The sequence below is a fragment of the Paenarthrobacter sp. Z7-10 genome (genome assembly GCF_026932795.1).
Classification (GTDB): domain Bacteria; phylum Actinomycetota; class Actinomycetes; order Actinomycetales; family Micrococcaceae; genus Arthrobacter_M.
Genome location: NZ_JADPVH010000017.1, coordinates 1 through 57,671, shown reverse-complemented (window position 1 = coordinate 57,671; position 57,671 = coordinate 1). Strand labels below are relative to the sequence as shown.

The window sequence follows — 57,671 nt, the reverse complement described above, 5'->3', positions numbered from 1 at the left end:
TCCCGCAGCGCGCGCCAACCGCTCACTCGATGCACTGGTCGACGGCGGACGAGGAAAATTACGCTGCTGTTACCACTCTGGGGGACTACCTGTACTCGCCCGGGCAGCGGACGAGTAAATCCGGTAACTTCGGTCTTCGCGAGGGCCTCCAAGTAGTCCTGGCCGCGGTACCTACGCGCATCGTCCCCGATGGACCGACGAACAAGTGGTCTCCGGGTACCGCGCGATTCGAAACTGAGTACTTCCTGTGTCCACTGTGCACAGCGGCCGATTCAATTCGCGTACCGTCCACTCGTGCCGTCGGCGGCAGGAATTCGTAGGTTTGGGGTAGTTCATAACAACCCCAAGTGAATATGAAGGTCTCAATCATGTTGCAACTCGATGCTGTAGCCACGGGCAACGCAGCCAAAACCGAAATCCCCTCCCGGACTTCCAGCGCCGAAACGGAATCTTATCCGTACTGTCGGCAGGAAACCGTAGCTGAATTGCTGGATATCCTGCGGGACCGGGCCGGCTGCGGTGCGGTGCTGGTGGGGGATCACGGAACCGGTAAATCGTTCCTCGCCCGAAAGGCCATCGAGCAGCTTCGCGAAGACTCCCTGGTATTGCAGGCCCAAGGCAGCTCCATCGCCTCGACCATGCCGTACGGAGCGCTGAGGTCACTGCTGAATGAACTCGACGACGCCGTCGTCGATCACCCTATGAACGTGGTCCGCAGCTTGGGCCGGTATCTGGCCCAGCGTGCCAAGGATCGCCGGGTGATCCTGTTCGTGGACAACGTCCAGGACCTGGATGAACTCTCCGCCCTGGTTGTTACCCAGTTGGCCGCTAACGGCTCGGTTCGGCTGCTGGCCGTCTGTGATGATCTGCCCAAGGCACCTGGAGAGCTGATCGCGCTGTGGAAGGATGACCTGGTCCAGCGCATCGACGTGGGGCCGTTCAACCAGCGTGAAACCACCGCCTGGCTGCGGAACTCCCTCGGCGCGGACGTCTCCCGTGCCGCGGGTGAGGCATTGTGGGACGCCAGCGGCGGAAATCCCCGCTTCCTGGAAATGATCCTGGCCGAACAGATCGAGACTCAAACGGTGATCCGGCAGGATGGCGTCTGGGTCCTCGCGGGCAAATCGTTCCAGTATGACACCAGCACGGTGAGCACCGTGCTGACCAGCCTGAAGTCCTTATCGGCACCGGAGCGGCAGGTGATGGACATTCTCGCGCTGACCGGAGGTATGGCGCTGGATGACCTGATGCTGGTCAGCGATGCGGCTGCGATCGACTCGTTGGAGCAGCGCGGGAGCCTGCAGATTACCGCTGCGGGGCCGGCATGGGTCCGGCTGTCCAACCGGCTGATGGCCCAGGTGATCCGTCGGCGTATACCCAGCGGGCGAAGCCGGGAACTTCACGCCCTGGTCACCGGTGCGCTCATTCCTTCGGAAGAGGTGCTGACCACCTCGTTGGCGCTGGCCTCATGGGCGCTCGACTGCGGAGCTGAGCTGTCTCAGCAGGATGCAAGGACGGCTGCAGGGTCGGCAAACCGGGCGGGCCGCCCGCTGGAGGCTTTGCGGCTGCTGGCCTATCTGGAGCCGGAGGCGCGCCGGGAAGCCAAGGCCGAGGAGGCGCGAGCCTACATGACCCTCGGCAAACCGGACAAAGCACGATCATTGTTGGCGGCGGAGGACTTCGGCGATGCTGCCTTGGACCAGTGGGTCGAGGTGATGCTGCTGCGGAGCATGCTGATGCGTTCCGACACTGATTTGGACCCGAGAAGCGCGCTGGACGAGGTGCAGGCGCGGCTGGACGCCAGCGCAGCGGAAATGAGGTCGGAGCAGGATACACAGGAACTAGGGAAGCTGCGGGAGGAACTGGCGTTGGCTCGTGCCGATCTTGCCATCCACGACGGTCGGTACCGGGAAGTCGCGGAGGATCTGCAGCGGCTTTATTCCCAGGGGTCGACGGCTGCGCACCGTTTGCAGGCGGGCAGTGGTCTGTGCCGGTCCTTGGCACTGACCGGGCGGCAGTCGGAGGCACGCAAGCTGGCCAGCGTCATCGACGCGCAGCTGAACGAAGCCGGAATGGCCCCACTCAGTGGGGAACCGGCGGACTGGGCGATCTCGAATGTCCTCTTCGCCGGCACCGCCCAGCAACGGGTAGCCATGCCGGGGGCGGATATCCCGTCCGGAACGGTGGCTGGCGCACGGTCCGCCACGGTTCGGGAACTGACGGATGGGCTGGTGCATGCGTATTGCGGACGGGCCGAACGGGCATTGACGCACCTGCTGCCCGCCTTGTGCCAGTTCAAGCAGCTCGACGGCGGTGGCGCGTCGGAGGTAGCCGCTGCCGCAGTCGCTTATTCCTATGCCTTGCTGGGCGAGAACGATCGGGCGCTGCACTTTTTGAGCAGTGGCAGCACAAGCGTGGCCGGTGTCACCAGCCTTCTCGGCCGCGGTAAAAGCAGTTCAGCGGGGGGTGCCGGCCTGGCAGGAAAGTCGACTTCCGCCGGACTTTCTGCGGGCCATGCGACATCCCGGCTCGTCAGCAGCGCCTGCGCCTACTTCCAGGTCCTGGCCTCGGCAGAATTGGCCTCGAAGGAAAAGGCAACTGTTCGCCTCTTTAGCCTGGCGGATGACGAGCGGCGGGTTCGGGCAACCTCCATCGAGCTCGTCTTCCTGTGCGCAGCCGTTCGGCAGGGCTGCTCCGGTGGCGCCCAACGACTGATCACCGCGGCGGGGACCGTGCAGGGGCGGTTTGCCCAGCTGTGCGGAGTCCTGGGCACCGGAATCCTCAAACAGGACACCACATTGTTGTTGCAGGCCGCGGAGACTGCCGCTGACATGGGCGATGACTTGTTCGCCCGGGATGCGGCACGGGTTGCCCTAAAAATAGGCACCGATGCCGCCGACCGTGGGGTGATGCGGGCGGCCCAACAACGCATCCGCAGCAGTGTTCAGCGACTCGGCGGAGTAAAACAATCCAGCGAAGACGGACAGGCCCTCACCGCCCGTGAACAGGAAGTGGCCAGTTGGGCTGCAGCCGGCGTCAGTAATCGGGAGATCGCGGCCAAGATGAGCATCTCCGTCCGGACAGTCGAGGGACATCTGTACCAGGTGTACGGAAAATTGCAGGTCACCAACCGGGCCGAGCTCAAAAACACCTTCGCGTAGGGGATTCCGGGGAATCGATGAACAACAGCCAGAACTCTCGCCTGCTCGTGGGGCACGACGCATTGGTCGCTTCCATCGCGGCAGCGCTGAAGGATCCCGGTCGCCTGGGTGTGGTGGTTGTGGGCGATGCGGGATTTGGCAAGACAGCGCTGGCCCAGGCCGTGCTCGGCGCTTTGGGGCCCAAACAGCGCCCGTTCCGCATCTCGCCGAGCACGGCGCTGGTCCGGGTCCGATTTGGCGCGCTGGCGCGTTTCCTGGACCCTACAGTCGGGGCAGAGGTGGACTCGCCTCCCGACGTGCTCAGCAAGGTGCAGCGTTCGCTGGTGCAGCGGCTGGCGGCCAGCGGCTCCGAGGCCGTGCTGGTGATCGATGATGCGCATAATTTGGATGAGGACAGTGCCCGGGTGATTGCGCAGCTGGCTGTGACGGGAGCGGCAAAGCTCCTGGTTCTGTCCAGGCCAAAGCCGGCGCCCCCGGCGGAATTCCTGTCACTGTGGAGCGACGGATTGCTGTCCCGCTTCGATCTGGGGCCCTTAACGGGGCGCCAGGCGCACGAGCTGTGCGAGCAGGTTTTGGCCGGTGAGGTCCTGACCAGCGCCAGCGCAGCCTTGGCCAAGGTATCCGGCGGCAATCCGCTGTTCCTGCTGGCGCTGATAGCCCAAGCGCGCCGACTGGACCAACTGGTGGAGCGTAACCAGGTCTGGCTGCTGCGCAATTACCATCCCACGGCCGATCTGCATCTGACGGACTTGGTCCGCGAACAGCTGCTTCGCCGGACTCCGGCTGAGCTGGAGGTGCTGCAAACAGTGGCGCTCGCCGAGCCACTGCCACTGAGCTGGCTTTGCCAGGCCGCCGGCGAGGCGGAGATCGACGCGCTGGAAGAAGACAATCTGATCAGCATTTCCAAAGGACCCCGGCGTTTAGTCCGTTCGGCTTACCCCCTTTTCGGCGAGGTGGTCCGTCAATTGGTTCCGGCGGCACGCAGCCGCCGGATCCGGGCCCGGATTTTGGAGGTCATGGACGGTCCGCAGCCTTCGCCGGAGTCGCTGGTGCGATTTGTGAACTGGTCTCTGGACTGCGGCGCGACCGTCCCCGAGCAGCAGCTGCTGCAGGCAGCCGGATCGGCCAACAGGAATTTCGATCCAACTTTTGCCCTCCGTGCGGCGGAGGCGGTCAAGAGCAGCGGCAATCGCACCGCCGCCAAGATTGAAATGGCGCACGCCCATTACCACCGAGGGGACCTAAAACGCGCGGCATCACTGCTGGAGCACTGCATCGAATCCGCCGCCGATGGTGCCACCGTGCGGGCGGCCTCGCTGCTCACCGCGTGGGTGCATCTGGGGCTGGGTGGACGTCCCGCCGGCCTGATCGATATCGCCGACACCTGGCGGAAGAGCGCCGTGCGCATTTCCTCTCAGGCCGCTTCCAATCCTGATACGGCCATGGAACTCGCCCAGCCGGCCATGCTGGCGCAGCGGGCGCACCTGCGGGGCAGCCGGCTGATGGAGCTGCAGTCACTGCAGCTCCAGGGCCGGTTCGCCGGCGTCGAGGCCGAACTTCGTGAGCTGGCCGGTGCGGGGGAGCCGGATGCCGAGTCCCGTTTGGTGGCCCTGATGCTGTTGGCCGAATTACTCACCTGCACCGGACGCCCGGAAGGGGCGGTGCAGGCGACGACGGCGGCACTGCAGGTTCTCGCCGGCGACACGGACAGCCGGTTTCCCTACTACGAATACGTCCTCATTCGGCACGCTTTCGCGCTGGTCCGGCTCGGCAAGTTCGGTGACGTCGCGGAGGTGCTCGCGGACTTTACCCGCTCAGGCCTGCGCAGTGAGCTGTACTTCAGCGGGGCGCTGCAGCTGATCGAGGGACTGGTTGCACTCGCGCAGGGCCAGATGCCGCTGGCACTGCGCAAACTCGCAACCGCCATCGAGGCTTTGCGCGAAGTGGACCTGGACCAACTGCTGCCCTACGCACTCGGGCTGGCATCCTATGCAGCCTCGCTGGCCGGTCGACGGGATTTGGTGGCCAGTTATTCGGAGGCTCTGGGTAACCTGCCCTACGAGGGATCGCTGCATTTTCATCTGTTGGCACGGGCCTACTCGGCTGCTTCCCAGGCTGCGTTGTATGGTGCCTCCGAGAGCGTGCAGGAACTGCGTCAGCTCGCTGACCATGGGCAGCGGGACGGGCTGCTGAGCGCTGAGAAGGACGTCCGCGAATTGGCGCTCCGGCTCGGCGACGTGGGTCAGCTGGCACGACTGATGGAATTGACGGATGGCTTTGAGGGCGCCGAGGCGGCGTGCCTGAACAGCTATGTCCACGGCATTATCCGAAAGGACGCTGACCAGCTGATGGCTGCCAGCGAGCAGGCCCGGGGGGCCGGTTACCAGCTGCTGGCAGCCGAATGCCTGGGACAGTCAGTGCTCCTGCTGCAGAACAGCGGGGATCGTAAACGTGCACGGGCTGCTGTCCATCTGCTCCAGCTGCGGCGCTCGGAACTGGCCGGCGTCAGCACCCTGCAACTGGGCGGTCCGGATGACACGACAGAGTTGACTCCCCGCGAGCGCGACATCGTCACGATGGTGGTCAATGGTCAGAGCAACCGGGAAATCGCCGCACATTCATCGTTGTCGGTGCGCACGGTGGAAGGCCATTTGTACCGAATTTTCACCAAGCTTGGAATCAACCGTCGCGAAGATCTGACCAGCGCTGACATCACCACAGCGCGGCGCGATCTCTCATACCGGCACTGACAGCAGCGGAACGTCGCCGGCTTGTAACGCCACCCACCGCCGAGCCGGTCGCCGTCGTGGTGGTCAGCCGTGGTGGTGGCGGTTGGCGGTGGTGTCAGCCGCGGTCATGGCGTTTTTGGCTGTTGCGGCTACTCCTGCCGTGTCCATTGTTGCGGTGTCCATGCCTGCGGCGTCCGTAGTCCTTGTGTCGGTAGTCCTTGGTTCGATTGGTGCTATGCCCAGGGCCGCGAGGATCAGTGCGACCGACGCATCAATCGTGGTGGCGCTGGTATCGACGACGACGTCGGCGTGGGCGGGAGTTTCGTACGGTGAGTCAATGCCGGTGAAGTCCGGCAGGCTCCCCGCCCGGGCGCGGGCGTAAAGACCTTTGCGGTCCCGCTGCTCACACACCTCCAACGACGTGGACACATGGACCAACGCGAAGGAGCCCGCAGCCTCTGCCATGCTGCGGACTTCCTGTCGTGTGGCTTCGAATGGGGCGATGGGAGCACACACCGCCACACCGCCTGATTTAGCAATCAGCGAGGCGACCCATCCGATCCGACGGACGTTCAGTTCCCGGTCCTCCCGGCTGAAGCCCAGCCCCAGCGAAAGCATCCGGCGAACGTCGTCGCCGTCGAGCAGCGTCACCGGACGGTTGTCGCACTCCTGCAACCGCTCAGCCAGCGAACGCGCGATGGTGGATTTACCCGAGCCCGAGAGCCCGGTCAGGAAAACCACTGCGCCACTGCCGGCGGGCGCTTGCCGCGCGGCCGGTTCGATGGACGAGAAGTTCAGCAGGATGTCGGCACCGAGGCGGGCCAGGACGTACTCGTCCAATGCCTGCCGCTGTAAACCAGTGGCGCCGGCCGGAGCAGGCGTGATCAGCAGGGAGTGCCGGGCGTCCGGGATCCCGGCGGCGCAGCGGCCCAAGGCCGAGATGAGGTTCAACACGGTGTAACTGCCATGTGTCTGGCTCCCGGTGAGCGCCACGAGCTCCAGCTGCGCGTCGTGGGTGCGGGCCGCAGCCACGGCACGGGCGAGTTCAGCGGGTTCTGGTTCTCGGGAAAAAACCGCCACCACCGTAGGCCGGCCATTATGAGTGGCACCCAACGGCGACGTCCGACGCAGCTGCCGCGCCGGTGGATGCTCGGCAGGCTGCAGGGCCGTCAGGATGCCTGCCAGATGTACCTGCGCCGGGGCGCAGGGAGCGGCCGCGGAGACGCTCAGCCGGGCCAGCGGTGTGCCATCGGGATCCGTGAGCAAAACCGCACCGCTGTGCACCGCTGCGGCGGCTACATCGGGCGAAACCGCGAGGGAAAAGGCCCACGGCCAGTCCGCAGGCACATCTGAGGGAAGGCAATAGCCCGTTGCGGGGGAGTACAAACCGCCCAGCAGCAGTTCCAGTTCGTCGAGCTGGGGACCGGCCAGAACGTGAAGCGGTTCGGTCAGGGAACCTGGAAACTTTGTCATACCGCGCCGTCGACCTCCTTGTTTGGCTGTGGGTAAGGGATGGCGTTCCGGCGCTGACGCGATTCGGTACTGGCCAGCGCGGGTAGTCCGTTCTGCCTGCGTATATACATCCACAGCAGTGGCGCCGCCAGCAGCCCCACCGCCAGGATGATTCCGGTAGCGGCGTCCGGGACGGCGAGCATTTTTAGTGCCGAGGCCAGGAGCACGAAGGCCAGCGCCCTGCGGACGAAGCCACCGGACAGCCGGGATGACAGCCTGGCACCTAAATACACGCCGGGTATGCTGCCCAGCACTAAGGGCAAGGTCAAAGCCAGATTCAAGTCCCCGAAGAAGGTATGGCCCAAAGCCGCCGCGGCCACCAGTGGGACCGCTTGGACGAGGTCGGTGCCCACCAATTGGTTGGCCTTGAGTCCGGGATAAATCATCATTAGACCGATGATGATGATGGAGCCGGAACCGACCGACGTCATGCCCACCACCGCACCGCCGGCAACCCCCAGCAAGATGGTGGGCAGCATCCTAACCTTCATCCCGGGTCGGGCCTGCGGCAGCTTGGAGCCACGACCGTCGGCACTGCGCGCGCGCTCGACCAGACGGATATAAGCGCGGACCACCAGCAAGATTGCGCTGAGCATCAGGGCGATGCCCAGAGCCAGTTTGACCCCCTGTTGGACTTTTTCCGCCGATCCCAGCCATTTCAGCACGAGCACGCCGGCAAACGCGGACGGCACCGATCCGACCGCAAGCCACTTAACTACCTCAAGGTTCACGGTCTTGCGCCGCAGATGCACCACGGAGCCGATGGGTTTCATGACGGCGCTGGCCACAAGGTCACTGGAGACAGCCGTCAGCGGCGGCACCCCGAAAAACAGCACCAGCATGGGCGTCATCAGTGCGCCCCCGCCCATGCCGGTCAGCCCCACCACTATCGCCACGCCGAAGGCTGCCAGAGCCATTGTGAGATCCATAAATGCCGATTGTGCCATGACAATCCGCGTCGATACACAAGTAGTTGAGAGGTGGAGAGAGTAGTGGTTCGAGCAAAAACGAGTATCCCAATCGCTGGCAGATCCTGAACAACCTCAATAACCTATGGGAATTATAGGTTTTCGAGATTTTGTTCCCACCACCTTCCCCGAGGACGAACATCATGAAAAGACTCAACAGACTTACCGCAGGCGTTTTTATCGCCTCCCTTGCCGTTGCCATGACCGGCTGTGCACCCATGACGCCCTCCGGTGCCGGCGCCGACGCCGACGCAGGATTAGCTGGCGGCAGCCCCGCCAAGGAAGTGCGGATTGGATATTTTCCCAACCCCACCCACGGACCTGCCATTGTGGGTGTGCGCCACGGATTTTTTGCCAAACATCTGGGTCAAACCACCCTGAAACCCCTTACCTTCAACGCCGGGCCTGCCGCAATCGAGGCGCTGTTCTCGTCAGCGGTGGACATGGCCTTCGTCGGTCCCAACCCCACGGTCAACGGTTATGCGAAGAGCAAGGGAACCGCGCTTCGGGTCGTAGCCGGAGCGGCCTCCGGCGGGGCCGGACTGGTGGTCCGGACCGGAATCTCCAGCGTGGATCAGCTCCGTGGCGCCAGATTGGCCACTCCGCAGTTGGGTAATACCCAGGATGTGGCCCTGCGGCATTGGCTCAAGGATCAGGATCTCTCCACGGACAGCGAGGGTGGCGGGGACGTCCACATCCTGCCGCAGGACAACGCCACCGCCCTGCAGGCCTTCGCCAGCGGCCATATCGATGGCGCATGGCTGCCGGAACCTTGGATGACGAGGCTCATCCAGCAAGGAGGCGCACATCTGCTGGTGAATGAAAAAGATCTCTGGCCGGAGGGGAAGTTCGTGGTCACGAACCTAGTGGTGCGTAAGGAGTTCCTGGACCAGCATCCGCAAACCGTAGCTGCGGTGCTCGAGGGTGAACTGGACGCGCTGGATTTCATCAACTCGGACCCGGCGTCCGCCAAGGAGATGGTTAATGCCGGCATCAAAGAGATTACCGGTCAGGAGCTCGCGGCACCCGTTCTGGAGAGTGCATGGGGCAATGTCGGTTTCACTTACGATCCATTGGCGGCCACCTTGATAACCGGAGCCGGAAACGCTCAGGACGTAGGCCTGCTGGCCGAGGTCAATCTGAGCGGGCTATACGATCTGAATCCACTCGACTGCGCCCTCACCGGCCGTGGCAAGACCGCGGTGGTGGCACCGTGAGCCTGCCTGCGATCGTCAGCGCGGACCAAGCGCCGAAATCGGGCGAAGACTGGGGCATCCGGGTCCGGTCCGTTGGTAAGACATTCGCGCGGGCGGCAGCCGGGACGGCAGCGCTGGACGGCGTGAATCTGACGATCGCCGAGGGGGAGTTTGTAGCCCTGCTGGGCCGGTCCGGCTGCGGCAAGTCGACTCTGCTGAATCTCATTGCAGGCTTGGAGCTGCCAACGAGCGGCAGCATCGAGACCGGCCGCCGCAGAATCGGAATGATGTTTCAGGATGCCAACCTTTTTCCATGGCTTACCGTGCGTGGAAACATCGAGCTGGCACTGAAACTCTCGGGTGTGCCCCGTGCGGATTTCAAGGACCGGGTCGATGAACTGCTGGAGTCGGTCAGACTTCCCGACGCGGGCTCGCTCAGACCACACGAACTCTCCGGGGGTATGCGCCAGCGCGTCGCCTTGGCCCGGACCTTGGCGCAGGACTGCAGGATCCTGCTGATGGATGAACCCTTCGGCGCGCTGGATGCAATCACCCGTGACGCCATGCACGATGAGACGGAAAGGATCTGGGCCGAACGGGGGCTGACCGTGCTCTTTGTCACCCACAACGTCCGCGAGGCCGCACGCTTGGGGGATCGTGTGGTCGTGATGGCCCCGTCGCCGGGGCGGATTGAGTCGGAACTGATAGTCAATCTTCCCAGACCACGCATGATAGATGGCCCGGCCGTGGCATCAAGGGCAGCCGAGTTGCATGCGCGGCTCCAGGATGGTCCGCGATGAACCCGATCACCACGGGTGCTCCCGGCGTTGCAGGTGCTGCAGGTGCTGCGGGCGCCGTCGGTAGCGCCACCCGCCGGCTGGCGGCGCGGCTGGCAGTTCGGCTGGCAGCCCGGGTGCTGCCGCCGCTGATCGCGGTGCTGCTGGTCCTGAGCCTTTGGGAAGTCGTCTTTCTCGCCGGGTGGCGGCCGCCCTATGTTTTGCCGGCTCCGGCCGAGGTGCTCCAGCGGTTCGCCGCAGCACTGGTGGAGGCGAAGTTTTGGGTATCGCTGACGACCACGCTCATCCGGGCGTTCGTCGGATTCGGACTCGCCGTCCTGATCGGCACCGGAATTGGCCTGCTGGTATCCGGTTCGCGGGTCCTGCGCTCTGCCATCGGTTCGCTGATCACCGGCATGCAGACCATGCCTTCCATCGCCTGGTTCCCCTTCGCCATCCTCCTCTTTGGCCTCTCCGAGCAAGCTATTGAATTCGTCGTGGTGCTCGGCGCTGCACCCTCAATAGCCAATGGCCTGATTTCGGGCATCGATGAGGTTCCGCCGCCGCTGCTGCGTACGGCCAAGGCCCTGGGCGCCAAGGGCCTTGTGCTGTACCGCCATATTGTCCTGCCGGCGGCGCTGCCCGCCTATCTGTCCGGGCTCAAGCAGGGGTGGGCGTTCGCCTGGCGCTCTTTGATGGCCGGCGAGCTGCTGGTGATCATCGCGTCGAGGCCCTCCTTGGGCGCGCAGCTGCAGTTCTTCCGCGAATTCGCGGATACGGCCGGGCTGATGTCCACGATGTTGGTGATACTGCTGCTGGGAATGGCGGTCGACGGCGGATTTTCTTACCTTTCGCGTCGGATCCAGGCGCGCCGTGGGCTGGGAACTGATCGTGCCAGTGCACGAGGGTAGTCTGCTTCTGGGATGGACGGACCTCCCTGGCGGAAGGCGGACAAACGGTGCATGTGACGGCGAAGGCGGACTACGCCATTCGGGCGGTGGTGGAGTTGGCGCTGCACGAGGGCCAAGTGCTGACCCGCAGCCGGCTTGCCACCGGGCAAGGGATCCCCGACAAATTCCTGGAGACCATCCTGACCGAACTGACCCGGAACGGTCTGCTGATTGCCAGACGGGGTGTGCGCGGGGGCTACTTGCTGGGCCGGCCGGCGGATTCCATCTCCGTCGCCGATGTGCTGCGTGCAGTGGATGGACCGCTGGCCGGGGTGCGTGGCGAACGCCCCGAGGACATTACCTATCCCGACTCCAGCAGCGCTCTGCGTGAGGTATGGATCGCGGTCAGGGCCAGCCTGCGCGCCGTGCTGGAGACCACCACCGTGGCGGATATTGCCGCGCAGACCCTGCCCGCGGGCGTCCTCTCGCTGCTGGCCGAGCCAGGGGTCTGGGAACGCCGCTGAGCTCAGGCTCAGTTGGCTGGCGACAGGTAGCTTCGGCTGCGGCCAAGTAGTCCATACTCGCCCGCCGCAGCGCCGGCACAGTAGGGCGGCACCAATACCTAATGAACCGTTGGTAAAAGACGCGTACGACCTACTCGTGTGCCCAAAACAGCACCCAAATACCTTTGGAATATCCAGTAAGCAAGCATCAACGGATACGAAGCGGGTCTCGAAATGCGCTCTTTTCAAACTGCAGATTACTCGGGCGTTCCGGGGTTTGCCAGGCGGAGCTGCCCGGCAAGCCAGGCACTAACAGTCCCGGTGAACTGCTCCGCAAGGACGGGGCACCGGTTCCCTTCAACTTCCATATTCCTTACCGCAGCTGCCATGTCGCAGCACGCCCGGCACCTCGGTGTACGGGCCCCACATACGGGGTCGACGGCGGTGGAGTCTTCTGAGACCAAGACTCCCCCCCAGCCGCCGTCGGCCCCCCTTACTTCCCTCGGCTACGTCCGGTGCTGCTCATGAGCCCGCTGGATGATTCCACGGCTCTGAGCGTTGACCTCGGGTTTGACCGGCCGGCGCATACCTATCCGCTGGCGAAGTCTCCCCGCGTCCGGGCCGCCGTCGGTGCGTCCCGGTCGGGTCTGCGCTGGGCCAGCCGCTACCACCGCTTGTTGTGGGTCTCGGACGCAGTCGTCCTTTGCATCGTGGCCGCGGTCGCCCAGGTCGTGCGCTTCGGATTCGACGGTACCGATGTGGAGGTCGGCAGATCCGGATTCGGATACGGGATTCTCTCCGCAGCAATCGCCGCCGCCTGGATGCTCGCCTTGGGCATCTACCGCAGCCGGGATGCCCGTGTGGTGGGCATCGGAACGGACGAATACAAACGGGTAATCAGTGCAACGATGACGCTGCTGGGCGTGGTGGCGATCGTCTTCCTGGTTTTTAAGGTCGATGTTGCACGTGGCTACTTCGCTCTGGCGGTTCCGTTGGGCGTCGTCGGTCTGATCGGTTCACGCTGGTCCTTGCGCCAGTGGCTGCTGCGCCAGCGCGCCTTTGGACACTATTTGTCCCGCGTCATAGTTTTGGGCAGCCATAAGGATGTCCGCTACGTGGTCAACCAAATCCAGAAAAAATCCGGGGCGGCGTACGAGGTAGTCGGCGCCGCATTACCAGTCGGCGACCAGCGATTGAGCGTGATTGTGGGTGCCACCGCGGTGCCCGTGGTCTCGGACACCGGTTCCGTGGTGGACGCCGTGCGGCAGTTTGACGCCGATGCCGTGATCGTAGCCGGCCATGTGAAGGGCGGCAGCAAATTCGTTCAGCAACTGGGCTGGAAGTTGGAGGAGTCCCGGACCGAACTCGTCCTGGCCACGGGATTGACAAACGTTGCCGGCCCTCGGATCCACTCGCGTCCGGTGGAAGGACTGCCACTGATGCACGTGGAGCTGCCGCAGTACGCCGGTGCCAAGCACGTGTGTAAGCGCCTGCTCGACATAGTCCTGTCCGCCTCAGCGCTGCTGGTGCTGCTGCCACTGTTTCTGGTCCTCGCCATCCTGATTCACCGCGACAGTTCCGGTCAGGTGATTTTCCGCCAGGAACGGATTGGCCGGGCGGGCAAGAAGTTCCTGATGTACAAGTTCCGCTCCATGGTGGAAACCGCCGAGGATGACTTGGCTGGCCTGCTGGACCGGAATGAAGGCGCAGGCATGTTGTTCAAGATGGAGAACGATCCGCGGGTAACCAATGTGGGTCAGTGGCTGCGCCGGTACTCCCTCGACGAACTTCCGCAGTTCTGGAACGTGCTGCGCGGTGATATGTCGCTGGTAGGACCTCGGCCGCCGCTGCAGCGTGAGGTGGACGGCTATAAATCACGCGTTCACCGCCGGCTTTATATCAAGCCCGGCCTGACCGGGATGTGGCAGATCAATGGCCGCTCCCAGCTCAATTGGCAGGACAGTGTCCGCCTCGATTTGTACTACGTAGAAAATTGGTCTCTTGCCGGCGACATCATCATCCTCTGGCGCACCGCCAAGATGATGAGGAATCCCGTTGGCGCTTACTAAAACAGGGGAAAATCATGTTATTGCTCAAACGCGGCACCGCCATTAATGCCAAGTCCACTGACACCGAACTTGCGACGGCCCTCGCCGGGGGGGCGGGGGAGATCCTGAGGTCCCTGCAGGCCGAGGCGCGGCCTTCGAACAAGGGATCGCTTGGCCCGGAGGGGGACCGGCGCTCCCAGGAATTCCTGAAAAAGGCGCTGCACCGCACCAGGCCCAAGGATTACGTTCTCTCCGAAGAGGCGCCGGACCACCCGGGCAGGCTTTCTGCCGAGCGGGTCTGGATCATCGATCCACTTGATGGCACGCGCGAATTCTCCGAAGGCCGCCGCGACTGGGCCGTTCATGTTGCCCTCTGGCAGCGGGGCGAGTTGGTGGCCGGTGCGGTGGCACTGCCGAGGCTGGCCATGGTTTTTAGCGCACAGGATCAAGGCGAGCGTGCCGCACCGCACAAGGGCTTGAGAATGGCTGTCTCACGAAGTCGGCCTCCGGAGATGGCGCAGCACGTTGCCCAGGAAGTCGGAGCGGACCTGATTCCAATGGGGTCGGCTGGTTTCAAGATCTGTGCTGTTGCCAGCGGCGAAATCGATATGTACCTGCACGACGGCGGTCAGTATGAGTGGGACTCGGCCGCACCCGTCGCCGTAGCCCGCGGCGCCGGCCTGCACGTGAGCCGCCTTGATGGGTCCGTGCCGCTGTATAACCAGGCGAATCCGTATCTGCCGGATCTGCTCGTGTGCCGGCCCGAGCTCTCCGGTGCGCTCCTGGAAGCGATTCGGAACTCAACAATGATCAGTGCACGGTCGGAAGGACAAACGAAGTGAATGACGCGGCGGAAAGTCCCAGACGCATCCTGTCTCAGCTGGAGGTTCTGGAGTCCGAGGCAATCTACATCATTCGTGAGGTGGTGGCGGAAGTTGAGCGGCCCGCCATGATGTTCTCCGGCGGCAAGGACTCCATCGTCATGCTTCATTTGGCGCGGAAGGCCTTTGCCCCGGTGAGTGTGCCGTTTCCTATTCTGCACGTGGATACCGGGCATAACTTTCCTGAAGTGCTGGAATTCCGGGACAAAGTGGTGGCGCAGAACGGGTTGAACCTCGTCGTTGGGTCCGTCCAGGACGCCATCGACCGTGGTGTCGTCCGCGAGGAGCCCAACGGCTCCCGCAACCGGATCCAAACGCCGGTGCTGCTGGAGACCGCGGAAAAGCACGGTTTCAATGCCCTGCTGGGCGGCGCGCGCCGGGACGAGGAAAAGGCCCGTGCCAAGGAACGAATCTTCTCCTTCCGCGACGAGTTCGGCCAGTGGGACCCGAAAAAGCAGCGTCCCGAACTGTGGAACCTATTCAACGCCAGGGTTCATCTGGGCGAAAGCATCCGTGTTTTCCCGCTCTCCAACTGGACCGAGCTGGACATTTGGGAGTACATCGCCGCTGAGGGCATCGAGGTGCCATCCATCTATTACGCGCATGAGCGTGAAGTCTTTGAACGAAACGGAATGCTTTTTGCCGCAAACGATTTGTGCCGGCCGAGGGCTCGCGAAAAAACGTTTGTGGCGTCCGTCCGCTACCGCACGGTGGGCGATGCCACCCTGACGGCTGCCGTCCGCTCGGACGCGGACACCGTTGAACTTGTGCTTGAGGAAGTTGCCTCCACCCGGATCACCGAGCGCGGCGCAACCCGCGGCGATGACCGCGTCAGTGAAGCAGCGATGGAAGACAGAAAGAAAGAGGGCTACTTCTGATGGATCTGCTCCGATTTGCCACAGCGGGATCAGTCGACGACGGCAAGAGCACCCTGATTGGTCGCCTGCTCTACGATTCAAAATCGATTTTCAGCGACCAGCTGGAGGGGGTGGAACGAGCCAGCCGCGAGATGGGTTCGGAATACACCGAGCTGTCGCTGCTCACAGACGGGCTGCGGGCCGAGCGCGAACAGGGCATCACCATCGACGTGGCGTACCGGTATTTCGCCACGCCGGTGCGCAAGTTCATTATTGCGGACACGCCCGGGCACATCCAATACACCCGGAACATGGTCACCGGTGCATCCACTGCCGATCTTGCCATTGTGCTGGTGGACGCCCGCAAGGGGCTGGTGGAACAGAGCCGCCGGCATGCCTTCCTGGTGTCCCTGCTGCAGGTCCCGCACTTGGTGCTGGCCATCAACAAGATGGATCTGGTGGGGTACTCCCAGCAGGTGTTCGAGGATATACGCCGCGAGTTCACCGAATTTGCGGCCAAACTGCAGATCGCGGACCTGACCTTTATCCCGGTCTCGGCCCTGCACGGGGACAACGTGGTGGACCGCTCCGAGAACATGTCCTGGTATGAGGGTGCCTCGCTGCTGAACCATCTGGAAAACGTTTACATCGCCAGCGACCGGAACCTGGTGGACGGGCGCTTTCCGGTCCAATATGTGATCCGGCCGCATTCCAGTAAATTCCATGACTACCGCGGATACGCCGGCAAGATTGCCGGCGGGGTGATGCGTACCGGGGATGAGATCATCGTGCTTCCCAGTGGGCTTCCCAGCCGAATCTCCTCTATCGAAACCGCGGACGGGCCGGTGGACGAAGCCTTCGCGCCGATGTCCGTCACCGTCCGGCTGGAGGACGACATCGACATATCCCGCGGGGATATGATCTGCCGTCCGCATAATCAGCCCCGGGTCATGCAGGATGTCGATGCCATGATCACCTGGATGGGCGATAAGCCCATGCGCCCCGGGGCGAAGCTGGGCATAAAGCACACCACCCGGCGGACGCGGGCGTTCATCAAGGAGCTGCAATACGAGCTGGACGTTAACACCCTGCACCGCGACGAATCGGCAACGGAACTGAAGCTGAACGCCATCGGACGTGTCAGGCTGCGGACCACGACGCCACTGCTGGCGGACGAGTACCTGCGTAACCGCGAAACCGGTGGATTCATCCTCATCGACGAAGACACCAACGACACTGTCGGTGCCGGCATGATTCTGGCGTCGTGATGCTGGCCCGCCGATTTGCCGGTGCACTTTTGATTCCATTACTTACTGGGGGCAATACTGATGAAAATTCCTGCTGAGCGGGCGAGTAATTCGACAGCCGTTACGGACGAGCGGATTCTCTTGGTTGGTTCCAGCGGGGGACATCTTGCCCAGCTGCTGGCACTGAATCCTTGGTGGTCCCAGCACACCCGGGCATGGGTTACCTTCCGGACTCCCGACGCAGAGTATGGGCTGCGGGATGAGGAAAACGTCGCCTGGGCCTATTCGCCCACCACTCGAAACGTTCCCAATCTGCTTCGCAATACGAAACTGGCATTTCTGCTGCTGCGCAGCTTCCGTCCCACCATCGTGGTCTCGACCGGGGCGGGAAGTGCACTGCCGTTTTTTGCCCTTGCCAAGCTCATGGCGATCACCACGGGTTATATCGAAGTCTATGACCGGGTGGACAGCGCCACCTTGACAGGCAAGCTGTGCCGGCCGTTCACCGACTTGATGCTGGTGCAATGGCCGGAGCAGCTGGGCCTCTACCGGGACGCACACCTGGTCGGGCGACTGCTGTGAAAGCGCGATCGGCTATTTCCATCAGTGTTCTGCTGGGGACGGATCACCATCCGTTTTCGAGACTGGTCACGTGGGCGGACACCTGGGCCGCCGCGCACCCTGCAGATTCCGTGACCGTTCAATATGGGCACAGCTTCGCTCCTTCGGTTGCCGTGGGTCATAGTTTTCTCTCGCCCCGTGACTTGGATGAGGTCGTGGGCAGCAGCGACATTGTCATTACCCACGGCGGACCCGCCTCCATTTCTTCGGCGAGAGCCGCCGGCCATCTTCCGCTTGTCCTGGCCCGTGATCCACGGCTGGGTGAGCACGTGGATGACCATCAGCAGCGCTTTGCCCGCTGGTCGGGCGAAAGGTCGCTGATCAACTGTGTGGACTCTGTGCCCGAACTGGACCGCAGAGTCGATGAACTGCAGAATCTGGACGGAACCAGGATCGGCAGCCCAGCGCAGAACACCGTCTCCGACGACGCAGTAGGCCGGATACCGCGGCTCCTTGCCAAGGCCCGTGCTGCGGCTGACTGGTCGTCCCCCGGAGCACCTGTCGCCCTCCATGTAACAGGCCTGCCGCCATCAGCGTTCGGACCGCAATTATCCGCGCTCAAGGCTGCCGACGGCGTCCTGGTGCTCGGTGACGTTGGTTCTGTGTGGGAAGAGGGAATCGTTGCTGATTCCTTGTGCAGCTGTGGTGTTTCCTTTTCGGAATGTGATTTTTGGATTCGAACCGGGGAAACAGCATTCGGCGGCTGGGACAAAGTAGACCTCGACAGGGTGAACGGCCTGCGGAAGTCCCTTCAGACGACGCGGAATCTCGCACTCAGTGCCTTGCCGTTTCAAACCCCGGCGCTGCGGCGCAAAATCAGCGCATACACCGGCTATTACCAAGCGATGTATCAGGCCGCGCGGGACATCACCGGCGCCCGGATGCTCGTCTGCCTTGACCGGGACTCCGCCCTGGCGATCGCCTTGAGTCACAACAGGGAAATTGACGTACGGATGCTCAGGGTCACAGCCAACGGCCGGGAAAGCGGGACGGACGCCGGCACCCCCCGCAACGGTGAAAAAGGCCCGCTGTTCGCCAGTCTCGACCCGGAGGCGGCGCGAATGAGGCACATCCCCCACGGAACGGTGACCTACAGCGAATTTGTGGACGGAAAAACCGGTGGCATGCGGATTGATTCGAGTACTTCGGACGTAACTTCTGCCAGCACAGTTCCCCAATCGCAGCACCTACTCCTGAGAAGGGCCTCACGATGACGACGGTCTCAGTAATTATTGCCACCAGGAACCGCCCTGAGATGGTGCGTGAGGCCATCGCCGCGGTACTGAACCAGACATTCTCCGGGGTGATTGAGGTGCTGGTGGTTTACGACCAGTCCGAGCCGGACGGATCGCTCGCCGCAGCGTCCGGCACGCGGACGGTTCGCGTAATCCGCAATGTGCGCAGTGCAGGTTTGGCGGGAGCAAGGAACAGTGGCATCCAGGCCAGCACGGGGGACTATGTCGCCTTTTGCGATGACGATGATTACTGGAAACCGGGCAAGCTGGCCGCCCAGATCCAGCGGCTCGAGAATGATTCCGCGGTGGACTTCGTTACCTGCGGGATCGCGGTGCACTATGACGGCCAAACTCATGATCGACCCCTGAGCCGGGAGGTGGTGACGTTCCAGGAGCTCCTGCGTGATCGACACACCGAGCTTCACCCCTCCACGTTCCTGATGCGCCGCTCGGCGGTGGTTGACGGCTTCGGCCTGGTGGACGAAGCAGTGCCTGGTGGATTCGGCGAGGACTATGAATTTCTCCTGCGTGCCTCCCGCAGCCATTCCATTTCGCATGTCCGCGAGCCGTTGACAGTGGTGCGGTGGGGTGGTCAGTCCTATTTTTTCCGCAAGTGGCAGACGATGTCCGACGGATTGTCGTGGGTTTTGGCGAAGTATCCTGAGTTCGAGTCATCGCCCGCTGGTTCAGCACGCATCAGGGGACAAATCGCGTTTGCGCACGCGGCCGGACGTAACCGCTCCAGTGCTGTCCGGTGGGCTGCGTCAGCTATCCGCCGTAATCCGCTAGAACCCAGAGCCTCGCTCGCGCTCGCCGTGGCGACGGGACTGCTTTCCCCGGACCGCGTGATGACGGAGCTGCATAAGCGCGGACGCGGAATCTAAACCAGCCGGTGCGGATAGCCTGTTGAACCGTCGGGACCAGAGCGACGGTAACACAGGCAAGTGGCCGGCTCTGACATGTGCTGCCGGCCACCCCTGATACCTGTTGCCTAGCGGTTGAAGACCCGTTCAATCACCCGACGGGACGCCTGGCCGTCGTCGTTCGGGCAAAACCGCTGCACGAAGGCCTGATACTGCGGCGCGTGCGTGCGGTGTCCCTGGTCAAGATTGGTCAATGCGGCGCCAAGCGCCTCGGTGTCCGTGACGATCGCACCCGGGGCCCACTCGTCGTAGTCATAGTAAAGGCCCCTGACTTTGTCGCGGTAGAGCGCAAGGTCGTAGGCGAAGAGAACTATGGGTTTTCCCGTAACGGCAAAATCGAAGACTGTCGAGGAATAATCGGAGACCAGTACATCGGCGGCCAGATACAGCTCGGCGATGTCCGGATAATTGCTGACATCGAGGGTGAAACCCGCGGGCGCGGCGACCGGGGCCGACTTGACGACGCTGTGCATCCGGTTGAGAATGACGGTTCCCGGGGGAACACTCCTGGCCAGCAGTTCAAAGTCAAGGGCCTGCGGATCCTGGTACTTGCCGTCGGCGCCAACGGAGTCGTCACGCCAGGTGGGAGCGTACAGAACCACAAGGTTGTCAGGCTTCAGACCCAAGTTTTGGCGTACTCTCGCACGGATTCGTGGCGCCTCGGCCGACTGCAGGACATCATTGCGCGGGTAGCCGCTCTCCAGCAGCGTGCCGTTATATCGAAAGGCCCGCCGCAGGACATCGGAGCTCGAGGGACCGGGGGAGAGCAGGTAGTCCCACTTGCTAACATCGCGGACCATGCGTTTCTGATGGGCAGCGGCGCCGGCATAGGTGAGATGGGCTTCGTCGAATCCGATGGTTTTCAGGGGCGTCCCGTGCCACGTCTGCAGGTAGGTAACTCCCGGACCTTTAATCATGTGCTTGCTGACTATGTCATTACTAACCAGGTAGCTGCAGCTGAAAAGGCGGGCAAAATATTCCGGGGAATGTCTGCGCACCCGCTCAACGCCGTCCGGCAGTTCGGTCGAATCGCCGGCAACCCAGATCAATCTCAGGTCCGGCCGCATCGTGGCGAGCAGTTCCGAGATGGCCCGGGGGTTATCCGAATACTTTCCCCGCCAGCTTTCAAAGAGTACTGTCTTGGCTTTCATATCAGAGACCTTTCGCCGTTGTCGGGGTTTTTCTTTTCAGCAGGGATCGAAATGCTTGCAGCCGCAGCGGCCTGCGCCACAGCCAGAGCAGCGCTGCATAGACCAGGCAGCCGGCCAGGAATACTGCGGCGAAATAAAATGCGTGGTGCTGATGCAGCAAGGTCAAGGTCAGCAGCGGCAGGCCGAAACAGAGAAGATTGGCCAACGCCACAAGGGCAGAGCTCTTGCTGAAGGGACTCATGGACAGCAGGGCCCGGACTCGGGCCAGAGTGAGTGCATTCTTGAAGGCCACCGAGACCGCCCAGGCAACCCCGGCACCGGTGATCCCCAAGAACGGAATCAACACTATGCATAGGCCGAGGTCCAGGGCCAGGGTGGCCAGCGAAATCCACAGGCTGGTGCGGCTTCCGCCAGCCATCAGCAACATGGTGTCCAGCGGGCCCGACGCGACGGCCAACAACATGGCGACGCTCATGATGACCACCACGGCCACCGCGCTGCCCGCCGTATAGCCAGCCCCGAAGATCAACAGGTAATAGGTGCTCGCAGTTCCGGTCACCATGTAAAGCGGCCAGGCCACCGCCATACTCCAGGACGTCGAAATCCTGAAGATCTCGGCGGCGTCCTGATGCTTGCCCTGGGAAAGCAGCTGGCTGAAGCGTGGCTGCAGGACCTGCTGGATAGCATTGGCACCGAATTGTCCGAGGGCAACAAACCGGGTGGCCGCGGTGTAGATGGCGGCATCCTGAACCGAAAGCAGTGCTGCGATCAGGATGATATCCGAGCGTTGCAGCAGGGTCTGGCACAAACGGGCTATTCCCCTGGGCCAGGTAAAGCTCCAGAATTCACGTCGGATCACGGCCCGTGTTGATCCGGTGGCCATCGGCTGCGCTGGTTGGCGACGCTTAAGCATCCGGCGGAAGAACCAGACCGAAAAAACCGCCGCAACGGCATAGGGAATGGCCCAGGCTGTGGAGAGCACCACTATTCCACCGCCAATCAGCGCAGCCAGCCATACGGCCGCGGGCTGCAGGACTGGCCGCAGGAACTTGTCCAGCACCACAGTGCTGCGGACGCTCCCGAAAGCACGGGCCCCGGCCAGCGCGAAATCCCCCCAGGCGGCGATGGGTAACAATACCGCGAAGGCAATCAAAACCTGGTCACTGTCCGCGGTAGTTAGGCCAATCGCCGGGGCAATCCAGCCAGCCAACAACACGGTGGCAAGGGCCAGTCCCACGCTGGTCAGCAGCACGGGACGCAGCGCAACAGAGACACAGAGCGGGATATCTGCTGCTCTTCCGGTAGCCTCAAACCGCAGCATGAACCGCGCCAATCCACCCTCGGTGCCCAGCGTCGCGGCCCCCAGCAGAATCAGGAATGCCGAGGTGGCGGAGAAGAGCATGCCGGCGGTGCCCTGGTCAAAATTTTTGGTGATCACCACAATTAGCCCAAAATTGCAGATCGCGGCGATGACGGCGCCCAGCAGATTCAACGATCCGCTGCGGGCAATTCTGGACAGCTGGGAATCAATGCTTCGCGCGGCTGTCAGTTCAGTCACCGTGGGAGCCACTCGAGATCAGCCCTGGCACGCGATCCAATCCTCCACCGGTTACGGTGTCTGCCGCCGGCGGTTCCACCGGCGGTGCCGTCAGCGCTGGGTGCTGCTTCTTTCGGGGCTTGAGTACCACGGCCCCGAGCAGGTTGATCGAGAGGTCGTTGCAAACCTGTGCCACGGACCGCAGGTCAGAGAGCCTGCTGCGGCCAAACTCGATTTCCACCACGGCGGATTTGATCGAGCTGGCCAGCAGCTGCGCGTCGGAATTGAGCAGCGATCCTGCCGCAATCAGGACAATGTCCGCCTGGTCTGCCAGCGAGTTGATCATGTCCGTTAACCTTGGGCTGATGTCCAGGTGCTCGTCGTTGCTACCCCACACACCGCTGCCGATGACCTGCAGACAGGGTGCCACGGGAATGAGCGCCCGCTCGATCGGAAGTCCGTCCCGAAGAACATCCACCAGCGACGGTTCGTGCCCGGTGGCCATGGTTGGCGGCACCAACTCACCCGTTGTATCGACAACGATGGTCTTTATTCCTGCGGCAGCCAGGGACCAGGCCATCGGAGCCACGGACAGTGGATGCATAACCCGAGCCCGGGACGGGGACACCAGGACCGACTTGCTGCGGTGGTGCCGCGTCAGGTCCAAAAGCTGAGCCCCGAACTGCAGATAGCCGGCATTGATTTCGGCCGGAGCGGCGCGGAACAGCTGATCATCTCCCGCGTCGGGGGTGTATGACTGGGTTGCGAGCGTGCGTATTCTGAACGCTTCCATCTCTGTGGCGGAGCGGACCAGGGAGTGCGAGCGGGCTCCTGTTCGCAGGAACGCCAGCCCCAGGCCAAGCAGGAGCCCCAAAAGAGCACCGCCCAGGATAAGGAGCTCGCGAAGACCGACCAGACCCGAGGGCTGAAGTTTGGCCGGAGTGATGACCTGCCCCGGATCGAGGGCAGTGGAGGCAATGTCACCGAGGCGTGCATTGAGCTGGCTGATCTGGGTAGCGACGGATTGGACTTGGGTCAGCAGCAGCCCGGCGGCGGCTGAGCCAGGGCGGGCTGCCGCGAGTTGCGCCGTCAGCCGGGTCAGGTCCGTCTCGTGCGCGGCGATTTCAGTCTTCGTCCCGGTAACACGGCTGCTGACTGAGTTGGCGGCGCGGGTCCGGCGGAACTTGAGGTAGGCGTCTGCAAAACCTTGCGCCGTGTTCGTCGCAGTGGTCGGGTTCGGATTCGTATAACTGATCTGCAGGATCTGTGTGTTCGGCGGCACCGAAACCTCGACATTGGCTAGAACCTGTTCCACCGTTGCCTTGCCGCCGGCCGTCGCCGGCACCGTGGCGGCCACAGCATTGGAGCGCAGAACCTGAGCTTCGGTGAAGAGGTTCACCAACTGCTCGCCGCGCGTGCTGGGGTAGAAAGCGTTGCCCTCCAGCGGGTTCAACAGGATCACCGCCGTTGCGGTCCGAGGCTCGGAGACATTGGTGCCCACGGCAACCCCCGCGAGGCCGCCCACCAACGTTAGGGCGACCAAGGCAGGCCATGACCGGGCCACCGCCGCGCGGAACAGCAGGGTGCGGGTTTGGATTCTGTTATCCGGGCCGGCCGGCGGGAGCGTAGGCTCCGATAAAAAGTGAGACATTGGAGGTTCTCCGGTTCGTTTGTTCAGCGTTAGGGTGGAGGAACTGGACGGCTGCGGTGCAGCCACATGATTATCTGATGCCGGCGGACTCAGGATGATGGGGCTCCCTGTCTTCGCAGAGCAGGAACCGGCAACCGGGCGAATCTGAAACGAGGCACCTTCGCGCTGCTGCGTACGCGCCGCGATCCCGCTATTCCGCCACCGCCGTGTACGCGGATGAAGTTGACAGTCACAACCAGCGCTGCGGCCAGTAGGAAGCCGATCAGCGCCGAGGAGGCAATGTCGACCTCGGGTTGTCCGCGCACCTTACTGACGTTGGCTGGCCGGATAACCTCGCCGGCCGCTGTGGTGGATATTGACAGATTGTCGATGGCGGAGCGGAGCCGTTCGGCAACGCCGGCAATATAGGCGAACCGGACCTGGCTATTGGCTGTAATTGGTGTGGTGGTCGGGTCCTTGGTGCTTTCCAGCCGGGCCAACTGTTCCTGCAATGCCCGCAGGACCTGGTCCCTGCGTTGGGCCAGGCCCTCGCCGCGGACCCCCAAATATGCCTCCGCGAGCGCCTTAGCGCCGCTGAGGGCCCGAGCCGAGGAAGCGTCCGAGTAGCCCAGCGTCAGGACCTGAGTATTGGGCGCGGCGGAAATTCGGATCCGGGAGCGCAGTGCGTCCGGATCGCTGAGTTTCAATGATCCGTCGACCAACTCCATCGTCCGCCGCGACAGCACAAGTGCGGCTTCCGTGTCGATGGTGATCTGTCCGGATTTTGGGTCCTCAGTTCCGTCGGAGGCGAGGTAAACCGGTGCGGGTGCCAGCAACAGCGTCACCTCCGCGGCATAGCTGGTTGGCCGGGTCGCTGCCATCGCGGTGCCGATGGTGCCGCCGGCCAGTGTGCAGGCCAGCAGGAACGGCAGATATCGCCTGCGCAGGATGCTGAAATCGGCCATGCAGATGGAAGTGGCGGCAACGCCATCGATCCGCGAACGCTCCCGCCACACCAGGCCCAAGGCGATCATGATGGTAAACAACGGCATGCCCAGCGTGTCGTAAACGAACATCTGGATGAAGAAAAAAAGCAGTATCGTTGCCCCGGCCAGCTCCAACGGGTTGCGGGAGCGCCAATGCACCCATATCCGGGAAAGGAAGAACATGACGAAGAAGAATGCTCCCACCAGGCCCTGTGAAAAGATCACCAGCCACAGGTGACCCTGCGTCCCGAGCGGGGGTACGGAGCACGCGGGACAATCGGGTGTCGAGCCGCCGGCTATCGAAGCAAAACTTCCCTGCACATTGCGTGTGCTGCCGAAGCCAAGAATTGGGGATCCTTCGACTGTGCTCGCTACCGTTTGGGTCAGCAGCGTGCCACGGCGGTCATCGCTGTGAGCGCTGTCGATCGTGTCACTGGAGCGCGTCGCGAGCGGACTGCTGATAAACAGTGCGACGGCGATTCCAAGAGTGGCGACGACGACCAGCAGTATGCGTCCGCGGCCCTTGAGGATCAAGTAGATCAAAACCACCACGGCGCCCGCACCGAGGGAAATCCACAAGCCCCGGTTCATCGAGTACACGATCGGCCAGGCTGAGGCCGCCAGGACTATCGGGGCACACACACGGCGCCAGCCGGCACGTTTGCCGAACCACGTCAGGAGGAAAAATGGCAGATAGAGGGACAAATTGCTGCCCCAGGAATTCGCAAAGTCGAAGGGGGCGATGGGCCGGTATTCAACTCGGCCAAGGAAGGTGGTCATATTCGCCGCAGCTGGGTGAACCAAGGTTTGAAGAAAGGAATTGCTGGCCAGCGAGCGGGGCAACAGAGCCTCGACCATTGAGGTTATTTGAAAGGTCGGCGCCACAATTCCCAACAGTCCGCCAGCGACAGTGACTACAAACATCCACCCGAGCAGCCGTGTGACCCGGAGCGTCGAGACGCTGTTTTCCCGCGCATTCGCGATCCACAGGAAGGCGATGGCACAGGCGGCGTACCATGCCAACCGGTAGGCAAAAACGAGGAGGCGTTCCGGGCCTCCGCCCGGTACAGCGCCTGGGGCATCGGCCCACAGTGCCACCCCGCTCACAATTACCCACAGCATGAACAGCAGGAACCAGCCGGTGCCCCGCGGCAAACGTACCGGGCGGTTGCGCAGCAGCATTCGAAGCATCGGCACTGCCAAGGCCAGCGGCAACAGGTCGCTGAGTCCCAAAATCCACCACAGCGGATACCCGAGCAGCAGTACCATCAGTGGCCAGGAGTTCGTTCGGGATTCCGGCCGCGTCAGGGCTGCCCGCTCAGGGCTGGATTCCGTACTGCGAGGTTGCTGCGACGTTAAGACTGACATGACATGTGCCCCATCCGGCAGGGTTGTGACGAGGACCGCACCTGTCCGCATGGGAGGCACCCAGCCACGTATTCCGAGACCAAACTCCGTCGCCGGGCGGCGGATGAGACTCACTCTAACTGGGCAAACCGGCCCGTCATAGAGGGGAAACTACCTGTTTTTCCTGGGCAGGTATGCGCGCAAACTACTTGTTTTCATGCTCGCTGTCCCCAGCCATACTGCTGGTACCAAACCTGCTGGTCGTTCCCACTGGGGAACGACCAGCAGTTGGCCAGGGGGGACCTGTCCCCGGCCAGGTTTCTCGGAAAGTTGGCAACGTGTCTGGTCTCAAACCACAGCCTTATCCGTCCAGCTGTGCAGCTGCGTCGCTTCGGCCACGGCGATGGAGGCGCACCCTTTGGGCCGCCATGGCATTGCTGCTCGCCGCCGGCGTCCTGCCGGTGGCTGCAACGCCCGCATCTGCGGTGCAGCCCGGCGTCCAGTCCGTGGTGGTCAGCGACAATCCGGTCCGGTGGACACCACACGTACTGGACGGCTACGTCGCAGGCTTTGCTCAGGTGGGCAACCTCACCATCGCCGTCGGGAACTTCACCTCGGTGCGCACGGCCGCGAGCACCACCGCAATCCCGCGGACCAACATTTTCGCCTTCACGGACACCGGGGAGATCACCTCCTTCAACCCGGCGGTCAATGGCGAGGTCACCGACGTCCGCGCGGTCGGGGACGGAAAGAGCATTTGGATTTCGGGGTCGTTTTCGACGGTCAACGGCGTTACCGCCCGCAGCCTGACCAAAATCAACGTCCTGACGGGCCAGCGGGACACCTCGTTTGCGCCGCCGGCCTTCGACGGCCGGGTCAACCAAATGTTCCTGCGGGGCAACCGCCTGTATCTTGTGGGCCGGTTCATGACGGCGGGAAGCGCGGCGCGGTCCTTGTTCGCGGCGGTTGATCCCGCCACGGGAGCCCTGGATCCCGCGGCGAAACTGGACATCAGCGTTCCGCGCAAGGGAAGTCTGCAGATTGAGCGCGCGGACATCACCCCGGATGGTTCCCGTCTGGTGGCCATCGGCAACTTCACCGTGGTCGAGGGCCAGCCGCGGAAACAAATTCTTATGGCGGACCTGACCACGTCGCCCACATCGTTGGCCAACTGGTCAACCGAGGGATTCGCTCCGGATTGCAAGCTCAGCGCCTTCGACAGCTATATGCGTGACGTGGATATCTCCCCGGACGGTAAGTACTTCGTCGTGGTGACCACCGGCGCGTACTACGCCAACACGCTGTGTGATGCCGCGTCGCGATGGGACTTCAGCTCCAGCGGCAACGACGTCAAGCCCACCTGGGTCGATTCCACCGGCGGAGACACTTTGACCAGAGTCGCGGTCACGGCGACCGCCATCTATCTTGGCGGTCACATGCGCCGACTGAACAATCCCTTTGTCGGCGATGCCATCGGTCCCGGCGCCGTGGAACGGGAAGGTTTAGCCGCAGTGGATCCGCGCACCGGACTTCCGCTGGCCTGGAACCCGGGCCGCACCCGCGGCTACGGTGTCTACAGCTTTGTCGCCACGGACACCGGCTTGTGGATCGGCAGCGATACGGACCGTATTTCCAACTATCAATACCACGGGCGCCTGGCCTTCATGCCGGTCAAGGGTGGAACCAGCCTGCCGGCTGACTTCGCCGGTTCACTGCCGGGAAACGTCTACCTGGCGGGCGCGACAGCGGACGACGGCGGCACTGCGCTGCCGACAACGTCGCTGCTGCGGCGGGGATTCAACGGCAACGCTGTCACGTCCTCGACTGCCATCACAACGGATCAACCATTTGGAAGTACCCGCGGACTGTTCATGATCGACGGTAACCTGTACAGCGGGCGGACCGACGGCACCTTCATGGTGCAGAAATTCGATGGCACAACCTTCGGTCCTCCGACCGTCGTCGACCAGCGTGGGCTCACGGACTTTCCCGTAGATCTGCCCCGGATGACAGGACTCTTCTACGATCCCGTCTCGTCCCGGATCTACTACACGCTCGCCAATGACGGGCGGCTCTTCTACCGCTATTTCGGAACCCAGATCAATGTGATTGGCGCCAGGCGCTTTGTCTCCACCGGCAATATCGACGGACTGGACTGGCGCAGCACGCGGTCTTTGCTGCTCGACGGCGGGCGGCTCTACGTCGGGGATTCCGGCGGGAACTTGACACGGTGGACCTGGGACAGCGTCACGGGGGTGCCCATCCCGGCGAGCGGCCTGCGGGTTTCCGGCCCGGACGTGGACGGGATCAGTTGGCGCGCCACAGGCAGCTTTGTCTATGCCGCCACGAAACCGGCGCCCGTGCCGGCCAGCAGTCCGACCGCGGCCTTCAGCTCCACGCTGGCCGCCAGGACGCTCAAAGTTGACGCCGGCGCGTCCAGCACCGCCAGCGGATCCATCACCGCCTACAGCTGGGACTTCGGCGACTCCCTTTCGGCAACAGGTGCCACCGCGACGCACTCGTACGCGGCGCTGGGAACCTATTCGGTGAAACTCACGGTGCGCAACAGTGACAATCAATCGGCAACCTCAAGCCGGCTCGTCAACGTGACGGGGTCGGCTCCGACGCCGGAAACCCAACCGCCGGCGGACGTCTACGGTGCCGAAATCTATCGCGCACAGCCAGACCTCTACTGGCGGCTCAATGACAATGCCGGCGTCGCTGCGGATTCGAGCGCGTCGGGCAATCCGGGAAGCTATTCCGGCACCGTTACCCACGGACAACCCGGAGCCTTGACCGGCGTGGCGAACACCGCCACCCGATTCAATGGCGCGTCGTTCGTGGCCAGCGGGTCAACGTTTGAAGATCCAGGCCCCTTCAGCACCGAGGTTTGGTTCAATACCACCTCCAGCACCGGAGGGAATCTCATCAGCTTTGGCAACGCCAAAACGGGTAACTCCTCCGTCCATGACCGCAAGGTGTTCATGCAGAATGACGGAACCCTGGTATTCGGTGTGTACCCCGGGCGCCAGGTGCGGGTGACCTCGCCGTTGCCCTACAACGACGGCCGGTGGCATTCTGTGCTGGCCACTCAGTCATCCGCCGGCATGTTGCTCTATGTCGACGGTATTCAGGTGGGACAATCGGCCGAGTCCGGGGCGCAGTCCTACACGGGTTACTGGCGGGTGGGCGGCGATTCCGCTTGGAGTGGTGAAAGCAGCGGCTACTTCAAGGGAGTCCTGGACGAGGCGGCCGTCTACAGCTACGCACTGAGCGCCGCCACGGCCGCGCGGCATTATCAGCTTGGCAGCGGCGCCGCAGCTCCGAACAAGCCGCCGGTAGCGGCCTTCACTCCTGCTGTGACTGGGCTGGCGCTGTCGGTGGATGGCGCCGGTTCCACCGACAGTGACGGCACTGTGGCCGCGTATGCCTGGGACTTCGGCGACGGGGCAAAAGCAACGTCGGTGACGGCGAAGCACACCTACGCGACCGCGGGAAAATACACCGTGACCTTGACTGTTACGGACGACAAGTCGGCCACCGGCCTCGTCTCCCGCGACGTTACTGCCGTGGCACCGGCGAACCAGCCCCCCGTGGCGGCATTCTCCTCGTCCGTCACCGGCCTTGCCGCGCAGTTGGACGCGTCTGCTTCCACGGATCCCGACGGCAGTCTCGCATCCTACGCCTGGGCCTTCGGGGACGGGACCACGGGGACCGAAAGGACGCTCACACACACCTACAACGCTGCAGGCAACTACACGGTGACGCTGACGGTTACCGACAACGGCTCGGCCACGAACGCGGTGAGCCAGCCGGTGACGATCCCGCCCCCAGCCGGACAGGCGGTGGCGTTCTCGGCCGGTTCGCAGTCCAATACCAACAGCACCGCACCCCGTCTCAATGTCCCGGCGGAAACCAAGCCTGGGGATGGAATCCTGCTTTTTGCCACGGTGAACAACACCAGCACAGTGGTGTCCACACCGACCGGGGTTACCGGCTGGCAACTGATCGGGAGCACATCCGCCGGATCCGTGCAGACCCTGCTCTGGGCGAAGCGGGCAGAGGTTGGGGACGCAGGCAAGGACGTAACCGTTCCGCTGTCAGCACTGTCCAAGACCGTGCTGCAGTTGGGCGTTTATACGGGGGTGAGCGGACCGAACTGGATCGGTGCCCATGCCAGCGTCATCGACCTGGTTCTGGCAACGACGCATGTCACGCCGGTGGTGCAGGCGCCTGCAGCGGGAGGCACCCTCGTTTCCTATTGGGCCGAAAAAGTCAGCGTCACCGACGCCTGGAGTGCAGACCCGGCCGTCCGCGTTAGATCGACCAGCGTCGGAACGGGAAGCGGCACCATCACCTCCCTGTGGGGTGACAGCGCTCCGGTAACGGCCGGAGCCAACGGCAACATCACCGCAGTCGCCGGTACGGCTTCGGCGAAGGTCGCCATGTGGTCCATCATTCTACTGCCGGGAGCCTGACATGCCTGACCTGCCTGACTTTGGTCCAAATTACATTGGCCCAAACCGTGACATCAGGGAAAACACTGCCCGCACCAGCACCGACAAGACCAGCACCGACAAGACCAGCACCGACAAGACCAGCACCGACAAGACCAGCACCGACAAAAATCAAGCAAGGAGACCTGCGATGGCCCGGAAATTTCCACAGGTGATTCTGACAGCCGTTGTGGCGGCAGCCCTCGGATCTGGTATCTGGTTCAACGCGGCTGGAAACGCCTCCGGAACGGCGCTCTCCTCCGGATCCGTGGGGGAAGGTGCCACTGTGTCAGCGCCGGCCGCCGCCACCATCAAAGCTGCGGCTCCGTCGAAAGCCGCGGGCGCCGGCGTCGCCGCTCCTGCTGCCGCAACCGCAAAGGCTGCGGCAGCTCCGCCCGCCGCCGCACCTGCAAAGGCTGCAGCAGCTCCGCCCGCCACCAGTCCCGCAAAGGCTGCAGCAGCTCCGCCCGCCGCCGCACCCGCAAAGGCTGCAGCAGCTCCGCCCGCCGCCGCACCCGCAAAGGCTGCAGCAGCTCCGCCCGCCGCCGCACCCGCCACCAGTTCAAGCAGGCCCACCGTCGCAGCGGCCGATACCCGTCCACGACCGGGCGACGTTGCGGGCGCTGCCGATGCGCCGGTTGTCCTGCCCACCAAGGCAGCGACAGATTGCAGTTCCCTCAAGACCACCCTCGCCACGTACCGGACCTCAGGACGAACGGCGGGACCATCTGGTTTCCGCGTGCTGATCGTCAAGTTGGACGACTTGGAAGGAACCGTCGAATCGTTGGATACCGGCGATAAATACTCCCCGATTCTGCAGCGGTTGAGTGATGTCCGCCGGCAATGGAGTACCTCGCTGGCGGCATACGACGACGGCATGGGCGCTGATGCGCAGAAATATGCCAGCCAAGGGCTGGCATCCCTGCAGAGTGCCGAGGACGCCCTGAGCTGCACGCCATGACCCTGCCGGCAGCGCGGTTGTGGCTGCCACCGCATTTTTGCGCCAATCGAGGCAGCAGATTTTCAAACAAATTTTTCCCGTCGCACAGGAAGTCAACCCGATGAATGGCACCGAAGCTCCAATAAGAGTCATTACTTACGGCACCTTTGATTTGTTACACGGTGGCCATGTTAAGCTCCTGCAGCGAGCGAAAGATTTGGGAGACTACCTCATTGTTGGCGTCACCACGGATCAGTATGACGAAACCCGTGGAAAGCTGAATGTCCGGGACAACGTCATGACCAGGATCGCAAATGTCCAGGCCACAGGGCTGGCGGACGAAATCATCATTGAAGACTATGAGGGTCAGAAAATCAATGACATTCAGCAGCACAATGCGGACATTTTTGCCATCGGTTCGGATTGGTTGGGCAAGTTCGACTACCTCAATGACTTCTGTAAAGTCGTATACCTGGAACGTACGGCCGGCGTCTCCAGCACACAGTTGCGGGCGGAAACGTTGGGCATAACCCGGCTGGGCGTGGTGGGAACAGGGCGAGTCACTAACAGCTTCATTCCCGAGGCGCTGAAGGTCAGTGGATTGGAATTCGAGTCGGTATATAACCCGAGAGCCTCCGCTGCGCAGATCTTCGCGGAAAACAACGGTGTCCATCAGCACTTTTGCGACTATCCCGCGTTTTTGGACAGCGTGGATGCTGTCTATATCGCAAGCCCGCATGAATTCCACTTCGAGCAGATCAAGGCGGCGTTGGAGAACGGTGTCCACGTCCTTTCCGAAAAACCCATGACGCTCAACGCGATGCAAACCGAGTTCCTGTACAGCCTCGCCCACGAACGCCAAAAGGTCCTGCTCGAGGCGATCACCACGGCATATTGCCCGGGGTTTATCCGGCTGGTGGCCCTCGCCCGGAGTGGTGTAATTGGGACCATTAAGTGTGTGGATGCCACGTATACTCGGCGCGCCGAAAGCCCTGCCCGCGAATTGATGTCGCCCTATGGTGGCAGTGTTACCGAGCTGGCGAGCACGCCACTGCTGGCCATTTCGAAGATCCTCGATGCCACACCCGAGAGGACGTCCATCGACACCTATACGGCTCCGGAGGGGGGCGTGGATGAATTCAGCCGGATCAATCTTCGCTTTGAGCACGCCATCTCGTCCATAACCGTGGGCCTCGGTGTCAGGAGTGAGGGCCACCTGAGCGTCACCGGCACGGGCGGAAGCATCTACCTTCCCGCGCCATGGTGGAATACCACCGACATCCATGTCAGGTTCGAAGATCCGCGCCGGGACCAGAATTACCATTTTCCGTTTGCCGGCGACGGTCTTCGCTATGCCATAGCCGAATTCGTGTCCATGATTCAGAACAAGCGGCTGTCGACTTATAAAATGCGGCCCAAGGATTCCCTGTTCATCTCCCGGGTGATTGAGGAGTTTCGCCTCCAGAACGTCTGATCGCCATATCGTTCTCCGGGCAGAGCACAATCTGCGCTAATCCTGGGACGAGAAAACCGCACTATCAATTGGGGGAACCGCCATGAAAGCTGCAGGCGCAATTGTGCCGCAGACCAAAGGGGCCAGCGGGGCAAAAGATGCGACGATAGAGACACTTCGTGGCCTGGCCTGCATTCTGGTGGTGCTCTACCATGTCAGAGGAAGTGACCCCAGCCACGGACTCCGGCTTCAACACGACAATCCTTGGTCCTACTTGGTGGATTCCGTGGTGTACGTGAGGATGCCGCTGTTCACCTTCCTTTCGGGTTTTGTCTATGCCCTCCGACCGCTCCGCGGCGGCTACGGTTCCTTTCTGCACGGCAAGTACCGCAGGGTGATCGTGCCGATGCTTGTTATTGGCACAGCTTTCGGGCTGCTGCAGCTGCTGGTGCCGGGAACCAACGTCAAGGCTGTGGTGCCCTGGTACCTCTGGCACATCTTCCCGATCGGGCACTTCTGGTTCCTGGAGTCCATTTTCGCGGTTTTCGCCGTCGTTGGGCTGCTGGACCTCTACGGCCTGCTGAAGCGGGCACGCTGGTGTCTGGTACTCATGTCGGCGGCGTTGGTCGCGGACGCAGCACTGCCGGTGTGGCCCAACATACTGGGACTGCGGATGAGCCTTTACCTCCTGCCCTTCTTCTTGGCGGGCTTGGCCGCAACCCGCTTCGATTGGCGGTCGGCGAAACCCTGGATGAAAATCAGCGCGGTCGTCGGCGCTGTTCTTCTGCTGTCCGTGACCCAGCTCGGATTGCTTGGTTTGATCCATAAGGTTCCGGAGCGTCATTCCGTGACCGCCGGTGTGCTGGGCATTCTGGCCTGCCTGGTCCTGCTGCTGAACAATCGTTGCGTCCGCTGGCTTGCCTACATTGGCGGCTTCTCGTTTACGATTTACACATGCCATGTTTTCGGTACCGCCGCGGCACGCATGGCCCTAAACCGCGTCGGCATGGATTCGGTGGGGTTGCACATGCTGGCAGGGGTGGTGGCGGGCGTCTTGCTGGGTATCGCGGTGGAATTAGCAGCACGACGAACCAGAGTTGGAAGAGCGTTGATCCTAGGCCAAAGGCGGTCCGTAATGACGCGGAGATCCTCGGCCGGACAGGAGGTGAAGGCGGTATGAACATCTTTCAGGGGTCCTGCCGTGATCATTCCACGGCGTTATCAAAACGTGACAACTTAGAGGGTTGTCAGTACCATATGAGAGCCCGAGCATGTTAGTTGCGACGACAGCGGGTCTCACAGTTCGTCATTATCCCGGACCGATCTGGTCCAAAGGAACTATGTCTGAGATATTTGCAATCCACCAAACCTCTCCAACTCCGACGGTCGAGGTACGCCCGACCCCCAAACCACGAAGGGTTGCGTTCCGGCGCAATGGCGTAGCTACGATCCTGGCCTTGGCTCTGATCAGTGTCGCCGGCAACCTGGGGACCGCCGCTTTTGCGGCTGAACCTGCACCTTTCGGCCCCGAGCTCGCAGCCAATGGCGGCTTTGAGAACGGAACCGCAGGATGGCGGACCAACGACAGGGCGGTGCAGGAGCTGCGTTCCGTCCCTGATGGTCATGAAGGAATGGCCGTGGAACTGCTGACGTCGGCCCCCGGAGGCGTGGTTCTCAATGACGTCGAAAATACTGTCCTGCGGACCACCCCTAACGTCACCTATGCCGTCAGCGCTTGGGTCAAAGCCGCTGGCACGGCCCTTTCCGGTCAGCTGCGTGTGCGGGAATCGTCGAGCTCCGGCGTCCTGACTCATGCCACTACGTTCGCCGCCGACACACAGACGTGGCAGCACGTGACCCTGGACATGACTACGTCCACCACCGGCGCGAAACTGGACCTTAATGTCCTGGGCTGGGATGCCCCCAGTACGGGCGGTTTGTTGGTCGACGATGTGTCGATGAAAGAGGTGCCGGCGGTTCGCAGTGGCGACCATCCGGCTCCGCCCGTCGTCGGCAGCCCCGCGCCAGGCAGTTGTACCACGTCGCAGATCGGCATCCCCTCCTGTGGCGTCCTGGTGGGCGCCGCCGTCGGTGGCAATTCGGATCCGGCGGCCTTTGAACGAAGCATAGGCGGAACGTTGCAGATTCGCCGCACCTACTGGGGCGGTAAAAACGTCGATAAGGCCGTCGCCACCGCGAAAGCGGATATTGCCCAGGGACGACTTCCCTGGATCAGTTTCAAATTGCCCTACAGCTGGTCCGAGATGGCCGCCGGCAAGGGGGACGCTTGGGCCTTGGATCTGACCCAAAAGCTCGCACAGCTCAACGGTCCGGTCTGGGTTGCGTTCCACCACGAACCCGAAGGTGATGGCAACACCGCAGATTGGGTGCAGATGCAGCGGCGGCTTGCCCCGATCGTGCACAACAACAGCAATAATGTTGCGTTCACTATGATTTTGACCGGCTGGCATGAATTCCATGGCGCCCCGCAGTATTCGATGGATAATATGTGGCCAGGAGATGGACTGGTTGACCTTGTGGGGATCGATCCGTACAACTGGTATGGCACCGTCAAGAACGGCAAGACCAACAACAACATGGATAACTTCGCCACCGCCTTCTATCCGCAGATGCGTGCCTTTGCCAGCAAGCACCACACGTCCTGGGGAGTCGCAGAAACGGGCTACACGGACGCGGCAGCGCATCTTGATCCATCGTGGTTGGTGCGCTCCTACGCGGATATGGAGAGATTTGGAGGTGTGGCGTTCACCTACTTCAATACCTCGCTGAACTCCAACGGCGCCTCGTGGCCCATCACTGGCGACGAGAAATTGAACCAGTTCAGGGACATCTTGAAGATTGCCAAAAACGGAAAGTAGCACGCCGGGAAGTAACACTCCGGAAGCAGGCGCGGCGGGACTTTATACTGAGGACAAATCATCGGCCGCGCAGCTGCGGCCAGAGCGGGGGATGCATGGACCAGGCAGAGACGGCTATGCAACCCTTGCTCGCCACGGTGGGAGAACTTTGGCCGCATTCGGCACCGGCAGTCCTGACAGGGCACCGTCGGAGGGTTCGGCAAGCAAAAGGACCATCCGCCGAATTTCTGGTGGTGCCGAATGCGGCCGCGCCTCGTATCTTGATTCCCGCCGGGAATCCGCGGGCGGCCGCAGCCTCGATGCGCCGTTACAGTGCCGCCATCTCCTTGCGCGAGACGGTGCAGCGGCTGGCATTGTCCGTGGGGCTGCAGGTCGGCGCCGCGCAGGCATTACTGCCGGACCGGGTGCAGCTGGCCGCTGGCGCCGGAGCTTCCCTGGTGTCCCACTTGGAAGCAGTATTTTCTGAGCCAGTGAGCGTCAGTTTGAGTGTGGGGCCGGCACGGGCCAATCGTAAACCGGTTCTGCAGGTCTTCGACCGGAAAGGCCGCAGTCTCGCATTCGTGAAGGTGGGGGATTCGCCTACGGCAAGCACCCACGTGCTGCGGGAAGCGGAATCCCTCAAGGTGCTCGGCTCCCGGGGTTTCTCCCAATTCGAGCCTCCGTCGCTGATCCATTTGGGCGCGTGGGAGGGAATGACCGTGCTGGTCATGTCCGCGTTGGACACCGGTCCTGGGGCCCGCGGAATTGGTCTGGGGCGAATGCGCCAGCGTGCTTTGGAAGAACTGGGAGCAGCATTCGAGCAGCAGCCCGTGCCGTTGCCGCAAACCCCTATGTGGAGCCGATTGCGGACGGATCACGCTTATTTGCTGGACACTCAAGCCTGTGCGGCTTACCGAAATTGTCTGGACCGGGTGGAGTCCCAGTTTTCGGAGCGGGTCCTGCCGGTGGGAGCTTGGCACGGAGACTTCAGTCCCTGGAACATGGCTCAGCGCAAGGGCAAGCTGCAACTGTGGGACTGGGAGCGCTTTGAACAGGGAGTGCCGGCCGGTATGGACGGCGTCCACTACGCTTTGAACCGGCATGTCCGCACCGCGGGGACCAACCTGGAGACAATTCTGGCCGGACTGACGTTAGGTGCGCCGGCGCTGGCGGACAGGAACGACGGCGACGCCGTCGTCGTCGCCGCTTATCTGGCGTCGATCACCCTGCGCTATCTGCTCGGAGCACAGGGACCGGGCGGAGAAAGCATCGTGGCTAAGAGCAAGCTGATGCTGCATGCCTTTGACCGGGTGACGTCTCAATGGGAAAGGACACTCCTTGTCTAAGGCTCTTCGCGGGGTAACGCAATGGGCAGGGGAAAATCTTTCCCCTGGGGCGTTGAAGGCGGCACGCATGGCTGTGGAGGCAACGGGAACGGCTACTTCGGGGCTCCGCATGCTGCCGTCCCTGATCATTATCGGTGCTCAGCGCAGCGGTACCACCACACTGTACCGAATGCTCTCGGAGCACCCTTCGGTAATCCGGCCCACGGCATCAAAAGGTGTGGGTTACTTCGACCTCAACTATCATCGCGGTCTGCGCTGGTATCGTGGCCACTTTCCGTTAAAGGCGTTGACTGCAGGCGGATCGGCTCCGGACAGCCGGATCACGTTTGAAAGCAGCGGCTATTATTCTCACCATCCCTTGGCCGTACCGCGCCTGGCGGAGGACCTGCCGGGAGTCAAGCTGCTGATGATGCTTCGTGACCCCGTGGACCGGGCCTATTCGGCCCACCGGCATGAGTACAACCGGGGATTTGAAACGGAATCCTTTGAGCGTGCCTTGGAACTGGAACCGGAACGCCTGCACGGTGAGGTTGAAAAGATGCAGGCTGATCCCGCTTACCAGAGTTTTGCCCACCGGCATCATGCGTATCTGGGCCGCAGCCGGTATTGGGAGCAGGTGTCAAAAATCCACGAGGCGGTCGGCAAGGACCGGCTGTATCTGGTGGATGCCGACAGGTTTTTTGCCCGGCCTCATGAGGAATTCGAAGAGATTCAACGCTGGCTCGGCCTGCCCCGCTGGCAACCGGAGAAGGTCATGGCCTGGAACGCGCAACCCCGTGAGCCGATGGAACCGCAGCTTCGCGAACGGCTTATGTCCTACTTTGAACCCTACGACCAGCAGTTGGCTGAAGCGGCCAGTATTCCTCTTTCCTGGCGTCGCTAGCGCCAGCCCTGCACAACCAACGCGTCCCTAGCGCCAGCCCCGACAATCAACTCTGCGCAACATAACGCCTGAATTCAGTCCGCGGATGCGCCAACGCAGCCGCTTTTTCACGCATCCGCAAGCGGCCATGTTTCGCTGCCCAGCCACGGGGGGGTGGGTACTTCTTTCGCCCGCTCCTACTGCGTAGTTGGTGCCTTAGACTACTTGTTTTCATCGTTTCCTCAGGCACGCATACTTCTGGTATTCATCAACGCCAGGGCTGCCACACCCCATTCCTGCTGACCTGCGCCAAGCGGGCTTGATTATGCCGGGGGTGGCGACGGAAAGTAGGGAATCGTGCGTCGGTCTCTTTTGAAGGCAAGTGTCCACCAGTTCGGCCGTCGGCCGGCGTTCCGGATCAGTGGCGTCCGCTGGCTATGGTCCCTGGTTACACTTGCACTTTGTTCGACGTTCTTGGTGGCACCTTTTGGACAGTCGACGGCGAATGCCGTCCAACCCGGACAACAGAATGTGGTGGTCAGCGACAACCCCGTGCGGTGGACGCCTCACGTCCTGGATGGGTATGTCTCCGGGTTTGCTCAGGTGGGTAACCTCATGATCGCCGTTGGCAACTTCACCAGCGTGCGCACGCAGGCGGATACGACGACCATCGCCCGGCAGAACATCTTCGCCTTCACCAACCCCGCCGGGGACATCACGGCACTCAACCCGGTGGTCAATGGCGAGATCATGGATGTCCTGGCCACCGGCGACGGCAGCACAGTATGGATCGTCGGCTCCTTTTCCAGCGTTAACGGTGTCACCGCCCGAGGCATTGCGAAGCTCAATGTGCTCACCGGAGCGATTGACCCCTCGTTTTCCCCGCCGGCGTTCGACGGCCGCATTAACCAAGTAATGCTCCGCGGCAACCGGCTGTACCTAACTGGCCGCTTCCTGAATGTCAATGGTCAGCCGCAGCCGCTGTTGGCGGCGGTCAATCCGAGCACCGGTGCCTTGATCCCCGGCGTGCAGCTCACAGCCAGCGGCGCCAGGACAGGTGGCGGCACAGCCAACTCCGGTGAGGAGGGGACGCTTAATCTGATGCGAGTGGACATCACCCCGGACGGATCCCGGCTGGTCGGCATCGGAAACTTTAACACCATCAACGATCAGATCCGGCCGCAAATCTTCATGATGGACCTGACCACCTCTCCGGTGTCGCTGGCCAACTGGTCCACCGACCGGTTCTCCCCGGTCTGCAACCCGATCTTTGACAGCTACATGCGGGATGTGTCCATCTCCCGCGATGGGAAGTATTTTGTGATTGGCACCACCGGCGCCTATCGTGCCGGTTCTATGTGTGATGCCATTTCCCGCTGGGAGATCGGACCCACCGGAGACAATCAGCAGCCAACTTGGGTGGATTACACCGGTGGTGACACGATCACCCGCGTCGCTGTGACTGACACCGCGATCTACGTCGGCGGTCATCAGCGCCGGCTCAACAACCCCTTTGTCGGGGACGCCATCGGACCGGGTGCGATTGCCCGGATGGGTCTGGCTGCCGTCGATCCACGCAATGGACTGCCCCTTGCCTGGGATCCGGGCCGGACCCGCGGCTATGGCGTTTACGGTTTTTGGGCCACAGACGCCGGGCTCTGGATTGGCAGCGATACGGACAGGATCTCCGGCTACCAATACCACGGCCGGCTTGCGTTCATGCCGATCAAGGGCGGAACACCGCTGCCCAAAGACTACTCCGGGGCGCTGCCGTCAGACGTCTTTCTGGCCGGATCAGCACTGGATGACAGTGGCACGGCCCTGCCCGCCACCTCGCTGATCAAGCGCGCGTTCAATGGCAGCGCTGTCACGGCGTCGGCAGATGTCAGCACCTCCCAGGACTGGGGAACCACCCGGGGGCTGTTCATGGTAGATGGCAATCTGTACAGCGCGCAGGCGGACGGAACGTTCGTGGTGCAGACCTTCGATGGCACCACGCTGGGTGCGCCTTCGGTGATCGACCAACGAGGGCTTACAGATTTTCCTGCTGAACTTCCGCACATGACGGGGTTGGTCTATGACCCTGCAACATCGCGGATCTACTACACCCTGGACAATGACAGCCGCCTCTTCTACCGGTATTTCGGCACTCAGATCAATATTGTTGGCGCTGAGCGGTTCGTGGCGACGGGTAATATTGCCGGCTTGAACTGGCGTAACGCCCGTTCCCTGCTGCTGGATGGCACCAAACTTTACGTCGGCGACAAATCGGGGGCCCTGACCAGGTGGGACTGGAACCCGACGACGGCGATGCCGGCAGAGGGCTCCAACGTGGTGGTCTCCGGACCATCGGTGGATGGGATTAACTGGCAGGGCCGCGACGCCTTCGTGTTCGCCGCAACGAAACCGGCGCCGGTACCGGCGCCAAGTCTGGCCGCCGCATTCACCACCAAGAACGCCGACAAGGTACTTTCCGTCGACGGCAGCAGCTCGACCACAGCGACCGGGTCAATCAGCTCCTACTCCTGGGACTTTGGCGATTCAACATCGGGCACGGGCAGCACAACAACCCACAGTTATGCCAACTTTGGCACTTACACGGTGACTCTGACAGTCCGGAACAGCGCCAACGCGACGGCGGTCTCCTCACACGTGGTGCGGATCGCCGCGGCAAGCATCACCGCCGGGCCGACGGTTCCTGCCGACGCCTACGGCGCGGAGGTGTTCAATGCCCAACCGGATCTGTTCTGGCGTCTCGGCGAAAGCACGGGCACCGTGGCGGCAGATTCGGGTCCCTCCGGAATACCGGGGAACTACAGCGGTGGCCTGACCCGCGGCCAAGAGGGTGTTCTGCCTGCCATCCCGAACACAGCCACCGCCTTCGGCGGTTCCAATGGCCTCGTGTCCAGTCAGTCAACATTCATTAACCCCGGTCCTTACAGCACCGAAATCTGGTTCAAAACCAGCACGCAGACCGGCGGTGGCCTAATCTCCTTTGGCAGTGCTCAAACCGGTCTTTCCAGTAACCACGACCGCAAGGTCTACATGAAGAATGACGGCACGCTGACCTTCGGTGCCTATCCCGGGCACGAGGCTACAGTCAACACGACCAAGGCCTATAACGACGGCAAATGGCACCAGATGGTGGCGACCCAAGGTCCTGCAGGAATGCGGCTGTATGTTGACGGCACCCTTTCCGGCGAGAACCCGGAGCCGGGTGCACAAAACTACTCCGGCTACTGGCGTGTGGGTGGGGACTCTTCCTGGTCCGGTGCCAGCAGCAGCTACTTCAACGGTGTCCTCGACGAGGCGGCTGTTTACGGTTACGCCCTCAGTGCGGCGGCGGTGGCGCACCACTACGAGCTCGGTACGGCCGTCCCGGCCGCCAGCCAAATTCCAACAGCAAAGTTCACCCCCACGGTGAACAACCTCGATCTGGCGGTGGATGGAACCGCCTCCAGCGGGGCAGACGGAACCATCACTTCTTACAGCTGGCAGTTCGGTGACGGCACCACCGCAACCGGTGCGACCGCCTCGCACACCTACGCTGTCAAGGGGACGTACTCCGTCCGGTTGACCGTTATCAACAGCCGAGGATTGTCCGCCTCCACCACACAGGTGGTTCGAGCTGGAGTTCAGGCCTCGGGCCAGGCGCCCACGGACGCATACGGGAAGCGGATCTTTGCCGATTCCCCGGACATCTTCTGGCGCCTCGGTGAAACTGCCGGACCGGTGGCGGCAGATGCGAGCGGGCTTGGAAACTCCGGCAATTACCGCGGTACCAGCACCTTGGGCGTTCAGGGAGCGGTTCAGGCGACGCCGGATACGGCCGCAACCTTCGATGGAGTCAGCGGTTTCGTTTCGAGCAACTCCAGCTTTCCCTCTCCCGGGGCGTTCAGCACGGAACTGTGGTTCAAAACCACCAGTCAGACGGGGGGAACGCTGATCGGCTTCGGCCATGAGGCAGCCGGACTGTCCGGGCAGCACGATCGGATGGTGTACATGAAGAGTGATGGCACCTTGGTTTTCGGCACCTACCCCGGCTACACGGCAATGGTCGCCTCGCCTCAGGCCTACAACAACGGTGCCTGGCATCATGTCGTCGCTACCCAGGGTTCCGCCGGGATGCGACTCTACGTGGACGGTGTGCTGGTGGGCCAGCGCGCGGATACGACTGGTGAAAGCTACACAGGCTACTGGCGGGTTGGTGCCGACACGACGTGGGGCGGCACCACCAGTGCGTACATCGCGGGCACCATTGATGAGGCTGCGGTTTACGGCTACGCACTCACTGGGGACACAGTTGCCCAGCACTACCAGCTGGGTTCCGCGGCGGCGCCAGTCAATACGCCTCCGGTGGCGGCCTTTACCTCGGCCGTGGACAATCTCAGCGTCAACGTGGATGGAACCTCTTCGTCGGACGCTGACGGATCGGTTGCTTCCTACGCCTGGGCATTCGGCGATGGCGGAACCGCCACCGGCGCGACTGCCCAGCACAGCTATACGGCGGCCGGCGACTACACCGTGACCTTGACCGTAACGGACGACAAGGGAGCGACAGCCAGCCTGGACCAGCAGGTAACAGTGACGGCTCCGGGGGTTAATGTGCCGCCGGTGGCGTCGTTTACGTCGGTGGTGGATGGTTTGGGTGTGCGGGTTGATGGGTCGGGGTCCTCGGATTCGGATGGTTCGGTGATTGGGTATGCGTGGTCCTTTGGTGATGGGTCTTCGGGGACGGGGGCGCAGGCCTCGCATAGTTATACCGCTGGCGGGGATTATGTCCTGACGTTGACGGTCACTGATGATCAGGCGGCGACGGCGGTGTTGTCCCGGACGGTGAGTGTGGTTGCGCCGGTGGTCAATAAGGCGCCGGTGGCGGCTTTCACGCCGGTGGTGACGAATTTGGGTGTGGTGGTTGACGCGTCGGCCTCGACGGATTCGGATGGCACGGTGGATGCGTATGCGTGGAGGTTTGGTGATGGTGGGACGGCCACTGGTGTTGCTCCCTCACATGCTTATGCGGTGGCGGGGACGTATCCGGTGACGTTGACGGTGACGGATGACCGGGGTGCGACGGGGACGGTGACGGTGCAGGTGAAGGTCACTGATCCGCCGGCGAACCAGGTGCCGGTGGCGTCGTTCTCTTCGGCGGTGTCGGGGCTCAGTGTTGCGGTGGATGGGTCGGCGTCGGCGGATCCGGATGGCACGGTGGCTGCGTATGCGTGGACGTTTGGTGATGGTGGGACGGCCACTGGTGTTGCTCCCTCGCATGCTTATGCGGTGGCGGGGGATTACACGGTGACGTTGACGGTGACCGATAACGGGGGTGCGAAGGGTACGGTGTCGGCTCCGGTGACGGTGTCGGCGCCGCCGGCGGCTGCGGCGGTCACGTTCCGGGCTGGGGCGCAGACGAATGTGAATAGTTCATCGCCTGATCTCAAGGTTCCCGCTGAGGTCCAGGCCGGTGATGGGTTGTTGTTGATGGCGACGGTGAATACGACGTCGGCGACGGTGGGCACGCCCTCGGGTGTGAGTGGTTGGGAGTTGGTGGAGTCCCAGGATGGTGCTTCGCTTCGGACGTTCCTGTGGTCGAAGGTGGCGCAGGCCGGGGATGCGGGGAAGCAGGTGGTGGTGCCGCTGGGCCTGATTGCGAAGACGTCGCTGCAGTTGGTGGCGTATAAGGGTGTGACCGGACCGAACTGGATTGCTGCCCATGCCTCCGCTATTGACACCACGTTGGGGACCGCGCATAAGACGCCGCAGTTGCCAGTTACGACGGCGGGCAGCACGTTGGTCTCGTACTGGGCGGATAAGGGCAATGTTGATGATGGCTGGACGGTGGATAAGGACGTGGCGGTGAGGTCAACGACCACCGGTGTTGGTAGTGGCCGGATCACGGCGGTGCTGGGTGACAGTGGCCCGTTGGCGGTCGGCTCTGCCGGTCAGCTTACGGCTACGGCCCTGGCCGCGTCGGCGAAAACCGCTACCTGGTCCATCATCCTGCGCCCCGGATCGTAAGCCTGGATCTTAAGGCCGGACCGTAACATCCCGTCAGAGGCTGGGTTGGGTGGGCCGGGACTTTGCGGATAAAATCGTAAAGGACCGGCCCATCGGCCGCATCAAGGTCCGCATCAAGGGAGATTTAAGTTGGCAACGGCTGCACACGCGAGCTCGCCAGGGCAGGTGGAACCTGCCTTGAACAACGCTGAAGTCCTGCGGATCCGCAATGATTTTCCGATCTTGGCCCAGCAGGTGACCGGCGTGCCGCTGGTGTATCTGGATTCCGGCGCCACTTCGCAGAGTCCCAGCAGTGTGTTGGAAGCGGAACAGGAATTTTACGAGCAGCGCAACGCAGCGGTGCACCGCGGTGCGCACCAACTGGCGGTCGAGGCAACGGATGCCTTTGAGGATGCCCGTTCGGCAGTTGCGGACTTCGTCGGCGTCCGGGCTGAGGAATTGGTCTGGACCGCAAACGCCACGGCCGGACTGAACCTGCTTGCCTACTCCTTCTCCAACGCTGACGCGTCCGCGGGCGGCGGACCGGGTTCGGGAGCCCGCTTCGCCCTGTCGGCCGGGGACGAGGTGCTGGTGACCGAGATGGAGCACCACGCCAATCTGATTCCTTGGCAGGAACTGTGCCGTCGCACCGGCGCCACACTGCGCTACATTCCGATCGACGACGATGGCGCCCTTCGGCTGGAAGAGGCCCAGCGGCTGATCACCGCCCGGACCAGAGTGCTGGCCTTCACACATGCCTCCAACGTTTTGGGCATTCTCAACCCGGTGGCCACCTTGGTGGCGATGGCACGCGAAGTGGGAGCACTGGTCGTGCTGGACGCCTGTCAGTCTGCGCCACACCTGCCGCTGGATCTGAAGGCGCTCGGCGTGGACTTTGCCGTTTTCTCCGGGCACAAAATGCTGGGACCCACCGGGATCGGGGCCCTGTACGGCCGCCGTGAACTGCTGGACGCGATGCCGCCATTCCTGACGGGAGGATCCATGATCACCACCGTCACCATGGAGGAGGCTCAATATCTGCCCGCGCCGCAGCGCTTCGAAGCGGGAACGCAGCCCATTTCCCAAGCCGTGGCCTTCGCGGCGGCGGTGCGCTATCTGGAAGAGACCGGGATGGATCGGATCGCTGGCTGGGAAGCGGAACTGGGCCAGCGCCTGGTTTCGGGTCTGGGCGGCATCGAGGGAATCCGGGTCCTGGGACCGGCCGCCGGCCGGCCACGGACCGGACTCGCAGCTTTCGACGTCGCCGGGGTGCACGCGCACGACGTCGGCCAGTTCCTGGACAGCCGGGGAATCGCCGTCCGCGTCGGTCACCATTGTGCTCAGCCGCTGCACCGTCGGCTGGGGCTGACCGCCTCCACCCGGGCCAGCACCTACCTGTATAACACCACCGATGAAGTGGATGCTTTTCTGGCCGCAGTTTCGGAGGTCCGCGGCTATTTCGGTGTCGCGAGAGATGAAGACGGGGCACACGGATGAGCGCGCTGGATGCGTTGTACCAACAGATCATCCTGGACCACGCCAAACTCCGGTATGGCGGGGATCTGCCGGAGAGTCAGACCGCAGCCGCTCCCCTTGCCGCTGGTGTCGGTCAGTCCCATCAGCTGAACCCGGTCTGCGGGGATGAAATCACCCTTCGGGTGGAAGTCCAGGATGGAGCTGTGGCCGCTGTGCACTGGAACGGCGACGGCTGCGCCATTTCGATGGCCTCCGCCTCGGTGCTGAGCGAACTTGCCCCCGGCCTGGGACCAAAGGAACTTCAGGCGGTGATTGAAAGCTTCCGCGAGGTGATGCGCTCGCGCGGAAAAATCGAAGCGGACGAGGAAGTTCTCGGCGATGCCGCGGCACTGTCCGGGGTGTCCAAATATCCGGCGCGGGTAAAATGCGCGATGCTCTCGTGGGTGGCCGCCGAAGATGCGCTGTATCAAGCCGTAACTCCGGCGTGAATCACCCTCCCGGAGGTATTGACATGAGGCAACAGGAATGGCGTGTCCGGCCGATTTCACTGTCAATGAGAGAAGAGAATAAGAAGTTAACCAAATTAGGGGAGTTGCGAGTGGACCACGGTCTCGATTTGCTGGACGGGTTGCCCGAGGAAAACGAGCGGCATCCGCGTAAAAAGCGTCATACCGGCCGAAACGTGCTGCTGGCCTTAGTTGCCATCTTCGTGGTGATCGCGGCCGTCGCCGGCATCTTTGTCTTTAATCTCGCACACTCATTCGACTCCAAGTCGCAGAAGATAGCGCAGGCCTTCCCGTCGGAAGTTCTGCGTCCCGCCAAGGCCACCACGGGCGCTGCGGCCACGGCACAGAACATTCTCTTGCTGGGCAGCGACAGCCGCGGCGACTCGGTGGATATGGCCTCGGGTGGCAGTGCCTCAAACCAGCGCTCGGACACAATGATGCTGGTGCACGTTCCGGCCGACCGTAAAAACGTTTACATCATGTCGATCATGCGTGACACTTGGGTGGATATCCCGGGCCATGGTCAGGCCAAAATCAATGCGGCGATGGCCTTCGGCGGGATTCCGTTGACGGTCCAGACTTTGGAGGGAATGTTCGGCACCCGGATAGACCATGTCGCGGTGGTGGACTTCGAGGGCTTCAAAGCCATCACGGATGCCGTCGGAGGTGTGCCGGTGAACTCCCCACAGGCCTTTACAACGGGGAAATTCAGCTACTCCAAGGGGGTTCAAACCCTCAATGGCGATGAGGCCCTGGCATTTGTGCGTGAACGGCATGCCTTCGCGGACGGCGACTACACCCGGGTGAAGGACCAGCAACTCTTCCTGAAATCGGTCATTTCGAAGGTTTTGACGCCTTCGGTGCTGGCCAATCCGCTGAAAATCAGCGACGTTGTCAACACCGTCTCTCCCTTTATCAGTGTGGACAAGTCCTTGGACGCCGCTGCAATGGGGTCCTTGGCCCTCGAACTGCGCAATATCAGACCGTCGAATGTCGAGTCGTTTACGTTGCCGACAAAGGGGACTGGAACATCCGCGGACGGCCAATCCATCGTGATAAAGGATGATGAAGCCATCAGCGGGATCTCGAAGGCCCTCAAAACGGATCAGCTGGGGTCATTCCTGCAGGTGTCCAACCTGGTGAAGTAGCCGGTAAAGCAGACAGCCGACCCTCGAGCCGGGTGTTTTCGCACATGCTGTAGGATTAGGCGGCAGACCCGGAATTTTTCCTTCACTGTACCGTGTTCCGCGCGGAATCCGCGTCGCGCTGTGCTATGCAAATTTCGGGTGGCCATCTTGTTTGTGGTTGGACGTCGTCGTCTAAGAGTCCAACAGCCGCAGCCTTTGGGCCGCGGAAGCCCCGGGATAGGGGTACTAGATATTTGAGGGGTTGGCATGGGGAAAATACGCTTGAACCGAGTAGTGCGCGCCTGCGCGGTGGCCGGGAGCATTACGGTGGTCTCGCTTTCTGCACTCTTTGCTGTCTCCCCGGCGATGGCCCTCGATAACGGTTTCCTGGATCCCGGCGTTGCGGAGAGCCCCGTGACGACGTATCAGTCGACGGCGACTGATACGGCGACTGATACGTCGACGGCGACTGATACGTCGACGGCGACTGATACGGCGACTGATACGTCGACGGCGACTGATACGTCGACGGCGACTGATACGGCGACTGATACGGCGACTGATACGGCGACTGATACGTCGACGGCGACGGGTACTTCGCCCGGGACTGGTACGTCTACGGCGGCTGAGCCCTCGCCGCCGTACACGCCGCCTCCGGTGGTTCAGCCTCCAGTTAATCCTGCTCCAGTGGTCGTACCTCCCGTTGAAGCTGTCCCTACTGACGAAGTTGCTCCGCCGGTGGAAGTTTCGCCGTCTGAGGAACCGGCTCTGCCGACGCCTGAGACCAGCGCCACCGCCGAATCCGCAACGTCGTCGCCGTCGGCCTCTCAAACTGCCCAGCCGACGGCGTCAGCCAAGCCGAGCCGTACCGCTCAGGCCAAGGCAACGAAAAGTGCCAAGTCTCCAACGGCCGCAGCCAAGAAAGCCAACATGACCCTGGCCTCGGCGGCAGGAAGTTCGCCGCTCATGCAGGGACTCACCGTCACGGTTCTGCTGGCGTTGGGCTATTTCTACTTCAAGGTGCTGCGGGCCAAAGGCAAGCACGGGCCCGGCACCAGTGGTAAGTAGCAGCGTGGCTAGCCGGCATTTTCGGCAGGGTCACCACAGCTCCGGTACCGCAGCGCCGCCGCGCATCCTGCTGCTGGCCCATTCGTACTGGCCCGAGCACAGCCCGCCGCAGCGCCGCTGGAGCAGCCTTATCCGGGAGTTCCGCCAATCCGGCTGGGGGATTGACGTGGTGGTTCCCGTTGCGCATTTCCCGATCGGCCGGCGGGACCTGCCACGCAAACTCGCTGGCACGCCCTTCCGTGGCCAGGAAGGACCTTTCGGGGAGCGTATTAAGCGCGTTCCGTATTTGCGGCACAGTGGCCACTCACATCTGGCCCGCCTGCTGGATCAGGTCTATTCGGCCGCCATGTCCGTCCCTGCGGGAATGATGTGGCGCAGACCTGATGTCATCGTTGTCACCGCCCCGTCCCTGCCGATCCTGGTGGCGGGATACATCCTGTCCACGCTGCGCCGGGTGCCGTTGATCGTGGAGATGCGCGACGCCTGGCCGGACCTGGCCCGCGATGCCCGGCTGGTGCAGGGCAGCGTCAAGAGCGTGGTGGAGCGGGTGGTGGAGTTTATCCAGCGCCGCGCGGATATGGTGGTTACGGTCACGGAGGGATTCGCCCAGACCTTGCGCCAGCGCGGCGTTGTCAACGTGCATACGGTCAGCAACGGTCTGGACGTGGAGACCATACCCTTCCTGGAAGCACCAACGCTTGAGCCGGCGACGTTTCAGGCGCTGTATCTGGGCAACCACGGCGAGAGCCAGCGCCTTGATGTGGTGATTAAGGCCAGCGCCCTGGTCGGGAAGGGGATGCAGCTGCACATGGTGGGTCACGGCACCAAGCGTCCGGAACTGATGAACTTGGCCCGCAAGCTCAACGCGCCCGTGACGTTCTACCCGTCCCTTCATGGCGCGGCCGTCCTGGAACGCTATGCCGCCGCCGACACCTGCATTGTGTCGTTGCGCGATGACTGGAAGTCCTTCGAGACCACCGTTCCGTCCAAGACCTACGAGGTGATGGCGATCGGCAGGCATGTAACGGCGGTGGTCCGCGGCGAGGCCGAGCGGATCATCGTGGATGCCGAAGCAGGCGACGTGGTCCAATGCACCCCCGAGGCTGTTGCCGCTTTATGGCGGGATCTCGCTGTCAACCGCGGCCGGCTGATCAGCAGCGACAGCGGCCGCCAATGGGTCAAGGAGCACGCGGACTACGCGCAGTTGTCCGGCCGCTATATGGATCTGATTTCGTCCCTGCTGCCCGACGGCGAACTCAGGAGGAAGCGCAGCCGGGCCGCAGTTCGGCATCAATCAGCCCGCCGGTTTCGATAACGAACCGGCGCAACCACTCGATCGGGCCAAAGTCGGGCTGGCTCGCCACCATCTGTACCTTGGCGTGCGTGCATTGCCGAATCAGGACCGCGGCCCGGGTGACGTGGTAGCGGGAGGTGACCACCGTAATCGACTTCCAGCCTTTGGAGGCAACCAGTCTGCCGATGCTTGCCGCTTCGCCGCGGGTATCCAGATCCGAGGGATGGAAACAGAGCACACCTGCTCCGCCGGATGCAGCGGCGCCTGCAGACCGCCCGCAGAGCTGGTCGGCCGAAAGGTTGCCCGGCGTATGCGTGTTGGAAAGTACCAGGACGGGAATGTTCAAGCTTTCCTGAACTTTCTCGGCTATGGGAAGGCGCTCGTCACTGTCGCCCCCCAGCATAATGACGGCATCGGTTCTCTCCGGGCTCGGCAGCGGCACGTCGTAGAAGAGCCGGAAAGCGATAAACAGCCAGAGCAGAAACACGGCCAGAGCGGCGGCGGCTCCCCGGAGCGCCAATTTCCTGGCGAATAGGGGGGAAGTTGGCACGCTGTCCATTCTCCTCCATTTTCAGGGGCGTCAGAAACCAGACAGACGAACCATACCCGTACCCATCATTAGTCCGGCACCTTGGACCGCCGCCCTTTAGCGTGCCGGATGCCGATCCGCTTGCCCCCTGCGCTTCCCACTCTGCTCCGGTGGCCACGCCAGCCGCGGAACACCAGCACGACCAGCGTGCCGAGAACGGCCCCCAAGGTGTTCACTTCGACGTCCTTGACAGTGGCGTACCGCTCGCTGAGAAACAGAAGCTGTCCCAGCTCAATACAGACGGAGGCACCGACGCCCACGAGAATTGCCAGCCACCAGCGTCGAAGTGGCACCGCGGCAGCCATCAACAGGCCGAAGGGAACGAAGAGAACCACGTTTGCGGCCGATTCAACAAAAGCGTAGTTGATCCACGTCGGAGCATCATGGGTTTGCAGATAGGTTAGGACGATGTTGAGCTGGACATCAATCGGGCGGTCAACCGGGGTGGGCCAGAAAGCGATCAGGGCCAGAACCAGCAAATAGAGCGCCAGCAGCGCCAGGATCCACCGATTTTTCTTCACAGCGCGTTGGGCGAACTGATGAGCGCGCCAGCACCGCTGAGGGTCAGGTTGCCCACCTCGCCGCCATCGACCGTCTGGGCGGGCAGCTCCGTGCCGCCCATGGGGAGTGTGAACCTCACCCTGGTTCCCACGCCAAGCTCACTGTGCAGTTCGATGGTCCCGCCGTGGCTCTCGAGGATGGTCTTGGTGATCAGGAGGCCGAGTCCAACCCCTGGGATGGCACTTCGCCGTACGGCTCCGGCCCTGAAGAACTTGGTGAACGCTTCCGCGGTCTCCGCCTCGTCCATACCGATGCCATTGTCCTGCACCTCGCAGAGCAGCTGGCCCTCCTGAACCCAGGCGCGCACCGCCACTGAACCGCCGTCGGGCGAATACTTGATGGCGTTGGAAATCAGGTTGTCGAGCACCTGACCAATTCGGCCCACATCGAAAATTGCCATCAGCGGCCCATGGCACTCATTGATCAGCGTCACTCGGTTGTCCGTGGCGCGCGGAGCTGCGGAGTCCAGGCATAACTCAATTAGCTCAGCCATATCCGCGTGCCGGGGTTTGATGTCCAGGGCGTGGGTTGCGACCGAGAGCAGATCCGAGACCAGATCAAGCAGCCGGTCCGCGTTGCGCTCGGCGACTTTGAGGTACTGGACGACGGCGGGTGGCAGGGTCTGGGCGTCCTCGAGAGCGAGGCCGATGTAGCCGAGGATGGAGGTCAGCGGCGTGCGGAATTCGTGCGATATGTTGGAGACAAAATCGTCCTTGGCCGCCAGCGCGTTCACCAGTTCGGTCACATCGTAAAAGGCGACGACGGAACCGGCTGGGCGGCCAGCGTCATCCCCGATGGGCCGGGCGGTTGCGGACAGCGCCCGGCTCCCGGCTCCCTGACCAATCCAGATCAGCATATCGGTGAAGCTGTCACCGCCGACCGCCCGCTGCACCGGGCGTTCGGCCAGCGGCAGCGCCGTCTTCTGGTCCGGGGCAAAGATCAGCAGCTCCTGCTCGGAGGGGTCTGGATTTCCCGCCGGAGCTGCCAGCTGGTGGAACTTCTTCTGTTTCCGGTTCAGCATAATGTCGTGGCCGTCCGCATCCACGGCCACCAGTCCAACTGTGATGGTCTCGACAATCGCATCCAGCAATTGCTCACGTGCCCGGCTCGCGGCCAGGGCAGCCCGGAACTGGGCATCCTTGGCGAGCAGAATATGCCGCTGGGCCGCCATGCTGGTCGTCATCACACTGACGGTGATCGCAATCGCCAGCGTTATCAGCGGCAGCAGCATGGGCCGGGCAAGGGCCTGGCCCGAAATGGGACCCGCCTCGGCCACCACGGGGACCCAGACAATCATCAGCATAGCCACGAAACTGACCACAATGGCCGTCCTGCGCGCGAGTCCCGAAGCAGCGAGCCAGAAGACCGGGAAAACCGCCAGCATCCCCAACCCGGTGATGGTTTCGATGCTGCCCTGGCGGGAGAAGCCCACTGCCACGAAGTCAAGGTAGGGGATCACCAGGAAGCTGGGATAAGGAATCCGTTCCCAGGGCACCAGCACGCAGGCCGCCAACAGCAGGGCATGCATCAACAGGCCAAGCTGGAACAGCGGATTGGCCATCGTCTCGGGGTGGAAGAAAATCGCCACCGCCAATACCAGCAGCACCGAGACGGTCAGCGGGAGCTGCGTCAGCAGGACACGGATCCGCAGGCTGCGCTGGTAAAAGAATTTATTGATCAAAGGAGCTGTGCCGGCGGCGATCATGCCGGAACCCTCGGCGGGCATTGCGGGCATGAGGCAAAACCTTTCGAGCTATAGCAGTCTCGTGGACGCGGTGCAGGTCCGGCGGTGGTGCAGGTCCAGCGGTGTTGAAGCCCGGCGGTGTGGCTGGACAGCGAAGTCTTGCTGCGGCACGGGTGTGTCGCAGCTAACGTCTACTACAAGTATAGGCCGCGCTGTATACTGCAACGGCGGGTCTCCCAGGTTAACAGTGACCTGGTCTGCAGTTAACTATGGGGGTACGGAATGGACAGTACTCGGATTGCTGTCATTATCGAAGATGATCGCGATATTCGTGACCTGATCGAGGTGGTCCTGGTCCAGTCGGGCTTCGAGGTCCATGCGGTCGGCCGCGGCGCCGCGGGCGTCGAAGCTGTTCGGCAATATCATCCAAGCGTAGTCACGTTGGACCTCGGCCTGCCGGATATCGATGGCTTTGAAGTTGCCCGCCAGATCCGGTTGTTCAGTGACAGCTACATCATTATGCTCACCGCCCGCGCCGAAGAGCTGGACACCTTGATGGGGCTCGAATCCGGCGCGGACGACTACCTGACCAAACCCTTTCGTCCCCGTGAGTTGCGTGCCCGCGTAGCGGCGATGCTTCGCCGCCCCCGTCTAGGTTCGGTTGCCGAAGATCTCCACTCGGTTACGACGACGACGACGGCAACAGCGGATGCGCTCGTCGCCTCCACCACTGCGGCCGACACCAGGGAATTCGTGGCAGCCCCGGCAGTTGCTTTGCCAGCAGTTGCTTTGCCGGCAGCAGACGACGCCGCCATGGCAGCGGCGTGGGCGTCTTCGGAGAACAGTCCATCCGCGCTGGTTTCCGGCCCAGGCCAGGCCAGCCTGGCCGGTTCCGGAACCGCCGCGGTCCAGAAGGTCCACGATCACGGCCTCGGCAGCCTGATGCATAACGGCCTGCTGGTTAATGGCCCCGCAAGGACGGCGCTGGTGGACGGATCCGAGCTGGAGCTGACGCGCACAGAGTTTGACCTGCTGCACGCCCTGATGGAAAGCGGCAAGACTGTCCGTTCCAAGGCCGATCTGGTCCGGAGGCTGCGGGCCGAGCCGTACGACACCGGCGGCTATATCAGTGAGGCGGACGAGCGGACTATTGAGGTTCACATGGGTAACCTGCGCCGCAAACTCGGTGATGATTCCCGTGATCCGCGATGGGTCAAGACAGTCCGTGGGGTCGGCTACCGCTTAGCTCCGTGAGCCGCTTCCGGCGTTCCTGACCAAGCCCCGCGGTCGGAGTGGCAGCACGAGGTCCGCTCCGACCAACAAGCGGCCATCCCCTTACGACGCGGGAGTCCCGGCCGCCGCTTGATGATCGTCCGGCTGCGGCGTTCCTGCTGGCAGCCGCAGCACCGCCGTCGTGCCGTTTTCCGGATTGCCGATCAGGCGGATGGAACCGCCATGCCGGTCCACGATCGATTTTGCAATGCTCAGCCCAAGTCCGGCTCCGGGTACTGCGGAGTTACGGGCGCTGGCGCTGCGGTAGAACTGGCTGAAGACCAGCTCCGCATCCGCGGCGGAGATTCCGGTGCCCTGATCGGCAATCTCCAAAACGGCGTCGCCCGTGTCCGGGTCCTGCTGCAGGCAGACCGAGACGGCTGTGCCCGAGGGGCTGTACTTCACGGCGTTGGAGAGCAGGTTGTCCAACACCTGGCCAATTCGGTGCGGGTCCACCATCGCCGCAAGGGGTTGCCGAACCCGATTCTCGATGCGGATGCCGGCGTGCCGGGCCACCGGTGCGATGGAATCGACCGCGTTGTGCACCGCGGCGGCTAAATCCATCCGGACCGGACTGATGCTCATGGTGGACTCGGCGGCGGTCAGCAGATCCTGCACAATGGAACGCAGCCGCTGTGCATTGCGCTCAATCACATCCAGCTCCGGGGTGAAGGTTATGCCGGCCTCGTCCAAGCGTTCCCGGAGCAGGTCCGCATAACCGAGGATGGAGGTCAGCGGCGTGCGCAGCTCGTGCGAGACAGAGGCGACGAAGGCGTTCTGCGCCGTTAAAGCATCCAACAGCTGGGTCACATTGCTGAAGGCCACCACCACACCGGCAGATCCCGCATCGTTGCTTAGGATGGGCCGTGACGTGGCGTAGTAGGCGCGCCTACGCCCCTGCTCTTCAACCCAAAACAGGTAGTTGCTGTAGATCTCTCCCCGAATGGCACGGGCCACCGGCCGCCGGTCTGCCGGGACAGGGGTTTTACGGTCCGTCTCGAACATAATCTTTTGAGCCTCCCCGATGGCGGCCCATTCAGCCCTTGGAGCGCCGCGCCGCAGTGCCTCCTCCGCCGCATGCGCCTCCGAGGAGAGGCTGTCATTGTTGGCCAGGATTGCGTTGCCGTCCGGATCCAAGGCGATCACGCCCACGTCCACCGCGTCCAGAATGGAACGCAGCAGTTGGCGCTGCTCGCGGCTGTCCGAAAGTGCCCTTTCAAGCCGACCGGTGGTGGCGAGCACAGCTTGGGTCTGGCGCTCCAGTCGTGCGGTGACAACGCTGACCGTCAGCCCAACGGCTAGGACCACCACCGGGAAGATGGTCAAACGTGCCAGCTGCTGGGAGGTCAGAGACCCGGAAATGAACAGCAGCGGAATGCCAATCATTGCTGCCGTGGCGAGCGCGCCGATTACCGCACCGCGGTACTTGTCCGCAGAGGCCAGGCGGATAGCGGGGAAGACAGCGAGCAGACCCATGACGTCAAGCACGGATTGCGACCCTGCGCGGGACAGCCCGACAGCCAAAAAGCCCATCATGGGCAGCAGCAGCACGGCCTTGGCCCCCAGCAGATGCCAAGGGATAAGCAGTGCGGACACTATGGACAGCGCCAGCACCACGTAACCGGCCAGGAAGAGCGGATTGACCAACAGTTCAGGATGGAACGGAGCGTAGGCGGCTCCAATCACTACCATGGTGGTCAGCAGCGGAACTTGGGGCAGCAGGGCGGACGTGTGGCCCTCGCTGCCCAGCAGCAGCTTGGAAACGGAGGGGTGCTCCGGCGGGGGCCCGTCTGTCGATGTCATTCCGGCAGCCTTTTTCGTCGTCGTCGTCGTCGTGTTGGCGCATGCGTGATCGGCTCTTTGCACGGGTATTCGATGCCGCTGGCGACCCGGCGCAACCCGACCTGCCCAGCCTAGTTCACCCGCCTCTCTTCCCGGCCCCGTCTCCGCTCCAGGTCAGTGGGATTCGGCGGTTAACCCCAGAGGGACGGAGCTGAGAGGGAGGTGGAATGCTGGCTGTCAAGCATTTTCGAAGACGTCGGGGATGCCATCGCCGTCGGCATCGAGGGCCTCAAGTTCCTCGATCCGGCGGTAGTGCCGGTTACGGATCCGCAGCACGACGGCGGCCAGCAGGGCGGAGATCAGTGACCCGGTAAGGATGGCGACCTTGGCATGATCGTCGTGCGGGGAGTCCGTCCCGAAGCTCAGTTCGCTGATCAGCAGCGAGACCGTGAACCCCACGCCGGACATAAGCGCCAGGCCGGCGACGTCGACCCAGGCCAGGCCGTCGTCGAGCTTGGCCTTGGTGGTCTTGGTGACCAGCACGGTGGCGCCAAAGACGCCGATCGCTTTGCCGGCCACCAGTGCGACGACGATGCCCACGGCTACGCTGTCCCGCATCGCTGAGACGAAGCCCTCGGTCCCACCGATGGCAACGCCGGCTGAGAAGAAAGCGAACGCAGGCACGGCGATGCCGGCGGAAAGCGGCCGGAACCGATGCTCGAAATGCTCTGCCAGGCCGGGACCGGCCTCCGGACCGCCACCGCGCCGGGAACGGATCACCGGCACCGCGAAACCCAGCAGCACTCCTGCCACCGTGGCGTGGATGCCCGAGGCATGGACCAAAGCCCATACCGTGAAGGCAACGGGCAGCAGCAGATACCAGCTGCGGATACGTTTTTGGACCAGGAATGTGAACAGCGCCAGCGGGAGCAGGGCCAGTGCGAGCAGCTGGAGGTGCAGCTCTCCCGGGTAGAAAATGGCAATGATGGCGATGGCGATCAGGTCATCGACCACGGCCAGAGTGAGCAGGAAGGTGCGCAGCGCGGCGGGGAGGTGGGTACTGATTACGGCCAGCACAGCCAGCGCGAAGGCGATGTCGGTGGCGGTCGGGATGGCCCAGCCGTGCAGCGCTTCCGCGCCGGCTCCGGTGTTGAGCAGCGAATAGAGAACTGCCGGAACGGCCACTCCACCTGCGGCAGCGGCCACCGGGACGATGGCACGATTGAGCGTGCGCAGGTCACCGGCGATGAATTCGCGCTTCAGCTCCAGACCGGCGACGAAGAAAAAGATGGCCAGCAGGCCATCGGCAGCCCAGTGGCCGAGACTCAGGTCCAGACCCAGGAAGTCCACGCCAACGGAAAGATCCCGAAGGGAGAAATAACTTTGCGAGGCGGCGGAATTGGCCCAAATGAGGGCGGCCATGGTGGCGGCCAGCAACAGCGCGCCGCCAACGGTTTCCTTGCGCAGGATAGCCGTGATGCGCAGATGCTCGGGATAGCTGGAGCGCTTGAAGATTCGGGCGACGGCCTGAGCCGCGGGGGGAGGTGTGGCCATGAATGGTCCTCGATATTCGGTATGCCGTCCCGGACCAGGTCCGGGACGGAAAGGGTGCAGCAGAGCAACTGCCGACCAGACTTCCCGGCGCACCGTGCACCATTCTACCGGAGGTCCTCCCGCAGACCCACACTGAGGCGCGCGATTTCTGGCTTCGGTTCGGTAGGGGTTGCCGGGGATGTGGTCCCTTTCCAGCAGGTTCTCATTGCTACCGGCGGCGAGCTACTTCTGCCCGACATTCCCGGTGGTAGCGGTCAACTGTTCGGACCTCGGAGACGATTTTGTGCCGGGGCCAAGTGCCGGACCGGCTGTGACGCAGGTGCGTCCGGAGCAACAGGCCTGCGGTGGGGGCAACTTCACAGGAATCTTTTGCGTGTACTGCCCGTCCGTGGTCCGGTTCACGACGAATAAGTGATGAGCGTCCCGGCTTCGGGGTGCCAACATTGATACGAAGGATGATGATGTCCAGGAAATCACGGTTGTTGATTGCTCCTATGGTGGCCATGGGTGCTCTTGCCCTGGCCGGTACTCCGGCGATGGCAGCGCCCTCGTCCACGCTGACCGCGTCATCGCTGACCGCTTTGCGGTCCAGCCCGGTCATGGCGGCC

Annotated in this window: 40 protein-coding genes; 27 read left to right on the top strand and 13 right to left on the bottom strand. The window is 62.7% G+C overall.

All coding sequences use genetic code 11. From position 1 onward, the window contains the following. The first annotated feature begins 368 nt into the window (after positions 1-368). Both IV498_RS07215 and IV498_RS07210 read left to right on the top strand, forming a co-directional pair. Positions 369-3,161 carry a helix-turn-helix transcriptional regulator gene (locus IV498_RS07215; RefSeq protein WP_269045884.1) on the top strand — a complete coding sequence of 931 codons (2,793 nt, stop codon included), beginning with the start codon at positions 369-371 and terminating at the stop codon, positions 3,159-3,161. Positions 3,162-3,178: 17 nt separating this feature from the next. Then, positions 3,179-5,911 (top strand): helix-turn-helix transcriptional regulator, encoded by a 2,733-nt coding sequence (locus IV498_RS07210; RefSeq protein ID WP_269045883.1) that lies wholly within the window; start codon positions 3,179-3,181, stop codon positions 5,909-5,911. Between the two features lie 63 nt (positions 5,912-5,974). Here the strand turns inward: IV498_RS07210 and cysC are convergent, their stop codons facing one another. Together cysC and IV498_RS07200 are read right to left on the bottom strand one after the other, a co-directional pair. After that, complete coding sequence (gene cysC, locus IV498_RS07205) at positions 5,975-7,363, bottom strand: adenylyl-sulfate kinase (RefSeq protein ID WP_269045882.1); 1,389 nt, start codon at positions 7,361-7,363, stop codon at positions 5,975-5,977. After that, entirely contained in the window at positions 7,360-8,319 is a 960-nt protein-coding gene (locus IV498_RS07200; protein ID WP_269045881.1) for a sulfite exporter TauE/SafE family protein, read from the bottom strand. The genes cysC and IV498_RS07200 overlap by 4 nt, the downstream gene beginning before the upstream one ends. 194 nt (positions 8,320-8,513) lie before the next feature. Here IV498_RS07200 and IV498_RS07195 point away from each other — a divergent pair, with 194 nt between their 5' ends. From IV498_RS07195 to IV498_RS07145, 11 genes are all read left to right on the top strand, one after another. Then, complete coding sequence (locus IV498_RS07195; protein WP_269045880.1) at positions 8,514-9,587, top strand: ABC transporter substrate-binding protein; 1,074 nt, start codon at positions 8,514-8,516, stop codon at positions 9,585-9,587. A 2-nt stretch (positions 9,588-9,589) separates the two neighbouring features. Beyond that, positions 9,590-10,366, top strand: a complete 777-nt coding sequence (locus IV498_RS07190; RefSeq protein WP_442951310.1) for an ABC transporter ATP-binding protein — start codon at positions 9,590-9,592, stop codon at positions 10,364-10,366. Next, complete coding sequence (locus IV498_RS07185) at positions 10,363-11,253, top strand: ABC transporter permease (protein ID WP_269045879.1); 891 nt, start codon at positions 10,363-10,365, stop codon at positions 11,251-11,253. Before IV498_RS07190 ends, IV498_RS07185 begins: the two co-directional genes overlap by 4 nt. Positions 11,254-11,300: 47 nt before the next feature. Further along, a complete protein-coding gene (locus IV498_RS07180; protein WP_269045878.1) occupies positions 11,301-11,756 on the top strand; it encodes an RrF2 family transcriptional regulator in 456 nt (151 codons plus the stop codon). Positions 11,757-12,259: 503 nt separating this feature from the next. Continuing rightward, positions 12,260-13,804, top strand: a complete 1,545-nt coding sequence (locus IV498_RS07175; protein WP_269045877.1) for a sugar transferase — start codon at positions 12,260-12,262, stop codon at positions 13,802-13,804. Positions 13,805-13,818: 14 nt separating this feature from the next. Next, positions 13,819-14,625, top strand: coding sequence for a 3'(2'),5'-bisphosphate nucleotidase CysQ (locus IV498_RS07170; protein ID WP_269045876.1), 807 nt, complete (start codon positions 13,819-13,821; stop codon positions 14,623-14,625). Then, on the top strand, positions 14,622-15,542 hold the full coding sequence (gene cysD, locus IV498_RS07165; protein ID WP_269045875.1) for a sulfate adenylyltransferase subunit CysD: 921 nt from the start codon (positions 14,622-14,624) through the stop codon (positions 15,540-15,542). The genes IV498_RS07170 and cysD overlap by 4 nt, the downstream gene beginning before the upstream one ends. Then, entirely contained in the window at positions 15,542-16,789 is a 1,248-nt protein-coding gene (locus tag IV498_RS07160; RefSeq protein ID WP_269045874.1) for a sulfate adenylyltransferase subunit 1, read from the top strand. The genes cysD and IV498_RS07160 overlap by 1 nt, the downstream gene beginning before the upstream one ends. Positions 16,790-16,849: 60 nt before the next feature. Beyond that, positions 16,850-17,350, top strand: coding sequence for a UDP-N-acetylglucosamine--LPS N-acetylglucosamine transferase (locus IV498_RS07155; protein ID WP_269045873.1), 501 nt, complete (start codon positions 16,850-16,852; stop codon positions 17,348-17,350). Continuing rightward, a complete protein-coding gene (locus IV498_RS07150) occupies positions 17,347-18,603 on the top strand; it encodes a hypothetical protein (RefSeq protein WP_269045872.1) in 1,257 nt (418 codons plus the stop codon). The genes IV498_RS07155 and IV498_RS07150 overlap by 4 nt, the downstream gene beginning before the upstream one ends. Further along, positions 18,600-19,508: a glycosyltransferase family 2 protein gene (locus tag IV498_RS07145; RefSeq protein ID WP_269045871.1), complete on the top strand. Its 909-nt coding sequence runs from the start codon at positions 18,600-18,602 to the stop codon at positions 19,506-19,508. The genes IV498_RS07150 and IV498_RS07145 overlap by 4 nt, the downstream gene beginning before the upstream one ends. A 107-nt stretch (positions 19,509-19,615) precedes the next feature. On the opposite strand, the gene IV498_RS07140 is transcribed toward IV498_RS07145, so the two are convergent. The 4 genes from IV498_RS07140 to IV498_RS07125 all read right to left on the bottom strand — a co-directional run bounded on the left by IV498_RS07140 (position 19,616) and on the right by IV498_RS07125 (position 26,219). Continuing rightward, positions 19,616-20,698: a CDP-glycerol glycerophosphotransferase family protein gene (locus IV498_RS07140; protein WP_269045870.1), complete on the bottom strand. Its 1,083-nt coding sequence runs from the start codon at positions 20,696-20,698 to the stop codon at positions 19,616-19,618. Position 20,699: 1 nt separating this feature from the next. Further along, a complete protein-coding gene (locus IV498_RS07135) occupies positions 20,700-22,256 on the bottom strand; it encodes a lipopolysaccharide biosynthesis protein (protein WP_269045869.1) in 1,557 nt (518 codons plus the stop codon). Continuing rightward, on the bottom strand, positions 22,249-23,886 hold the full coding sequence (locus tag IV498_RS07130; RefSeq protein ID WP_269045868.1) for a hypothetical protein: 1,638 nt from the start codon (positions 23,884-23,886) through the stop codon (positions 22,249-22,251). Before IV498_RS07130 ends, IV498_RS07135 begins: the two co-directional genes overlap by 8 nt. 89 nt (positions 23,887-23,975) lie before the next feature. Beyond that, positions 23,976-26,219: a hypothetical protein gene (locus IV498_RS07125; RefSeq protein WP_269045867.1), complete on the bottom strand. Its 2,244-nt coding sequence runs from the start codon at positions 26,217-26,219 to the stop codon at positions 23,976-23,978. A gap of 407 nt (positions 26,220-26,626) precedes the next feature. Here IV498_RS07125 and IV498_RS07120 point away from each other — a divergent pair, with 407 nt between their 5' ends. The 11 genes from IV498_RS07120 to IV498_RS07065 all read left to right on the top strand — a co-directional run bounded on the left by IV498_RS07120 (position 26,627) and on the right by IV498_RS07065 (position 47,280). Continuing rightward, positions 26,627-30,676 carry a PKD domain-containing protein gene (locus tag IV498_RS07120; protein ID WP_269045866.1) on the top strand — a complete coding sequence of 1,350 codons (4,050 nt, stop codon included), beginning with the start codon at positions 26,627-26,629 and terminating at the stop codon, positions 30,674-30,676. A 1-nt stretch (position 30,677) separates the two neighbouring features. Next, positions 30,678-31,655 (top strand): hypothetical protein, encoded by a 978-nt coding sequence (locus tag IV498_RS07115; RefSeq protein ID WP_269045865.1) that lies wholly within the window; start codon positions 30,678-30,680, stop codon positions 31,653-31,655. 100 nt (positions 31,656-31,755) lie between these two features. Next, entirely contained in the window at positions 31,756-33,108 is a 1,353-nt protein-coding gene (locus IV498_RS07105; protein WP_330059264.1) for a Gfo/Idh/MocA family oxidoreductase, read from the top strand. Positions 33,109-33,190: 82 nt separating this feature from the next. Then, positions 33,191-34,267 (top strand): acyltransferase family protein, encoded by a 1,077-nt coding sequence (locus IV498_RS07100; protein ID WP_269045864.1) that lies wholly within the window; start codon positions 33,191-33,193, stop codon positions 34,265-34,267. A gap of 160 nt (positions 34,268-34,427) precedes the next feature. Then, positions 34,428-35,966, top strand: a complete 1,539-nt coding sequence (locus IV498_RS07095; protein WP_269045863.1) for a carbohydrate binding domain-containing protein — start codon at positions 34,428-34,430, stop codon at positions 35,964-35,966. A gap of 230 nt (positions 35,967-36,196) precedes the next feature. Further along, complete coding sequence (locus IV498_RS07090; protein ID WP_269045862.1) at positions 36,197-37,291, top strand: hypothetical protein; 1,095 nt, start codon at positions 36,197-36,199, stop codon at positions 37,289-37,291. Positions 37,292-37,358: 67 nt separating this feature from the next. After that, a complete protein-coding gene (locus IV498_RS07085; protein WP_330059270.1) occupies positions 37,359-38,174 on the top strand; it encodes a sulfotransferase family protein in 816 nt (271 codons plus the stop codon). A gap of 456 nt (positions 38,175-38,630) precedes the next feature. Continuing rightward, positions 38,631-44,171 carry a PKD domain-containing protein gene (locus tag IV498_RS07080; protein ID WP_269045861.1) on the top strand — a complete coding sequence of 1,847 codons (5,541 nt, stop codon included), beginning with the start codon at positions 38,631-38,633 and terminating at the stop codon, positions 44,169-44,171. A 177-nt stretch (positions 44,172-44,348) separates the two neighbouring features. Beyond that, the gene (locus tag IV498_RS07075) at positions 44,349-45,647 is read left to right on the top strand and encodes a cysteine desulfurase (RefSeq protein WP_269045860.1); all 1,299 of its coding nucleotides are present in this window, start codon (positions 44,349-44,351) and stop codon (positions 45,645-45,647) included. Beyond that, positions 45,644-46,114 carry a Fe-S cluster assembly sulfur transfer protein SufU gene (sufU, locus tag IV498_RS07070; protein WP_269045859.1) on the top strand — a complete coding sequence of 157 codons (471 nt, stop codon included), beginning with the start codon at positions 45,644-45,646 and terminating at the stop codon, positions 46,112-46,114. The genes IV498_RS07075 and sufU overlap by 4 nt, the downstream gene beginning before the upstream one ends. Before the next feature lie 110 nt (positions 46,115-46,224). Further along, positions 46,225-47,280, top strand: coding sequence for an LCP family protein (locus tag IV498_RS07065; protein WP_269045858.1), 1,056 nt, complete (start codon positions 46,225-46,227; stop codon positions 47,278-47,280). A gap of 404 nt (positions 47,281-47,684) precedes the next feature. Here IV498_RS07065 and IV498_RS07060 read toward each other — a convergent pair whose 3' ends face one another. After that, entirely contained in the window at positions 47,685-47,906 is a 222-nt protein-coding gene (locus tag IV498_RS07060; RefSeq protein WP_269045857.1) for a hypothetical protein, read from the bottom strand. Positions 47,907-47,997: 91 nt separating this feature from the next. Between IV498_RS07060 and IV498_RS07055 the strand changes: the two genes are divergently transcribed. Together IV498_RS07055 and IV498_RS07050 are read left to right on the top strand one after the other, a co-directional pair. After that, positions 47,998-48,327, top strand: coding sequence for a hypothetical protein (locus IV498_RS07055; protein WP_269045856.1), 330 nt, complete (start codon positions 47,998-48,000; stop codon positions 48,325-48,327). Positions 48,328-48,331: 4 nt separating this feature from the next. Beyond that, complete coding sequence (locus IV498_RS07050; protein ID WP_269045855.1) at positions 48,332-49,642, top strand: glycosyltransferase family 4 protein; 1,311 nt, start codon at positions 48,332-48,334, stop codon at positions 49,640-49,642. Here IV498_RS07050 and IV498_RS07045 read toward each other — a convergent pair. The 3 genes from IV498_RS07045 to IV498_RS07035 form a co-directional block, all read right to left on the bottom strand. After that, on the bottom strand, positions 49,584-50,171 hold the full coding sequence (locus IV498_RS07045; RefSeq protein ID WP_269045854.1) for a YdcF family protein: 588 nt from the start codon (positions 50,169-50,171) through the stop codon (positions 49,584-49,586). The genes IV498_RS07050 and IV498_RS07045 overlap by 59 nt on opposite strands. Before the next feature lie 68 nt (positions 50,172-50,239). Continuing rightward, positions 50,240-50,731 (bottom strand): VanZ family protein, encoded by a 492-nt coding sequence (locus IV498_RS07040; RefSeq protein WP_269045853.1) that lies wholly within the window; start codon positions 50,729-50,731, stop codon positions 50,240-50,242. Then, positions 50,728-52,506 (bottom strand): sensor histidine kinase, encoded by a 1,779-nt coding sequence (locus IV498_RS07035; RefSeq protein WP_330059259.1) that lies wholly within the window; start codon positions 52,504-52,506, stop codon positions 50,728-50,730. The genes IV498_RS07040 and IV498_RS07035 overlap by 4 nt, the downstream gene beginning before the upstream one ends. Before the next feature lie 231 nt (positions 52,507-52,737). Here IV498_RS07035 and IV498_RS07030 point away from each other — a divergent pair, with 231 nt between their 5' ends. Next, positions 52,738-53,709 carry a response regulator transcription factor gene (locus IV498_RS07030; RefSeq protein WP_269045852.1) on the top strand — a complete coding sequence of 324 codons (972 nt, stop codon included), beginning with the start codon at positions 52,738-52,740 and terminating at the stop codon, positions 53,707-53,709. Between the two features lie 81 nt (positions 53,710-53,790). On the opposite strand, the gene IV498_RS07025 is transcribed toward IV498_RS07030, so the two are convergent. From IV498_RS07025 to IV498_RS07015, 3 genes are all read right to left on the bottom strand, one after another. Beyond that, complete coding sequence (locus tag IV498_RS07025; protein ID WP_269045851.1) at positions 53,791-55,530, bottom strand: sensor histidine kinase; 1,740 nt, start codon at positions 55,528-55,530, stop codon at positions 53,791-53,793. Positions 55,531-55,746: 216 nt separating this feature from the next. Beyond that, positions 55,747-57,063, bottom strand: a complete 1,317-nt coding sequence (gene nhaA, locus IV498_RS07020; RefSeq protein ID WP_269045850.1) for a Na+/H+ antiporter NhaA — start codon at positions 57,061-57,063, stop codon at positions 55,747-55,749. A 208-nt stretch (positions 57,064-57,271) separates the two neighbouring features. After that, the coding region (locus IV498_RS07015; protein ID WP_269045849.1) for a hypothetical protein at positions 57,272-57,671 on the bottom strand (400 nt) is incomplete at its 5' end.

Bases quoted from the DNA above. Each gene is read 5' to 3' on its own strand.
- IV498_RS07025 (WP_269045851.1), bottom strand. From the start codon at position 55,530: ATGACATCGACAGACGGGCCCCCGCCGGAGCACCCCTCCGTTTCCAAG.
- IV498_RS07125 (WP_269045867.1), bottom strand. From the start codon at position 26,219: ATGTCAGTCTTAACGTCGCAGCAACCTCGCAGTACGGAATCCAGCCCT.
- IV498_RS07155 (WP_269045873.1), top strand. From the start codon at position 16,850: ATGAAAATTCCTGCTGAGCGGGCGAGTAATTCGACAGCCGTTACGGAC.
- IV498_RS07215 (WP_269045884.1), top strand. From the start codon at position 369: ATGTTGCAACTCGATGCTGTAGCCACGGGCAACGCAGCCAAAACCGAA.
- IV498_RS07195 (WP_269045880.1), top strand. From the start codon at position 8,514: ATGAAAAGACTCAACAGACTTACCGCAGGCGTTTTTATCGCCTCCCTT.
- IV498_RS07175 (WP_269045877.1), top strand. From the start codon at position 12,260: ATGAGCCCGCTGGATGATTCCACGGCTCTGAGCGTTGACCTCGGGTTT.
- IV498_RS07145 (WP_269045871.1), top strand. From the start codon at position 18,600: ATGACGACGGTCTCAGTAATTATTGCCACCAGGAACCGCCCTGAGATG.
- IV498_RS07105 (WP_330059264.1), top strand. From the start codon at position 31,756: ATGAATGGCACCGAAGCTCCAATAAGAGTCATTACTTACGGCACCTTT.
- sufU (WP_269045859.1), top strand. From the start codon at position 45,644: ATGAGCGCGCTGGATGCGTTGTACCAACAGATCATCCTGGACCACGCC.
- IV498_RS07120 (WP_269045866.1), top strand. From the start codon at position 26,627: ATGGCATTGCTGCTCGCCGCCGGCGTCCTGCCGGTGGCTGCAACGCCC.
- IV498_RS07130 (WP_269045868.1), bottom strand. From the start codon at position 23,886: ATGTCTCACTTTTTATCGGAGCCTACGCTCCCGCCGGCCGGCCCGGAT.
- IV498_RS07030 (WP_269045852.1), top strand. From the start codon at position 52,738: ATGGACAGTACTCGGATTGCTGTCATTATCGAAGATGATCGCGATATT.
- IV498_RS07140 (WP_269045870.1), bottom strand. From the start codon at position 20,698: ATGAAAGCCAAGACAGTACTCTTTGAAAGCTGGCGGGGAAAGTATTCG.
- IV498_RS07085 (WP_330059270.1), top strand. From the start codon at position 37,359: ATGGCTGTGGAGGCAACGGGAACGGCTACTTCGGGGCTCCGCATGCTG.
- nhaA (WP_269045850.1), bottom strand. From the start codon at position 57,063: ATGGCCACACCTCCCCCCGCGGCTCAGGCCGTCGCCCGAATCTTCAAG.
- IV498_RS07115 (WP_269045865.1), top strand. From the start codon at position 30,678: ATGCCTGACCTGCCTGACTTTGGTCCAAATTACATTGGCCCAAACCGT.
- IV498_RS07210 (WP_269045883.1), top strand. From the start codon at position 3,179: ATGAACAACAGCCAGAACTCTCGCCTGCTCGTGGGGCACGACGCATTG.
- IV498_RS07170 (WP_269045876.1), top strand. From the start codon at position 13,819: ATGTTATTGCTCAAACGCGGCACCGCCATTAATGCCAAGTCCACTGAC.
- IV498_RS07035 (WP_330059259.1), bottom strand. From the start codon at position 52,506: ATGCCCGCAATGCCCGCCGAGGGTTCCGGCATGATCGCCGCCGGCACA.
- cysC (WP_269045882.1), bottom strand. From the start codon at position 7,363: ATGACAAAGTTTCCAGGTTCCCTGACCGAACCGCTTCACGTTCTGGCC.
- IV498_RS07160 (WP_269045874.1), top strand. From the start codon at position 15,542: ATGGATCTGCTCCGATTTGCCACAGCGGGATCAGTCGACGACGGCAAG.
- IV498_RS07095 (WP_269045863.1), top strand. From the start codon at position 34,428: ATGTCTGAGATATTTGCAATCCACCAAACCTCTCCAACTCCGACGGTC.
- IV498_RS07200 (WP_269045881.1), bottom strand. From the start codon at position 8,319: ATGGCTCTGGCAGCCTTCGGCGTGGCGATAGTGGTGGGGCTGACCGGC.
- IV498_RS07185 (WP_269045879.1), top strand. From the start codon at position 10,363: ATGAACCCGATCACCACGGGTGCTCCCGGCGTTGCAGGTGCTGCAGGT.
- IV498_RS07100 (WP_269045864.1), top strand. From the start codon at position 33,191: ATGAAAGCTGCAGGCGCAATTGTGCCGCAGACCAAAGGGGCCAGCGGG.